Source organism: Candidatus Binatota bacterium, from assembly GCA_012960245.1.
Classification (GTDB): domain Bacteria; phylum Desulfobacterota; class Binatia; order UBA1149; family UBA1149; genus UBA1149.
The window spans coordinates 57,672-102,595 of the sequence record DUBO01000028.1 but is presented as its reverse complement, the minus strand read 5'-3'; the positions used below and the strand labels follow the sequence as shown (position 1 = coordinate 102,595).

Below are 44,924 nucleotides of genomic sequence, written 5' to 3'. Positions count from 1 at the left end.
CCGCCGTAGCTCAACGCAGCCAGCGCGGGCAGGCCGGAGTCGCTGGCGCCGTTGTTCTCGAGCTCCTCGACGATGCGCGACAACATCGTCGGCACCACGAAAGCGTTGGTCACCTGCTGCTCGCGGGCCAGCCGCAGCCACTCGCCCGCCGAAAAGGCGGGCAGCTGCACGACCCGCCGTGCCGAGTAGACCGAGCTCAGCAGAGAGGCCACCCCGGCTATGTGGTAGGGCGGCACGCTCACCAGCGCGGCGTCGCTGTCGGCCGCGCCGCCGAACTCAACCGAGCTGAAGATGTAACTGACAAGATGGCGATGCCTGAGCACGGCGGCCTTGGGAGCGCCGGTGGTGCCGCTGGTAAAAAGAAGAATGGCGATGTCGTCGCCGTCCATTGCCCAGGGCTCGGCCAAGGGCTCGCCCGAAGCCGACTGCTCGAGAAAGTCGGCGCTGCTGATCGCCGTGATGCCTTCGCGCCCGGCAAGATCGGCCGCGCGCTCGGCGTCGGTCACGAGCATGGTGGGCGTAACGCGCTCGAGCAGGGCGTCGAGTTCGTCTCCCGTCAGGCGATAGTTGAGAGGAACGTAGGGCACTCCCGCCCATGCCGATGCGAACAGGGCCACCGCCACCGCCGGGCTGCTGCTGTCGAGCAACGCCAGGTGCTCAGCGCCGCTTTCGCGCAAGCGGCGCGCAGCCGAACCGGCAGCCGCGAACAACTGCGCGTAGGTCAACGAACTGTCGCCCTCCTGCACCGCCACGCGGTCGGCAAAGCCCGACGAGGCCATTTCCAGCAGCATAGTGATGTTCATCTTGATACAGTCCCGCCGCGCGAAACGCGGCAGCCTTCAGTCAGAGCTCGGCAGCGGCTTGGCTTCTTTGAGCACCAGGGTCTCGGCAGCCAACGACAACGAACCCGCGCCCGGCTTGGTGCAGAGCAGCTCCAGGTCGCCAGCCTCGTTGACGTAGCGCTTGCCCAGCTGCGTACCGTCGGACTGCGCCGCGTCGGGAGCGTCGCCCGACTTGTCGGCGTCCATCGCGATCATTGACGAGCCACCACAACCGAGGTCGGCGTCACCCGCCGGTGCCGAGATCACCATCACCTCGCTGTCACAGACCGCGCTCTGCAAGCGGGTCCCAGCCTTGAGTTCAGCCATAGTCGTTTGTTCTCCTTTACCTTGGTGTCTTCCGCGTCAGTGTCCTTTAAAACCCGGCTTGCGTTTTTCAACAAAAGCCGAGGTGCCCTCGGGCGCGTCGTGCGTGTGCGCCGACAACACCGCGTGCGCGGCCTCGTACTCTATCATCTCGTCGAGGCGCGCCGTCAGTGATCGGTGCACAAAACGGCGGGCCAGCTCAACGCCCACGGCCGGCGCCTGGGCGTACCTCGCGGCGTAGGCGGTGGCGGCTTCGAGCGCGCCGCCCTCCTCTACCAGCTCGTCGATGAGCCCCTCGGCCTTGCACTCGTCGGCGAGCAGGATGTCGCCGGTGGTGACCATGCGCAGCGAAGTCGACAGGCTGGTCACTCGCGGCAGCAGCCACGACACGCCGCAGTCGGGGGCAAAACCAAGCCGCACCATGGCCGCGCACATCTGGGTGCTGGGGTCGGCAAAGCGGCGGTCGCAGGCCAGCGCGAAGGCCAGGCCGGCGCCCATCACCGGGCCGTGCAGGGCCGCGATAACCGGCTTGTCGACATCAAAAATCCAGCGAACAACCTCGCCTATAGGGCCAACCGGAGTCTTGCGCTGGTAGCGCGGCATGTCCTGCTCGCGCTCGCGCGGTGAGATGCCGGGTATAACTCGCTCGGCCTTGCCGCTGAGCCACTCGGCGTCGCCGCCTGCCGAAAAACCGCGGCCGGCGCCGGTGAGAACGATGGCGCGGATGTCGTCGTCCTCGCGCAGTCGGCGGAACAGCCCGCAAAGGGCTTCGCTCAGATCCCAGTCGATGGGGTTGAGTTTTTTCGGCCGGTTGAGCGTGATGACGCCGACACCGCCCTGGGCCTGGTACTTATAGCTGTCGTCTGCCACCGCTTTGCTCCCCCTGTTTGCCCTGCCGACCGACGGGTAGAACGTGTTCCAGTAGCGTTCTAGTAGCAAGGTGTACAGGCGAACGCCAGTCGGGTCCGCCATACCCGCCCTCAGCGCGCCGCGTGCAGGGCCGTCAGCAGATCGGCTGCGCGCTGCTCGGCCTTGGCGCCGGCCAGGGGGAAGTCGCTGGGCAGGTTGAGCGTGTCGAGCAGGCCGCCCCAGCTCGCCGTAAGCTGCTCGGCGAGGTCGTCGGCGCCGGCGTCGGGCGGCGATATGCAGCCGAAGAGATCGGCCACGTCGTCGGGCACAAGCTCTTCCATTTCGCGCCAGCGTTTCTCACGCGACATCTCGTGCAGTTGCTCGGCGAGATCGAGTACTCCCTCGACCTCGAACACGCGGTGGTAGGAGCGCGTTGAGCCGTAGAACGCCACGCGCCGCTTGAGCAGCACGCGCTCGCGGGCCATGTCCTCTTCGTTGTCGGCCGTCACCACGATGGGCGCGCCCACCACCGCCACTTCGCCTGCGCTACGACCGGCGCGTTGCGCGCCTTCGGCCACCGTGGGCAGCACAACTTCGCGCAGGTAGCGCGGCGTGCAACAGGGATGCACAAACACCGAGTCGCAGACTTCGCCGGCCAGGCCAAGCATGTAGCGGTTGACCGCCGCTATCTGCAAGGGGATACGCGGGTGCTCGAGTGGCGCGGCCATGAACACCTCGGCGGCCAGGGTAAAACGATAATGCTCGCCCTCGAAGTAACGCGGGTCATCGGGGTGCTGAAAGGTGTAAAAAATAGCGCGCAGGCAGTCGAGGTACTCGCGCATGCGCGGGCCGGGCGCACCGGTCCACGGCACGCCGTAGCGCCGCTCGTTGTGGCCCTTCACCTGCGTGCCCAGTCCGAGGGTAAAGCGCCCGCCCGAAAAACGCTGCAGGTCCCAGGCCGACTGGGCCACCACCATGGGTGCGCGCGGAAACGAAACCGCAACACCGGTGGCCAACTCAATGCGGCTGGTGTGCTCGGCGGCCAGCACCAGCGGAAAGAACGGATCGTGGCCGGCGGTCTCCGGCGATATGAGTAGGTCGAAGCCGAGCTGCTCGGCCCTCTGCGCGGCCTCGGCCAGTCCCGCGGTGCCCAGCTCGACCGGATGATCGGTGAAGCTGTAGCCCTCGATTACCGCTATGCCGACTTTCATAGGCAGGCCCGGTCGCCCGCTCAGTCGCCGCTGTCTGCTAGCTGGGCGCGCAGTTGCTCGGCTCGCTCCATGGCCTTCTCGTAGGTGCCCAGGCCGGTGCTTTCGACCGTGGTCTCTTCGCCGCGCAGTACCTTGAGCGGATCCTTCAGGTCACCGACGTAGCCCAGCGCGTAGGCACCGCGTGAATAGCCCATCAACCTCAGCAGGTCGTCGGGCAGCTCGCGGGCTATCTCCGGCGGCACCGACAGGTACTGGTTCTCCTCCTGCCTGAGCCACGCCAGGTTGTAAGTTATGTTGACCCCGCATCGTGTAGCGTCGGACTTGTTGGCGCCACCGCCGTGGTAGACGCTGCCGGTGTAGAGCAACACCGAGCCGCGTTGCATGGTGGCCGACACAGTGTCCTCCTGCGAATAGCGCAATCCGTCGCCAGCACGATGGCTACCCGGCACCACGCGGGTGGCGCCGTTCTCCTCGGTAAAATCTGTCATCGCCCAGATGGTGTTGCACTGCACCTCGTAACCGTCGGGAAAGGGAAAGAAGTCGAAGGCCCACTGGTCGCGGTGGACGGGCTGCGCCTCGCCACCCGGACCGATGGCGATGATCTGCGTCAGGTGAAGCTGGAAGTTGCTGGCGTGACCGAGCACCTTGCCCACTGTTGCCAGGATTTTCTCGTTCATCACCAGCTCGCGTGCGGTCTCGGAGCGGGCGATGAGCGCACCGGTGCGGCGCGTGCTGTGGCCCGAGAACTCGTCGGGCCCCGTGCGCGTAGCCTCCATCGATGGGCGCAACTCCTCGGCCAGGCGATCCATGAGGGCGTCGTCGACCAGGCGGTCGAGCACCACCGCGCCGTCCTCGGCCAGGCGGGCGGCTATGTCTTCGGGCGCCGAGTCGGCGGGCAGGTGTTTTACTTCCAGTTCAGGCATATCGGGCCACTCCTCGCGCGACAGCTCAGGCCGCCGCCTGCTCGGCGGGCGGAAACTTTATGTACTCGTCCACCAGCATCTCGGCCAGCTCGCGGTTCGACCCGGGGCGGTCGCCCTTGACGCGGCCGCGACTACGCAGGTCGTCCAGCAGGCGGTCGAGTATGAAATCTACTCCCAGGTCGTCGCTGCCGTCGGCCCAGGTCTGTCGCTCCGCCTGGTCGTTGAAGCAGTAAGCCTTCCACGACACGGACAGGCGTAGTTCGTTAAAATCCCAGGCACCGAGTTCGTCATTCTCGTGAACCACTCTCCAGCGACCCGTACCCGGACCGTCGCTGGTCATGCGCATGCCCGGCTTGAGCAGCGGCATGTTGCCGGCGGCCTGTCGCACCCGGTCCACGCCGTGAAATACCGAATCGGTGTCGATGACCACTGCCGTGTTAAACGCTGCCGGCACGGTGCTCGGGCCGCCCTCGGCGCCGCGGGGGTAAAACGCGAAGGCGCCACCCTCGGCGTGCTGGAACCAGGCCACGGCGGTGGCGATTGGCATGCGCCACTGTTCGAACAAGCCGCTGTGGTGCATTACCACCAGCAGCCACTGGGAGGTGTTCTTGCGACTGACCCCGCGGAACTCGGGCACGTCGGTGTGCACGGCCAGCTCCTGCCCCGGCACGAGTACGTTGGCGTACACTATGGCCGGCACGATCACGTCGCGGCCGTACAGTTTGCGCGCGGCCTGGGCCAGGCCAGGGTGATCGCGCATCACCTCTATGCCCGGTGCGGCGACATCGTCTCCGTAGCTGTAGGTTTCACGGAAGTAGTTTGTGCGGGCCACCAGCACCTCGAGGTCCTCGTGCTGCCCGAAGCGGCCGCCGGTGTTTATGAAATTGTAGGCCGCGTCGAACCGCTGCGGCAGGCCCTCGCCAATGCCTTCGTTCAGGCCTTCCTCGGAATACATGCCGTAGCTGCCGAAGCGCTCGAACAGCTCGAGCAGCTCGGCGGCCTCCGAGTCACTGAGAAGCGGGTCTATCAACGTGTAAGGCGCCGTTGTTGTCATCCTGTTATTCTCTCCAGCAGGCCATCGACTGCGAGCCTGGCCATCTCTTTCATTTCTTCGTCGCTGCGGTCCTGCACCGGGTGGGCCACGAACACGCCGGCCTCGGTCGCGCCCAGCGCCGCGGCCTGCCCATGACCGGCCTGCTCAAACGCCACCGTCGCCACGTATACGCCCGGGATGCCGCGTGATTCAAGATCTGCGATGTCGTGCACACTGCACGTCGTGCAGCTGCCTCAATCGGCCAGGGCCTCCACGACGGCCTCGCACTCCACGGCGATCTTCTGCCTCAGGTCCACCGGCGCCGGCTTGGTGAAGGTGGGCTTGGCGTAGCGCAGCACGCGCGCGCCGCGCTTCGTGAGCAACGCCTCGAGGGTGTTGAGAAAAACGTCGCCGCGGGGCTTGGAAATATCGAGCAGGCCGACCGTCCGCCCCTCAATGCCACCGAGCCTGGGCGCGGCCGGTCGCTGCCCCGGGACGCGCTCGTTGCCCGGGTCGAGTAAGGTTCGCGTGGCTGCTTGTTCTTCGTTCATCTGCCGATCTCCCTCGTGGTCATGCGGCTGCCCGCGTCGCCGTTGAGCCAGCCGCCGATGACGACCGAGAAAAGCCCCGCCCCGCCGCCGGCAAAAACCAGGTGCAGCGCACCCGGCACGAACTTGCCCACGGGCTGGTCGGCCATTTCGGCGGGCAGCGGTAGCCCCTCTTCAATGCCACCCGTGCCGCGGGTCATTTCGCTGGCCGGCACGGTAGTCAGCTCGTGCAGGCGGTCAATGAGTTGCTGCTTGCCCCAACCCGCGTCGGCAAACACGCGCGCGTGCTCAGGGCCGATGACCAGCATGGCATCTATGAAAAAACCCAGCTTGGGATGCAGCACGCCCATGAGGCCGGCGGCCAGCGAGCGCGCCAGCGACTCGGGCTCGCGCGACAGCTGGTCGACCACCGTGCGCGGCGCCTCGCCGGTAAACACGGTGACGGTATTGGCCGAGGGGTCGAAGCCACGGTCAACGGCCAACGACTGCCACGGCGAGTCTTCTTCGCCCTCGGCAAAACACAGCCCCAGCTTGCCGGGGTTGCCGTAGGTCGCTCGGTCTACTCCGTCGGGGCGGCCGCCGCCCACGTTGCGGATGACCAGTTGCAGGGCGCGGCCGATGGTCGCGTTGGCGCGGTTGCCCTGGCCGAGCACGTTGACGCCGGAGTTCATGTTGATGCGGCGGCGCAGCGGGCCGTTGACGATCAAGACAGGGCCAACGCCCATGGTCGTGGCCAGCACACCGTGCATGTTGAACTCGTCGCTGCACACGGCTTCAACGGCGGCCAGCACTACCGGCAGGTACTCGGGTCGGCAGCCTGCCATGACGGCGTTGATGGCTACTTTTTCTACCGTGCAGTCAACGAGGTCTGGCGGCACCGTGGCCACGATCTCGGCGGGGTCGCGTTCAGTACCTTCGAGCATGTCGAGCACGCGTCGCTCGGTAGGCGGCACGACGGGAAGACCGTCGCTCCAACCGCGCTCGTGGGCCAGCTCAAACTCGTCTTCGAGTTCGGCGAGTTGAATTCGTCGTGCCGACAGGCGGCCGCTTTCAAAACGCGCCCTGAGTTGCGACTCGCGCGCGGGATCGACCGACAGCGAGCCGCAACCGGGTCGGCTATCGGGCAGGTCGGCTCCCAGCGGGTCAACACCGGTCAACTCTTGCCACTCTGCGCGGTGCCAGCCCACCACGCGGCCGGTTTCACGGCCATCGACCAGGCGCAGCAGCGTGGGCACGGTTTCTATCTTGTTGCGCCAGGAGGCCGCCAGCTCGCGGTCGTCGCGCGGGTGCAGGCCCTCGGGAAACGACGGATCGTCCTGGCTGTATACCGAAAGTGGGCTGGCGGCTGTTTTCGCGGCAGCGGCCAGCTCGGCCAGCACGGGCCCGACAAGCTCGCAGGTAGGGCAGTCGCGCTTGACGAATGCCACGAGCCCGTTCGCTGGCAGCTGCGACGGCCCGGCGTCCGGGGAAGAATCTATCTCGGGGGCGGCGTCCATGACGGTCGCGAGAGAATACACGCCCTCGCGGGCAACGGCCAGACCCCCGGTTTTTGGCCTTTGAGAACACGTCGCAAACCTGCAAAAGCTAGGTCTTCCCCTTCCGGAACAAGATGAGCTTGGACAATCAGAAACTGGCGGCGCTCGTCGACCGCGCGCGGCGCGAAATCGACCAGGGCCTGCTGCCGTCCTGCCAGTTGGCGGTGGGCTACGAGGGCGAGATCGTAGAATCGCTGACGCTTGGCGACGCCGACGACGACACGCGTTTCTGTATTTTTTCGTCCAGCAAGCCACTGCTCGCGGCCGCCGCCTGGGCGCTGATTGGCGACGGGCTGCTCGACGTCGCCAGGCCGGTGGTCGAGTGGATCCCCGAGTTCGGCAGCAACGGCAAAGACGAGGTAACCCTGGAACAGGTAATGCTGCACACCTCGGGGTTTCCCAGCGCACCCATGGGCCCGCCCCTCTGGAGCACGCGCGAGGGACGGCTCGAGAACTTCGCGCGCTGGCGCCTTGAGTGGCAACCGGGTTCGGCCTTCGACTACCACGCTACCTCGGCTCACTGGGTACTGGCCGAGGTACTCGAACGCGTGAGCGGCAGCGACTTTCGCGACCTCGTGGAGCAGCGAGTGACTTCGCCCTGCGGTCTGCCGCGCCTGCTAGGGATCGCCCATGACGCGCAAGCCAACTTGGCCCCGGTGACCTCGGTGGGCGAAGCGGCCAACGCCGACGAGCTCGAGGCTGCGTTCGGAATGCGCGAACTACCGGAAAGCGAAGTGACCGAGGAAATGGTGCAGGCCTTCAACCTGCCCGATATCCGCGAGCTGGGCGTTCCCGGCGCGGGTGGCTTTGCCCGGGCCACCGACCTGGCGATGTTTTACCAGGCCCTGCTGCACGACCCGGCCGGCGCCTGGAACCCGGCCGTACTCGAAGATGCTCGCGCCAACGTGCGCCAGAACATGAAGGGTCTCAGCACAGGCGTACCCGCCTGCCGCACGCTGGGCCTGGTGCGGGCAGGCGAAACCGACCCCCACTTGCGAGGCTTCGGGCGCACGGTTTCTGCGCGCGCCTTCGGCCACGGCGGTGCCGGTGGGCAGGTGGCCTGGGCCGACCCCGACACGGGGCTGTCGTTCGCCTACCTGACCGGCGGCCACGACCGCCACCAGGTCAGGCAGCCGCGCCGGGTTACGGCCCTGTCATCGCTTGCCGCGGTGCTGCGCGCCGACTGAACCCCTTGAGTGGGGAGATTTTCCGTGCCACCGTGGCGGGATTGTCCGCGCACGGGTGCGACAAGGAGCCCCACGAATGGCCGCCGCCAACACCGATCAATCAACCAACGATAGCGCCCCCAGCGCCGGGGTGCAGGAAACCCGCGTCCAGGAAAGGGCGGTAGACAACAAGCCCACGCTCTACGGTTTCCAGACCTGCCCCTTCTGCTGGAAGGTGCGCAGCCTTCTCAACTGGAAAGGCGTGGACTACAGCCCGGTAGAGGTCGACCCCATGACCAAGGCCGAGATCAAGTGGGCCAACTGGAAGGCGGTGCCAGTGTTCGTGGATGCCGACGGCACCCAGGTCAACGACTCGAACCAGATACTGCACTACGTCGACGACCAACTGGGCGGCCCGGCCCGTTTTGCGCGCGAAGGCGCCGACGCCGAACAGGACGGCTGGATGTCGTTCAGCGACGAGGTGATGGCCAAATCCATCGTGTCGGTGGTCTACGGCAGCCTGCGCTCGAGCGTTGCAGCGATGGAGTACGTGACCGGCGTGGAGCGGTTCTCATGGCTGCAGGCGCTCAAGGCCAAGTGGCTGGGCGCCATCGTCATGCGCATGATAGGCCGCAGCCGCGCGAAACTGTTTGACCTGCCGCCCGAAGAAAACCTCACCGCCCAGCTCGACAAGTTGTCGGCTGCGTTCACCCCCGACTTTCTCGGTGGCGCGCAGCCCAACGGTGGCGACTTTGCCAACTACGGCATACTGCGCTCGACCCAGGGCCTGCGCGGCTTCGACCTCGTGGAGAACCATGCGCTGGCCGGGCCGTGGTACCATCGGATGCAGGAGCTGTCCTCCACCTGAGCGCATCGCGCCCACCCTTAACCATGAACGTAAGAAACACAGCCATCATCGCCCACGTCGACCACGGCAAAACCACGCTGGTGGACCGGCTGTTACAGCAGGGCGGCGCGCTCGGCGAACACCAGGAGCTGGTCGACCGCGCCATGGACAGCAACGACCTCGAGCGCGAACGCGGTATCACCATACTGGCCAAGTGCACGTCGGTAACCTGGAAGGACACCCGCATAAACATCGTTGACACGCCGGGCCACGCCGACTTCGGTGGCGAGGTGGAACGCATACTGAGCATGGTCGACGGCGTGTGCGTGCTCGTGGACGCTGCCGAGGGGCCCATGCCACAGACCCGTTTCGTGGTGGGCAAGGCGCTCAGGCTGGGGCTGAAACCGCTGGTCGTAATCAACAAGGTAGACCGCCCCGACCAGCGAGCTGAAGAAGTGCTCAACGAGATCTTCGATCTTTTCGCCGCCCTCGAGGCCACCGACGACCAGCTCGATTTTCCCATCGTCTACGCTTCGGCCAAGCAGGGTTGGGCCGTCCACGACCTCGCCGACGAGCGCGTGGACATGAGCCCGCTGTTTGAGCTCATAGTCGAGCACACACCCGCGCCGCGCCTGGACGATACAGGTGCGTTCCGCATGCTCGCCACCACCCTGGAGTACGACCCGTGGCTCGGGCGCATACTCACCGGGCGCGTGGAGTCGGGCACGGTGCGATCAAACATGGCGGTGAAGGTGCTCTCGCTCGACGGGAGCATGGTCGAGACTGGGCGCATAACCAAGGTGCTTTCGTTTGACGGCCTGCAGCGCAATTCGCTCGACAGCGCCACCGCGGGCGACATCGTGGCTATCGCCGGACTCGAGGACGCGACGGTGGCCGACACCATCTGCGAACCCGCCGTCAGCCAGGCACTGCCCGCCCAACCAGTTGACCCGCCCACGCTGGCCATGTCCTTTGCCATCAACGACTCGCCGCTGGCCGGCAAGGAAGGCGACAAGGTTACCAGCCGGGCCATACGCGAGCGCCTGTGGCGCGAGGCCGAGGGCAACGTAGCCTTGCGGGTGTCCGACACCGACGACAAGACGGTGTTCGAAGTAGCCGGCCGCGGCGAGCTGCAACTGGGCGTGCTCGTGGAAATCATGCGCCGCGAGGGCTACGAGCTTTCGCTCGGCCGGCCGCGCGTTCTCTACCGCGAGGATCCCGACACGGGCAAGCTCTGCGAACCAGTAGAAGAAGCCGTGGTCGACGTAGACGACAACTTTACCGGCGTGGTCGTCGAGAAGATGGCCCAGCGCCGCGGACGCATGGTCGAAATGCAGACCTCGGGTGGCGGTAAGACCAGGATCGTGTTCCACGTGCCATCGCGTGGCCTGATCGGCTACCACGGCGAATTTTTGACCGACACCCGGGGCACAGGCGTGATGCACCGCCTCTTCCACGACTGGGAGCCGGTGGCCGGCGATATGCCCGGCCGCCGTTGTGGCACCCTGGTGTCAATGGAGCAGGGGCAATCGGTTGCCTACGCGCTTTGGAACCTCGAGGAGCGCGGCCCACTGTTCATCGGCCCGGGCGAGAAAGTGTACCGCGGAATGATAATCGGCGAGCACAACAAGGGCAGCGACCTCGACGTAAACCCGCTCAAGGGCAAGCAGCTGACCAACATGCGCGCCTCGGGCAAAGACGACGCCATACAGCTCACGCCGCCCACGCGCATGACCGTCGAGCAGGCCATGAGCTACGTGGCCGACGACGAGCTCGTGGAGGTCACGCCGACCTCGGTCCGCCTGCGCAAGCGCTGGCTCGACCCGCACGAACGCAAGCGCCGCGGCAGATCGGCCCCGCAGGCCGCGAGCGCCTCCTAGGCGCGCAGCCCGGTTTGAGCGGTACCCCGCGGGATCAGCGTCGCGCGGTTGATGCCGAGTACACCTAGTTTCTCGAGCAACAGGCACAAGCCGTAGCCGAGATCTATCTCCGAGAGACGGTACGAGAAGCGAGCCGAAGCCGGAAAGCGGTGGTGGTTGTTCTGGTAGCCTTCGCCCATTATCAGCCAGGCAGCAAGGTGATTGTTGCGCGAGTTGTCCGGCGTGTCGAAATTGCGCCCGCCCACGGCGTGGCCCAGCGAGTTGACAACCCACCCTTCGATCGGGTGACTCATCATCCCCAGGTAGTAGCAGGCCGCCAACGCCCACATGCCGGTAGGCAAAGCGATCGCCAGCGCCACGCCCAGGTGGGCGAGATAAGGCAGCAGCCAGAGGCGCCTGCGGTTGATCCAGCTCACCGGGAAGTCGATGTCGGCAACTCTTGAGCTGTAATGCTCCTCCCCGCGGGCAAGCCCGACCAGCACGCGCTCGTATGACCGCAACTGCCCGAACAACACGCCCACGAGGCCCTGGTGCACCGGGCTGTGCGGGTCTTTGTCGGTATCGGAGTGGTCGTGATGAAGGCGGTGCATGCAGACCCAGCCAAGCGGATCCAAGCCGGTGATCCAGACACCGAAGGTGGCTACAAAGCGGCTGAGCCGGGGGCCCAGGTGCAGGGCTCCGTGGGCCAGCCCGCGGTGATAAAACAGCGATATGGTAGTCGTATTGACCAGGTAAGCGGCCAGGAACACGGTTAAACACAGTAATAGGTACATTGGAATCCTCCTTTAAAATCAGGGTAATTCAGACTTACCCAACCGTAAGTTACGAATGGGTAACCTACGCTTGCGTAAGTTACGGCGTCGTAGTAGTTTTGTCAAGGATGGCAGAAAAAAAACTCACGGCGGCCGCGCGGCGGGCGCAGCTCATCGACGTCGGGCGGGGTGTTTTTGCCGAGCGTGGCTACAAGGGCAGCTCGGTAGAAGAAATCGCCGAAAGGGCGAAGGTATCCAAGCCCATCCTCTACGAGCACTTCGGGGGCAAGGAAGGTCTGTACGCTGTCATCGTGGACCGCGAGATGGAGCAGGTGGTGTCGATGATCACCGAGGCGATCTCTTCGGGTTCCCCGCGTCGGCGTGTCGAACGCTCGGCGCTCGCGTTTCTGACCTACGTGAAGGACCACCCCGACGGCTTCGCCGTGCTTTCACACGACACGCCCACCGCCGAGGGCCGCGGGCGCATGGCCAGCCTGCTCAACGATGTAGCCGAGCGCGTGGGCGACGTGTTTACAGCCACCCTGAAAGACGCGGGCTACGACCCGAAACACGCGCCTCTCTACGCCCACGCGCTGGTCGGCATGGTGACCTTTGTCGGGCAGTGGTGGATCGATGTGAAGAAACCCGACGTGGAGAAGGTAGCCGCGCACCTGGCCGCGCTCATCTGGATGGGCCTGCGCCACCTGCCCAAGGATCCCACCGCGTTGTCGAACAACTAGCTCGCGTAAATCGAACCCTCGGCGTGAGCGCCGCGCGGTATCGTTCTAGGCCGCTTTCAGGTCGGCAACTACCTGCCGCACGTGGTCTTCGTCGCGCGACAGCTGCGGCGGAAAATCCACCAACACCGTGTCGTACACTCCGCGGCAACGCTCGGTCATGTTGACGGCGAAGTCGTCCCAGCTGGTGGTGATGGCCCACTGGTCGAGCATGTCGTCGCTGATGATAGCCGGCATTTCTTTCCAGCCACCCTGCTTGGACAAGCGGTGCAGCTCGGCGCCGGCGTCCTGCCAGCCGTGGTGATCGAGTATGCCGTGGTAGGTGCGCGTGGACGCGTAGAAGGATATGGCCTGCTTGAGCGCCTCGCGGGCCGAGGCGATCTCTTCGTCGTTGCGACCAACGGCCACGAAGGGCGCGCCTATGCGGTTGATCTGGTCGGCCGGTCGACCGGCCCTCTCCGCGCCCTTTTCGAGCAACGGCTGCACGACCTCCTGCTGGTATGAAAACGTACCTATGGGGTGCAGGCGCACGCCGTCGCACAACTCCCCCGCCAGGCGGCACATGTAAGGATTGACCGCTGCTATAGTGAGCCCCGGCAACGCGTGGTCAATGGGGCCAGGATTAAAGAACGGCGGCAGCATGGTGAAGGTGTAGTGCTCACCTTCAAAGGTCGTGGGACCGTCGGCCCCGGCAAAGGCGTTGTAGATCGCGCTCAGGCACTCGAGGTACTCGCGCATGCGCGGGCCCGGCGGACTGTCCCAGGCGGTGGCGTAGCGAAACTTGTTGTGCCCCTTTACCTGCGTGCCAAGGCCGAGCACGAAGCGACCGTCGGAGTACTGTTGCAGGTCCCAGGCCATCTGCGCGGTCACCATCGGCGAGCGCGGAAACGAAATGGCCACGTTGGTGGCCAGCTCCACGCGCTCGGTGTGTTCGGCCGCCACCACCAGCGCGAGAAACGGGTCGTGCCCCGCCTCGGGTACGGCTATTGAATCAAAGCCCAGCGATTCCAGCCGAGCGGCTTCGGAGGCTATGAAAGCCAGGTTCATCATTGAACCGCCGTCGCCGGCGTACTGGTCCTTGTCGGGGTTGAGCAAGCCCGTTTCCACGCGAAATCCCATCTTCAATTATTCTCCAGTTGTTCAGTCCGCCAGCAGGCGGCCGCCGGTCGTTGTGTCAGGCGGCCTCGCCCTGGGCGGCATCGCCCTGGGTGGCTCGCTGGGCGGCAGCCCTGCCCACCAGCCAGCCAAAAGTACAGGCCGGGCCAATGGTGGCGCCCGCCCCGGGGTAGCTCGTGCCCATGACAGAAGCCGAGTTGTTGCCCACCGCGAACAGCCCGTCTATCGGTGACCCGTCCTCGCGCAGTACGCGCGCGTGGATGTCGGTGGCCAGTCCACCCTTGGTGCCCAGCTCGCCAGCCTCGGCGCGTATGGCGTAGAACGGTGCCTTGTCCAAGGCACCCAGGCAGGGGTTGGGGGTCACCTTTTCGTCGCCGTAAAACTTGTCGAACAGTCCGTCCCCGCGATTGAAGTCGGGGTCGACGCCACGCTTGGCGTTGTCGTTAAACGCCGACACCGTAGACGCCAGGCCCGCCGGATCAACGCCGGCCTGCTCGGCCAACCCCTCAACCGTGTCGGCCTTGTAGAGATAGCCGTCGCGCAACTGCTTGGGCAATCGCCAATCGGGCTGCTGCGATGACTGCAGGAAAGGACCGCAGGGATACTTGGCACGGTACTGGGAGTCGAAGACCATGAACGCGGGCACGCAGTCGTTGCCGCTGCGTTGCTGCTCGTACATGGCGTTGACAATATCGAGATAGGGCGACGCCTCGTTCACAAAACGGGCGCCCGCGCGGTTGACCATGATGGTGTGCGGCAGGCCCTTTTCGATGACCAGCATGCGGGCGTTCCACTCGCCGGGTACCGCAGTACACGGCCCCCACCACGCGTGCTCCATGAGGTCGAGCGCCGCGCCTTCTTTCTCGCCCAGGGCTATGGCATCGCCCGTGCTGCCGGGACTGCCAGTGGTCCACTCCACCTTTGAGGGCGAAGGTAGAAAACGATCGCGCATTTCCTGGTTGCGTTCAAAACCACCGGCGGCCAGCAGCACGCCCTGCCTGCCCCGCAACCGCAGCGCCTTACCTTCGCGCTCGGCCAACACACCCACCACGCGGCCGTCTTCGACCAGCAACTCGGTCATCGCCGTGTTCAGCCAGAGATCAAGCTCGCGGTCGAGCAGCGACAGCCTGAGCGGCGCCACCAGCGCGTTGCCCAACGACAGGCAGCGGTCGCGTTTGCCGCGCAACCGGCCTTTCAGGTCAGCGTAGTACCGCCCCATCATTTTCATGGTCATGCTTATCCAGCCCTTGTGACGGGCCAGGATATGGTGAGCCTCTGTGGCCGTCATCGACATGCGCCCAAACACCAGCTCCTGCAGTGCCGGTTCGCGCAGGAGGTAGAACTCGTCGCCCAGCCGGCGGGCATCAAAGTGCTCAGGCTCCAGCCCACGGCCACCCGACTTGCCGCCAGGCGCGTCGGCGTAGTAGTCAGGGTAGGTCAGCATGCACTCCATGCGCAGGTGAGTGTTGTCGTGCAGCCAGTCGAGCATCTCGGGCGCACGGTCGACATAGGTCTCGAGTTTTTCACGCGCCACCACGCCGCCGGTAACAGCTTCAAGGTAGGCCAGCGCCTCGTCACGCGAGTCGGCCACACCTTCTTCCTTCATCATCGAGTTGCAGGGAATCCACATGGCACCGCCCGACATGGCCGAGTTGCCACCATACTCGTCGGTCTTCTCAATGATCAGCGTGCTCGCGCCACCGTCGTGCGCGGCCATCGCCGCCACCATCGCCCCGGCGCCGCTGCCCACCACGAGCAGGTCGACTTCGTGATCCCAGTTTCCACTTGCTGCTGTTGCCTGTCCTGTCATTGTCCTGTTCTCCCGGCGGCAGTCACTGAGGACTGTTATCGCTCGTTTCTCATTACCACGGCGCTGCCATTGCCACCCAGTCCGAGCGCCTGGGCAAGGCCCACCCCGGCCCCCGGCACCTGGCGGCCACCGCCGTCCCCGCGCAACTGGGTCACCAACTCGCAGACCTGCCATATACCCTGCGCAGTGGTGGCCTCACCAAAACTCTGGAAGCCGCCACTGGGATTGATCGGCATGCTGCCGGTGGGGGTGGTCTCGCCAGCCTCCATCAACCCCTCGGCCTCGCCGGGTTTACAAAAGCCCCACTCCTCGGGAAAACTGAGCTCGTAGAAGACCGTGTTGTCTTGCAGCTCCATGAAATCCACCTCGGCTGGTTTCACACCTGCCATGGCCATGGCTTTTTCGACCGCCAGCGCGGCTTCGCTGTGGTAGGCCTCGCCGTGCGCCGGCACCGGGCCGGCCAGGCCACGCGGAATACCGTCGTCGAAGCGGGCGGTCGCCACTGCGCTGCCCGCCACCCATACCGGGCGTCGGCTGTTGGCGCGAGCGATATCGGCCGAGCAGATCACCACGGCAGCCGCACCGTCGCTCACCGGGCAGATTTCGAAAAGCCGCAGCGGGTAACTCACCATGGCCGAGCCCAGCACCTGCTCCAGGGTGAACTCCTTGCGAAAGCGCGCCCACTCGTTGTGAACCGAGTTGGCGTGGGCCTTGACGGCTATCCTGGCCAACTGCTCCTCGGTGGTGCCGTGCTTGGCCATGCGGCGCCTACACATGGCGCCCCAGAAGGCCGGGCCCGGCATTCCCACGCAGACCTGGCGCAAGTACTCGGGGTCGGTGACCTCCTCGACGCCCGAGGTCTGGATAAAGCCCTTGGGCATTTTTTCGCCACCCACCACCAGCATCACGTCGTGTATGCCGCTGGCCACCATCGACCAACCCACGTTGAACGCGTTGCCGCCCGCGGCGCAGCCCGCCGACAGGTTGTAGACCGGCACGCCGGTGTTGCCGAGATCGTCGACTACGTCGTTGCCGTTCAGGCCCCAGCCGCGGCCACCTGAAAATCGCGAGCTGGCCGCAGCCACGGCCTCGATCTCGCGCCACGCCACGCCCGCGTCGGCCAGCGCCTGGTCTACCGCCACCCGGCAGAGATCCCCGACCGACTTGTCCTTGAACTTACCCCAGGGGTGCATCCCCAGGCCGATTACCGCTACGTCTCTCAAGCGCCCGCCCCCTGCTCTACCACCCTGAATTTCCAGGTACTGAGTTCCTTGCCGTCCTCGTCGTGGGCCAGCGTGTCTATGATCAACTCTACCCTCTGGCCCACGTCCACCGACTCGGGATCGTCGGTGGCCACGCGGCCGAGCACGCGCAGGCCGTCGTCGAGATCGACCACCGCCATGGCGTAGGGCTGGTACGGTTCATCGAACTTGACCGGCGCGGGCGGCGGGTAGTCCTGCCGCGCGAGACTCCAGATGACTCCCCAGGGACCGAACTCGGCCGGCTGCAGGTCGGGCGCGTCGCAGTCAGGGTTGTGACACTGCGCCGAGACGGGCAGGTAGGGCATGTCGCAGCCCGCGCAGCGCGAGCCGGTAAGACGCGGGCCGTTGGCCGTGTCGATGAACAATCCTTCTACGACTGGAGTGGCTTGGGGCAATGGTCAATCCTCCCGGGGTTCAGCTTTCTTTGATCGCGCGGGTGATGGCAGGCAACAACTCGAGGCAATCGCCCACCAGCCCGTACCGGCACTGGCGAAACACCGCCGCGTCGGGGTCTATGTTAATGGCCACCAGGGTCTTGGCCGAAGTGCAGCCGACCATATGCTGGCTGGCGCCCGAAATACCGGCGGCTATGTAAAGGCGCGGCCTGGTGATGCTTCCTGTAAGCCCCACCTGCTGCGAACGGTCTATCCAACCGTCGTCCACTATGGGCCTCGACGCGCCCACCACGCCGCCCAGGGCAGTGGCCAGCTCTTCTACCAGCCCCAGGTTGGCGGCGTCCTGCAGTCCACGACCTCCGGCCACTATGACCTCGGCGTCTTCGAGACGCGGGCCCTCGGTGACCGCGCGCTCCACCACGCTCACCCTCTCGGGCTCGCCACAATCAAGCGAAACGGTCTCCAGCGGCGCCTCTCCTTGCGAGCCGGCCGGCCCGGCGTCGGCAACGTTGTCGCCCAGCGCCACCACCGCGGTGGAGTCGCCTTCAAAACGATAGCCCGAGCGCGTGTCACCGCCATAAGCAGCGGCCGTGAGCGAGAGGCCGTCGTCGTCGGAGTTCAGGTCGACCACGTTCATCACCACGCCGCAGCCCAGGCGCGCGGCGATGCGCGGCACGATACAGCGCGAGTCAAAGGTCTGGGCCACGATAAGCAGCGCGCCCTGGCGGTCGCCAAGATAGTCGGCCGCCGCGTTCACCTGCGCATCACCGGCCCAGCCACCGAGCGAGTCATCGTCGGCGTGGTCAACAGCGGTGACACCGTAGCTGCCCGCCAGCGTCGCCAGTTGCGCGGGAAGATCTCCCAGCACCAGCCAGCGCAGTTGCCCACCGCGTTGGTCGGCCAATCGCCGGCCCATGGCGGCGAGCCGCAGCGCGTTTGACGGCAGCCCGTCGCGGCCGCTGTCGATGCTCAACAGCACTACGTCGCGCGAAGCCATCAGGCGCTCCCCCCGGCAATGGCCTCGTCCTGGCGCAGGCGCGCGACCAGGGCCGCGGCCTGCTCGTCGACACTGCCACCCTCTATGAACTCGCACTGGCCGTGCAGCTCGGGCACCGAAGTGCTGGTCATCACGACACGGGGGGCCAGCTCATCGGCCGACAGTCCCAGCGAAGAGGGCTCCACGGTTTCGGCCGTGCGCCGGCGTGCTTTCATCTTGTTTGACATCGTGGGGTACCGCGGGTCGCCGAGTTCGTTGGATATGGTGACCACCGCGCCACCGTCCACCTGCACGGTCTCGTCGCCGTCGGGGGTCGCGCGTATCACCCGCCAGCCGTCGCCGGCCACGGCCACGTCGCGGGCTATGGTGACCAGCGGTAACGACAGCGCCTCGGCCAACACGGCCGGAACCACGCCCTGGTCATCGTCGGAGGCCTGGCGACCACAGAGAACCAGCTGGGCCCCGCCGCTGCTGCCCACCCACGCGCCGAGCAGTCGGCCTATGGCCGAGCAATCGAGATCGGCGGGATCGGCAGCGAGATGAAAGATGCCGTCCGCGCCCATGGCGGCGGCGTGCTTGAGTATGTCGGCCGAATCGCTACCGAGGCTCACGACGTCCACCGTCACCGACTCGTCGTTGTCCTTGAGTCGCAGCGCCGCTTCGAGTGCCTGCTCGTCGTAAGCGTTCATGAGACGGGGGATGCTCGCGTTGACCACGCTGCGTCCGTCCTCGCCGATCTCGAGCTTGCCCTCGAGCACGTAGTTGCTCACCGCGTCGGGGTCGAGCACCTCCCTTGCACACACTACAACTCTCATGTCGCTAATCCTTGCCCTCGCCCGATGATATTTTTGCACCGGGCGACAGCGCCCTGCCGGGCAGCGCGCCAGGCGGTCCGCTGTCGTCGTCGTAGTAGAGACTCGACGACTCGCACCACGCGCTTTTCCACTCCCACTGGTCGGGCTTCTTCTCGAGATCGACCATCAGGTACCAGCGCCACGGCGGGTCACCGTGGTCCACGTACTCGCCCGTCAGGCGACCGGTGAACTCCATGCGCGCAGCCCAGCGCGTGCCCGGCAGTGGCCCGCCGCCCTCGCACTCGGCGCGTCGGTCGACGGCCGATGGCTCCAGGCCCCTGCGGCCGGGGATCTCGTTGCTTGGATCGGCCACGCTTACCCGGGCATTACGCCTGTGAGGTTCTCAAAGGTTTCGAGCGCCTCTTCGACCATGTCGAACATCATCTGCCGCGCCGGTTTCATCTCGGTCACGAAGCCTATGCCCTGGCCGGCTGCCTCGGTCATGAGATCGCCGCGGCGGTGGTCGTTGGCACCCTGTATGTACTCCGAGCTGAGCAGCATCTGGTAGGGAGAGTGCAGCGGCCTGGGCGCGTCGGCCTTGGCCCACTCGTCGGTCCAGGGGCAACGCGTCACGCGCATCGAGAATCCCGAAATGCTGCTGGAGTAAACCGTACTGTCGGCGTCGGCGGCCAGGAGTTTTTCTTTCATTACCATGTCGGTGTCCGACTCGCGCGAGCACAACCACATTGACCCTGTCCACACACCGGCAGCGCCCAGGCAAAGTGCCGCGGCCAGGTGCTGGCCCGTCGAGATGCCGCCGGCAGCGACCACCGGCGTGTCGCCTGCCACCGACACAACCTCGGGAACAACCGAGAAGGTGCCTATGGGCCCGGTGTGGCCGGCCGCGTCGTAGCCCTGGGCGATGATAACGTCGACCCCGGCTTCCAACTCGCGTACCGCCTGGCGTTTCTTGCCCACCAGCCCCATGACCTTCATGCCACGCTCGTGCGCCGCCTCGACCATGAAGTGCGGGCTTCCCAGCCCCGAGCAGAACACCGGTGCTTTTTCTTCCAGTACCACGTCCATCTGTTCGCGGGCGATTTCCTGGTTGAGCCCACCCCAGGTGTGCAGATCCTGCTCGGCCTTGGGCGGAGGAACGTCGTACTTATCAAGAATCGTGCGGGCGTAGGCCCAGTAGTCGTCGGGAATCCCCTCTTGCAGCTTGTCGACCGTCCCCGCCGGCGGCGCCGACGACGGCAGCACGAGGTCAACGCCGAAGGGCTTGCCGCCCACGCGCTCGCGTATCCAGTTAATGTCCTGGCTGATGCGGTCGGGCGGATGCATAGCCTCGCCCAGGCAGGCAAAACCACCCGCGTTGACAACCGCCACCACCACGTCCTTGCAGTGGGTGAAGGCCATCACCGGAAACTCGATCTCGAGCATATCGCATAATTTCGTGTGCAGGGGGTTCTTTGACATGTCTGAAAACTCTCTCTTGCGGGGTCGCCAACGGACGCCCCGACACCGGGGAACCTAGCCGGGTAACTGGAATAGAACAAGTTCTATTCTGCTGGACAGCATGCTGTATACCCCCTATATTCGCGGCTCACGGCGCCCGCTGGGCGCCGATGTACAACTCACGATGAGCAAGGGAGCCCTTTCAGAAATTCGCGTGATCGAGCTTGGCGAAGGCGTCTCTGCGCCCTTCTGCGCCAAGCTGCTGGCCGACTACGGCGCCGACGTCGTAAAGGTGGAGCCCCCCGGTGGCGACCCGGCCCGTGCGCTGGGGCCTTTTCCGGGCGACGAAGCCCACCCCGAGAAAAGCGGATTGTTCTTTTTTCTGAACAGCAACAAGCGCAGCGTCGTGCTCGACCTCGACAGCAGCGAAGGTCGCGAACTCTTCTTCGACCTGTTGCGCACGGCCGACATGCTCGTCGAGAACCAGTCGCCCGCGAAGAAACGCGAGCTCGGCATCGACTACGCGGCCCTCGCGGCCGTAAACCCTCAACTGGTCGTGGTCTCGATCACCCCGCTGGGGCAGACCGGGCCGGCCGCCGAGTGGAAGGCCGTCGACCTCAACGCCTGGCACATGACGGGCGCGGGCAGTCGTTACTGTGGAAAGCCTGACCAGGCCCCGCTCGAGATCGGAACCTTTGCCGCCGACTTCTACGGGGCCATTACGGGCGCGGCCTGGGGACTGGCCGCCACCCTGGGACGCGACAAGGTGGGTAGTGGACAGCAGCTCGACGTGTCTTCGGCCGAGGCGATCGCGGCCACCTTCACCGGCGGCCAGAACATAGGCGCGCTGGCACAGGACGGCGTCTTCGACTTGAGAACCGGCGTGGGCATGTCGCTGGCCGCGCCCGCCACGATCATGCCCTGCAAGGACGGTCACGCCTGGGTGCTGGCGCTGGAGGCCGCGCAGTGGAACGGGCTGGTCGAGGTCATGGGCAACCCCGACTGGGCGCAGCTCGAAATGTTCCAGGACATGTTCACCAGGGCGCAGAACTCTGACCTCATCTACTCCATGCTCGAAGAGTGGACCCTCCAGCAGGGCAAGTTCGAGTTGATGGACCGCTGCCAGGCCGTGGGCGCGCCGGTTACGGCCGTGTTCACGGTGGCCGAGGCCGCCCGCCACGAGCACCTGCGCGAGCGCGGCTTCATGGTCGAACTCGAGCACGCCGAACTCGGACGCGTGACCACGCTGGGGCCGCCCTTCAAGCTGCCGGCCTGCCCCGGTGGCGCCGTGACCGCGGCGCCGCTGCTCGGTGAGCACCACGACGAAATCCTGGCAGCCACCGCTCCCCGTGCCACGACTCCAGGCACATCTACTCCGGACGCCGCGACTCCCTCGGACAGCGGACGCCTGCCGCTCGAAGGGCTGCGCGTGGCCAACTTCGGCTGGGTGTGGGCGGGGCCGGTGACCGGGCAGACCCTGGCCTTCCTGGGTGCCGATGTCATAAAGGTCGAGTCGCACACCCGCGTTGACCTCACTCGCACGCTGCCGCCTTTTGCCAATGGCGAGGCCAGCCCCGATCGCAGTCTTTCGAACCACGCCTGCTGGGCCGGCAACGGCAGCGTTACACTCGACCTCAAGCAGGAGCGCGGTCTGGAGCTGGCGCGCGAGCTGGTGGCCACCTGTGACGTGGTGATCGAAAACTTCGGCCCCGGCGTCATGCAACGCCTCGGGCTGGGTTACGACGAACTCAAGCGCGTGCGTGAAGACGTGATCCTGTTCTCGATGCCCGCCGCCGGGCAGTACGGCCCGCTAAAGGACGTGCGCACCTACGGCATGAGCCTGTCGAGCCTCACCGGGCTGGACAGTCTCAACGGCTACGCCGATGGTCCGCCGGTGCCCATGGAGAACGCCTTCTGCGACCCCATGAACGGCATACTGGGCGCCTACGCCATACTGACCGCGCTCGCCTGGCGGCGCAGCAGCGGCGAGGGGCAACACGTTGACTACTCGCAGCAGGAAGCCGCCATGCAGTTGGTGGGCCCCGCTTACATGGACTTTGAGCTCAACGGCCGCGTGGCCGGCCCGCTGGGCAACCGCCACCCGACGGCTGCAGCCGCACCGCACGGGGTGTTTCCCTGCTCCGGCGAAGACCGCTGGATAGCCATCGCCGTAAGCAACGACCTCGAGTGGCGCGCACTCACCGGGGCTATGGACGACCCCGGCTGGGCCGCCGAAGAACGATACGAGAGCAGCTCGGGACGCTTGGAAGATATAGACAGGCTGCACGAGCAGCTGGGTGCGTGGACGGCCGGCTTCGGCGACCGCGAGCTCGTAGAGCGCCTGCAGGCGGCTGGAGTAGCCGCCACCCCGGTGCTCAACGTGGGCGACCTGCTCACCGACCCACACTGGAAAGCGCGCGAAACCTTCATCGAGGTCACCCATCCGCTGGGCTTCAACGAAACCATTTACGGCAGTTATGTAAAAATGGGCAGCAGCCAGGTTGTGGTCAAGCCGGGTCCGGCAATGGGACAGGACAACCACCGCGTGTTTGTCGATACCCTGGGCATGGACGAGGCCGAGTACTCCCGGCTGGTCGAAGAAAAGGTAATTTACTGATCGGCGCCGAGCGCCGAGGGAGCACGAGCCGTGGAATTCAACCTGGCCGATCTTTTTGAGAACACAGTCGACCACTTCGGCGACAGCGACTACCTGCAGGTAGACGGCCGCAGTTGCAGCTACGCCGAGATGGAGAAGCGGGCTAACCGCCTGGCGCACTTCCTCATCGAGCAGGGAGTAAAGCCCGGCGACCACGTGGGCATATACGCCTACAACTCGTTGGAGTGGGTCGAAACCCTGTGGGCGGTGTTCAAGGCCCGCGCGGTGTGGATCAACATCAACTACCGCTACGTCGAAGACGAGCTGGCCTACCTGTTCAAGAACGCCGATCTCGTGGGACTTGTGTTCGCGCGCGAGTTTGCGCCCAGGGTAGCGGCCGTAATCGACTCGCTGCCCGACCTGCGATTCACGGTCGTTGTCGACGACGGCTCCGACGCCGACACCGCGCTGCTGTCGCCTCCCCCGGTGGACTACGAAGCCGCCATGCTCAGCGGTTCGCCCGAACGCGACTTCGGCCCGAGGTCGGCCGACGATCACTATATTCTTTACACCGGCGGCACCACGGGAATGCCCAAGGGCGTGGTGTGGCGACACGAGGACGTGTTCTTCGCACTGGGCGGCGGCAACGATCCACAGACCGGCGTACGCGCCACCCACCCGGGCGACATGGTCAAGCGCGCCCAGGCCGACGCCGGCCGCTCGGTGCAACTGCCCATCGCGCCGCTCATGCACGGGGCCACGCAATGGTCGGTCATGGGGGGGTCCTTCCTGGGCCGCAAGGTGGTGCTGATGGCACGCTTCGACCCGGCCGAGGTCTGGCGACTGGTGGCCGAGCAGAAGGTGGACACCATCATGATCACCGGCGACGCCATGGGCCGCCCGCTGGTCGAAGCGCTCGAGCAGCCCGAGGTCGCCCGCCACGACAGTTCGTCGCTGTTCGTGCTGGTGAGCACCGCCGCGGTGTTTTCGCCCACGGTGAAGGACGCGTTCTTCGAACGCTTTCCTGACCTCATAATCATAGACAGCATCGGCTCGTCCGAATCAGGTAACAACGGCATGGCCATGATCACCAAGGGCAATACCGCCATGAAGGGCGGCGGCCCCACCGTGCAGGCCGGCCGCGACGCGACCGTGCTCAACCCCGAAACGCTCGAGCCGGTGACGGCGGGTTCGGGAGAGGTCGGCAAGGTAGCGCGCAGCGGCGACATCCCGATGGGGTACTACAAGGACCCGGCCAAGTCGGCCGAGACCTTCATCACCGGCGCCGACGGCCGGCGTTACTCAATGCCCGGCGACTGGGCCACGCTCGAAGAAGACGGAACCATCACGCTGCTCGGTAGAGGTTCGGTGTCGATCAACTCGGGTGGCGAAAAAATCTACCCCGAGGAAGTCGAGGCGGCGATCAAGGCGCACCCCGACGCTTTTGACTGCGTGGTGGTGGGCGTACCCGATGAACGCTGGGGCAACCGCGTGGCCGCGGTCGTCCAAGCCCGCGAAAATCGTGAGCTCACCCTCGAGTCGCTGCAGGAGCACTGTCGCACCCGCATCGCCGGCTACAAGCTGCCGCGCGAACTGCACCTGGTGGACACCGTGGAGCGGGCGCCCAGCGGCAAACCCGACTACCGCTGGGCTCTGCGCGTAGCCACCGGCGAAACAGGGGACTGACAGACGCCGCTTGGACCCGGGCGCCAACCGGCGCAGACTGGTAGCCCATGCCCGCAGTCGTACTCAACATCTCGACTAACGCCCACAAGGAATGCCTCGACCTCACCGGCGCGGTGCGGCAGGCGGTGCGCGACAGCGGGGTAACCGACGGGCTGTGCCACGTGATGGTGCTGGGCGCCACGGCGGCCGTCATCGTCAACGAAAACGACGACCCCAACATCGGCGTCGACCTGTTGCGCGCACTCGACACCGCCGTGCCCGAGCACGACAACTGGCTGCACGACCGCGTAGACAACAACGCCCAGTCTCACATCCTCGCCTCGATGCTGGGCCCATCCGAAACCGTGCCGGTCGTAGACGGCGAGCTGCTGCTCGGCACCTGGCAGGCCCTGATGCTGGTGGAACTGGACGGCCCGAGGCAACTGCGCCGCGTGTCGGTGCAACTGATCGCGGGACAGTGAGCGCCAGTTTCCTGCCAGCGCCGGTAGTTACTACCAACAGCCCTGCCTCGGCGGTACAACCCCGGGAAGAGCTCTGACCAGTGGCCGACAACAGCAAACAATCGCCAGCCGCTCCGGCTGGCAACGGCACGACCTTCGTGGGCCGCAGCAGGGAGCTGTCGCAACTCGACGAAGCCCTGGCCGATAACACCGGCGCCAGCGTGGGCTACCTGGTCGGCCCCGCGGGTATGGGCAAGACCTCGCTCGCGGCGCGCTTTGCCGATGGCGCCAACGACCGCGGCGCAATGGTCTGGCGCGCCTGCTGCTGGGAAGGTCAGAACGGGCCGCCTTTTCTCGTATGGAGTCGCCTGCTTTCTTCGCTCCCGCCCGGGCTCGAGAACCTGGCCGCGAAACACCGTGGGCCCGGCTCGCTGATCGAGCGCATCGCCCCTGGCTGGACAGGCGAACCGGATAAGGCCCCCCCCTCCCGCTCTACCCCCGCCACCACGGTCGATGCCCGCCTGGCCCTGTTTGAAGCCGTGACCTCGCTGCTCACCGACCTGCTGCAACACTCCCCCCTGCTCATGGTCATCGACGATGCCCACGGAACCGACCCCGCATCGGGCTACCTGCTGCGGCACCTGCTGCGCTCACAGATCCCCGGCCAGCTGATGGTGCTGCTGGTAGGCCGGGAGCGCAGCGAGGGCAGCCCATGGCGGGTCGTACTTCCCAACCCGCTGGTGGATCTCCAGTTGGGGGGCCTGAGCAACCAGGAAATCGGCTTACTGGTCTCATCGCTGACCGGGCGGCACGCCGAGCCGGCCGAGGTGGAACTGCTCGACCGCTACACCGGCGGCAATCCCCTCTATATTACCGAACTGCTCAAGCCCGGATCTGGCCAGGCGCAGAGGGTTGATCGCCTGGCCTCCCTGAACCTCCAGACCCCGGTGAGCCTGCGGCGCGTACTGGTGTCGCGCATGGGAGGGGGCGACGAACTGCATCGCGAGATACTCAGGACCGCCGCTGTAATTGGCCAGGGGTTTAACCGCGAAATACTGGTCTCGGCCTGCAAGGACTCGGGGCTGCTGAAGGGCAGCGATGCCCCCGTATTGGTGGCCGAGGCTCTCGCCAAGGCCAACGAGGCCGACCTTATCGTGCCCGACGAAGCGGAGTCGCCGAACTGGAGTTTCTCCCACGCGATAATGCGCGACGCATTCTACGACGACATAGACAAGAAGTTCCGCCGCAAGATACACCTGGCCGTGGCGACCACTCTTTACGAGCGCGCTACCGCCGGCGAGCCTGTCAGCGCCGCCGCAATCGCGGGCCAGTTCCAGGATAGCGGTAGCCTGGCTGACCGAGACAAGCTCGTGTGGAGCCTGGAGCAGGCGGCGCGCGAAGCCATGGCGTCGACTGCCTACGAAAACGCGGTAGCCTATCTGCAGTCTGCCATCGACGCCGACGATCGGGCCAACCTTTTATACGGACTGGCCCTGGCCGAATGCTATCGCCTCATGGGCGAATCGAAAAAAGCCGACGCGCTTTTTGTCGAGGCGGCGGCCACCGCACGCGATAACGGCGACACCCTCTCGCTCGCCCGCGCGTCCCTGGGCTACGGCTACACCGCCTCCTGGCAAGCACCCTCGGGTGGCAACCCGCTGGCCGTTGCCATGCTGCGCGAAGCACTCGAAGCACTGGATCAAGGCTCGTCAAAAATCAGGGTTACGGTGATATCGCGATTGGCCATGATGCTGGGTGCCGCCAGCGACCCCGAAGCCGGGAAGCTGAGCGAAACCGCTGTGGCCGAAGCCGAGGCACTGGGAAACACCGAGGTGCTCGTGCAGGCACTGGCTTCGAGGCTGTGGGTGTTGTGGGGTCCGGCCAACTCCTCCGCGCGACTGGACACCGCCGAGCGGCTCATCCTTCTCGCGACGCGGAGAGAAGACTGGATGATGGAAGTAGTTGGCCGCACGGCCCGCGGCGGCGTTTTAGTGGAGATGGGCGACCGCGAGAAAGCCGAAGCCGAGATGGAAACCATTGAGGAGCTGGCGCGAAGGACCGGTCAGCCCTGGGCGCGCTGGCGTGCCGACAGTTCCCGGGCCCTGCGCGCGGCGCTCGACGGTGACCTCGAGCAGGCCCTGCGTTGGGCCGAGTCTGAGCTGGAGTACGGCCTGAAAGTGGATGCCTCGACGGCCACGCTCAAGTACCAGGTGCACGTGTTCAGCACCTGGCGCTGCCGGGGGCAACAAGCCGAGCTCGAACAACCACTGCGCGATATCCTGGCAACCAGGCCCGAGCTGGCCCCCGTCAAATCCAGCCTCGCGCTCTTGCTCGTTGAACTCGACCGCGCCGCGGAGGCCGAGCCCTACTACCGCGAGCTGATGGACGGGATAAGCGAGATGCCCGTGGACATGGTTTGGCTGGCTTCCATCGCAGCAATGGCCGACCTCGCCACGGCGCTCGAAGACGTCGATGGAGCCCGCAGGATCGCCGCCATCCTGGAGCCCTGGGCCGACAGCCACGTCTGCACGGGAGTGGGCGTAGACTACACCGGGCCGGTGACGCTCAGGCTGGGACGGATGGCAACAACGACCGGCGACTTCGAAGCGGCCGAGAGCTACCTGCAACGCGCCCTGGAGTCAGCCTCGAGCATGCGCGCGCCGATAGTAGCGTCCCACACTGCCGTGGCCCTGGCCCAGTTGAGAATCAAAACCGGGGGCACGCGCTCGGCGAGCGAACTGCTGGAGATGGCCGCAGGGCGCTTTCGTGGCTGCGGTGCTGTCTACTACGAACAGCACGCCCTCAAGATCCTCGGCACCCTCCAAGCGGGATAGGCGAGCGCCGGACGCAAAGGCAGCGAGGCTCAAAGACCTCCCCCTTACTTTTTTGCTAATAGGAACGTATCCCCCTTTAATGGGCCGATGGGTAGCAGCGAAGACAAGGCCGATAAGCCGCGCGACTTTGTCCGCAAGCTCATAGACAAGGATCTCGCCGAAGGCAGGCACGACGAAATCGTCACGCGTTTTCCGCCCGAACCAAACGGCTATCTCCACATCGGCCACGCGAAATCCATCTGCCTCAATTTCGGCGTGGCCGGCGAGTTCGGTGGCCGTTGCCATCTCAGATTCGACGACACCAACCCGAGTGCCGAAGACACGGAGTACGTTGATTCCATCAAGGCCGACATCGCCTGGCTGGGCTTCGACTGGGGCCAACACCTGTACTTTGCCTCGGACTACTACCAGCGCCTGTACGACTGCGCCGAGGAGCTCGTGCGCCGAGGCCGAGCCTACGTGTGCGAGCTGTCGGCCGAGCAGGTAAGAGAGCAGCGCGGCACGCTCACCCGTCCGGGTAGTGACAGTCCCTGGCGCGAGCGCTCGGCCGAAGAAAGCCTCGACCTTTTCCGACGCATGCGTGCAGGCGAATTCGAAGCGGGCAGCCACACTCTCCGAGCACGCATCGACATGGCCAGCCCGCGCATCGTCATGCGCGACCCGGTGCTCTACCGAATACAGCGCGCCACCCACCACCGCACCGGCGACGACTGGTGCGTGTACCCCATGTACGACCTCGCCCACTGCCTGAGCGACTCCTTTGAAGGCATCACCCACTCGCTGTGCACGCTCGAATTTGCCGACAACAAGGCGCTGTACGACTGGGTGCTCGACGCTCTTGACAGCGAGTGTCACCCGCAGCAGATCGAGTTTGCGCGCCTCAACCTGACCCACACCGTGATGAGCAAGCGCGTGCTGCGCGGCTTGGTAGAAGAGGGCAAGGTGTCGGGCTGGGACGACCCTCGCATGCCCACGCTTTCGGGCATGCGCAGGCGCGGCTACCCGCCGGCGGCCATACGTAACTTCTGCCTCGGCGTTGGAGTGACCCGCAGCGACAACACGGTGCAGTACGAGCAACTCGAGCACGAGCTGCGGCAGGAGCTCAACAGCAGCGCTACTCGACTGATGGGCGTGCTCGACCCCTTGAAGCTCACTATCACCAACTGGCCCGAGGGTAAGGTCGAGCAACTCACGGCCATCAACAACCCCGAGGACGAGTCGGCCGGTACGCGCAAGGTGCCCTTCAGCGGCAGCCTCTACGTCGAACGCGAGGACTTCATGGAAGACCCGCCGCGCAAGTTTTTTCGCCTCTCGCCCGGCCGCGAAGTACGCCTTCGCTACGCCTACTTTGTTACTTGCAACGAGGTCGTCAAGAACGACGAGGGCGAGGTCATCGAGTTGCTGTGCAGCTACGACCCGGCTACCAGGGGCGGCGATTCGCCCGATGGCCGCAAGGTGAAGGCCACCCTGCACTGGGTGTCAGCCGAGCAGTCGGTGCCGGCCCGAGTGCGCCTGTACGACCGGCTGTTCACGGCCGAAAACCCGTTGGCTGAAGTCGCTGACAGCGGCAAAGACGGCAACAACATTGGCGACGCCATCAACCCCGACTCGCTGCTGGAACTCAGCCAAAGCCGATTGGAACCATCGGCCGCCGACCTCAAAGCCGGCGTGACCTGCCAGTTCGAGCGCAAGGGTTACTTCTGCCTCGACCCCGACTCCACGGCAGACCTGCCGGTGTTCAACCGCACGGTCACCCTGCGCGACGCCTGGGCCCGCCTGCGCAAGTAGGGAAGAGCACTCGGACAGTACGGGTGGGCAGCACCGGCGCTGGGACGCTGGACGTTCAGGGACAGCCAAGTACCGCGCAGGTAAAGTTACAGGAAACCAGGCCGACACTGCACTGGGCCATTCGCATGGCGTCGACCACGTTGCACAGGCCATCGCCGGGCGCCGGCGTGATGTCGCAGAGATCGAAGCGCGACAACGACTGGCAGACACGCAGGCCCACCTGTAACTGGGCGGCCAGCATCGCGTCGACAACATTGATGGTCAGATCTCCGTTTACGTCACCGCAAGGCGAGAGCGTCACCGCCGGGTCAACACAGGTGACCGGGAACCCCTCGTAGCGAACCACCGCACCGGCGTCCTCACTGATAAATACGGTCGACAGGCCGGTCGCGCAGTCGGGTAACAGGGCAATGCCTTCCTGGGTGTTGCCGGGCAGAAAGGTTTCGCGCAGCAGGGCCCCGTGCCGCTCCATTTCAACCAGCACGTTATCACCGTCGTGTATGCCGTAAAGAATCTGGGTGTCGGCGTCGTAGTGCATGCCCGCCAGATCGGTCCTGCCGCCGGGTGCCGGAAAAAGGCTTACCAGCTGGACCACACCGCCGGCCGACAGCTCGAACACGTACACGTTGCCCTCGCCCTGGTGGCCCGCGTAGAACAGGCCTTCGACCCAGGTGAGTGCCTCCAGGCCCTGGTTGGCGGCGCCCGTCATCCACGGGGTCAGGTCCCACTGGTTGCCCGTGAGCGTGCCCGTGGCGAGATCAAACTCGAGTATGGCGTCGGGGTTTTCGCGGCCGATATAAAGCAGATCACTCGCCGGATCGGCCACGGTAACTGCCTCGAGGTCGCCACCGGGCGACCAGGTGGTCACGTTGCCACCGTTGCCGTCGAGACGGCTCAGATCACCGCCATCCCCGACCACGAACAATGCGTTCAGGCGCGTGTGCCACACCGCGCCGCTGGGCTCGTAATCAGCCGACAGGCCGCCCACAGCGCCCACGGCGCCTATCTCGATACCGGCGTCTCCCGGCCAGGGCAGGACCTGCGCCTTCGCCACGCCAGGAACGCACAACGACACCCCGAGTACACACAAGAAGGCGCGCACCCGGTCCCCTCCCCGGACCTGCGAGAACATAAGGGACACTATAACCGGGGTTCCCCTGTCCAGTTTAGCCCCCATGTGGGTAAAAATTGCCTCCCAGCCCGCCAGCGCGTTAGTTTCGCGCTCAAGCCCCCCCCAGTTGCGCCGTCGCCCGACCCGTTCTTGCTCCCACCGCGCCGCCGGGTAACACCTGTTGGGGATGGGAAGGCCTGAATTCTTTGCGGCACCCTGCCTGGCGTTGTTACTGGTCGCGCTCTCAACCGCTGGCTGCACGCGGTCGGAACCCGCTCAGCCGAACCTGTTGCTGATCGTGGTCGACACCCTGCGCGCCGACCACCTCGGGGGCTACGGCTACCCCCTTGCGACCAGCCCGGCAATCGACGCGCTGGCCGAGCAAGGCGTACTCTTTGAGGAGGCCATCGCGCCCGCACCCTGGACCAGGCCATCGGCCGCAACCCTGTTGACCGGGCTGCTACCCGAAACTCTCGGGCTTACCTGCGCCAGCCACAACCTGCCACGCGAAGGCTGCGACGTGCTGCCCGCGGGCGCCGTGACACTGGCCGAGCGCCTGGCGGCGGCCGGCTACGACACGGCGGCCGTGGTGGCCAACATACAGGTGGATTCGCTGTTCGGCTTCGCCCAGGGCTACGACGAATTCGCCAGCGTGTTTCCCGATCTCACCCACGACATGCAGGCCCGCGCCGACTGGAGCAGCTTTGAGTGGGAGGACACAACCACCCGCGACGTCACCGACAAGGCCCGGGCCTGGCTGGCCGAGCGTGGCCGTGCCCGCTCACCGTTCTTTCTCTACCTGCACTACCTCGACCCGCACGAGCCCTACACGCCCCCCGCCGAACACGCGCGACTGTTCGCGGCGGCGGACTACGACAGCCCCTACCCCGAGGTGAGACGCGAGCTGCCGCTTTACGACGGCGAGATACACTACGTTGATTCGGCCGTGGGCCGGGTACTTGATTCGCTGACCGCGGCCGGCCTGGACGACAACACCATCGTGTTACTCACCTCCGATCACGGCGAAGCCTTCGGCGAGCACGGGGCGCTCGACCGGCGCCACGGCCTGACCCTGTTCGACGACCAGTTGCACGTGCCGCTGATCGTGCGAGCACCGGGAAGGCTGAAGGAGGGCGTGCGGGTGACCGCCCAGGTGCGCCTGGTGGACGTGCTGCCAAGCCTGCTCGAACTCATGGGCCTGGAGCCCTCCGGACTCTTGCAGGGCCACTCGCTGCTGGCGCTCGCGCGCGGCGGCGCCGATCCCAGGCTCGACGCCGTGGCCGCCTGGGGCTACCGACCGCTCAGAGCACTGCGTACTCCCCCGTGGAAACTCATTGTCGACCGCCGCAGCGGCCGGACAAGCCTTTACAACCTGGCGGCCGACCCGCTGGAGCAGCACGACGTCGCACGCGGACAAGGCGCACTGACCCTGCTGCTGCGCGATCGGATGCAGCGACGGCTCGACGAATCGAGCAAACTGCGCGAGGCCCTGGTGGCCACCGCCGGCGAACAGGCCGGCGGCGGCTCGCACGACAGCGCCCCACTGCCCCTGAGCGACCGCCAGCGCGAGGCCCTGCGGGCGCTGGGCTACCTGGACGACGAATAGCAGTAGGCGCTGCCTGGCGGCGACGCGGCCCTGTTGCCAGCTGCCAGCAGCCTTGCTCAGCGGCTGGCAGAGTAGTACACCGGGCACATGCAGGATCATCTCAAGGGTATACGCGTGCTCGAAGTAGCCCAGTGGTGGTTCGTGCCCGCCGCCGGCGCCGTGCTGGCCGACTGGGGCGCGGACGTCATCAAGATCGAGCACCCGGTGAGCGGCGACGGGCAGCGCGGGCTTGTGGCCTCGGGCCTGATACCGGGCGACACCAGCGGCGTTAACTTCATGATGGAGCAGTCCAACCGCGGCAAGCGCAGCGTCGGACTCGACCTCGCCACCGAGCGCGGCCGCGAGATACTCTACCGCCTGGCCAAAAGCAGCGACGTGTTTCTCACCAACTTCCTCACCCCAGCGCGCCGCAAGCTGGCCATTGACCTGGCCGACATACGCGCGGTCAACCCCGACATCATCTACGTGCGTGGCAGCGGACAAGGAGTCCGCGGACCAGACGCCGAAAAGGCCGGCTACGACGGCACGGCTTTCTGGAGCCGGGGCGGCGTGGGCCAGGCCATAACGCGAGACTGGATGGAATATCCGGTGATGCCGCGCGCAGCGCTGGGCGATTCGATCGGCGCCATGACCATAGCCGGTGGCATAGCCGCGGCCCTGCTCAAGCGCGAGCGCAGCGGCGAACCCTCGGTGGTCGACGTGTCGCTGATGGGCACGGCCATGTGGTCGCTGGGCGCCGACCTCGTGGCTGCCGATCTCACCGGCAGCGCCATGCCGTCGTTTGACCACGGCAGCAGTCCCAACCCCGTTGTAGGCACTTACGGAACGAAAGACGGCCGCTGGATCATGTTCAACTACCTGCAGGCCGACCGCTGGTGGCCCGACCTCTGCCGCCGCATGGACCGCGAAGACCTCATCACCGACGAGCGTTTCAAAGACGCAGTGTCGCGCTACCACAACGCTGAAGCCTGCGTGGCCGAACTCGACGCGATCTTTGCCTCGCGCACCCTCGACCAGTGGCGCGAAGCCCTGGCCGACGCCGAGGGCGCGTGGGCACCCTACCAGACCACGCCCGAGGTGCTGGCCGACCCGCAGACCGAGGCCAACGGCTACCTGCCCGAGATCGAGGTCAACGGCCGGCAGGTGCGACTGGTGGCCAACCCGGTGCAGTTCGACGAAACCCCGCCTACGCTCACGCGCGCGCCCGAACACGGCGAGCACACCGAGCAGGTGCTGCTCGAACTGGGCATGGACTGGGATGAGATCGCCGAGGGCAAGAAAGACGGCTCGGTACTGTAGGCGACGGGGTCTCCAGGCAGCGGCTGCATAGACCTAGCGCCCGGCCGCCTCGCTCGCTTCGATCCAGACCGACTGCACCCGCTCAAACACTGCCTTCCAGGAGAACGACTCCAGGCTGTCGGCCAGCGTTTCGGGCTTGAGAGCGCCGGCGGCCAATCCCGCTTCCAGCGTGTCGGTGAGCGCCCGTACGAAGGCCGGCAGGGCGTCTTCGCGCGGCGTGTCGACCGCCTTCATGGCCGGGGCCGGCAGCAGCGACAGGGCCTCGCCCAGCCTTGCGGCCATGGCTTCGCGCAAGCCCGGCAGGTCGGTGGCGACCAGGCGGCAGCCACAGGCAAGCGCCTCGGCCAGCACCAGGGGCAGCCCCTCGTAGAACGACGGCAGCACGAACACCGCCGCCCGCCGCATGAGCGCGGCCAGCTCGGCCTGATCAAGGCGACCATGAAAACTCACCAGCGGCGACATTTCTTTCATACGCTGCCGCAGCGCATCGGCCTCAGCACCCTGGCCGCCGCCGGCCACGTGCAGCAGCAGGCCCGGCACACGCGCGGCCAGCAACTCTACCGAGTCGAGCAACTGCGGCAGCCCCTTGGCCGCGGCCAGTTTGCCGGCGTACAACAACACCGGGCCGGGGTCGGGCTCACGCCCCCGCATATTAAACAGGTCGTCGTTGTAACCCGCACCGACCACCCCTACGCGCCCGGGCGCAAAGCCCAGCGCGCGCTGGTACTCCCCCGACTGCTGCTGCTGCAGCACCAGCAGTCGCTCGTTGCGCGCGAGGCTGCTACGCAAGGAATCGGCCAGGCCGGGACAGAGCGACATCTGCCTGAGACAGGTGCCGTGCGCGTGCATGACCACGGGCAAGCGAGGCGCGACGTCCTTGACCAGCGACGCCACTACCCAGGCGTGGTGCGCGTGCACGAGGTCGGGGCTGAAATCCTCCAGCTGCTTTCGTATGGCCTCACGCCAGGCAGCGCGGTAAGCAACCAGCTGCTCGGGTGCGAGTTCGCTGAAGCGCGAGCTCGCGTAGGGCATCACGTCGCTCATGCCAGGCAGGGCGAAGTCGAGATCGGTCGTGTCGGGGGCGACGGCCGCGCCTGCCGCCTGCCCATCCACCGCTTGAAAGGTCACGCAGGCCACGTCGTCGTCCGGCAGGCCGCCGACGCCAGCCGGAATGCGATCGCCGGGCACGCCCACGAGCACGCGTTGCTTCCAGCCGGCCGCGGTCGCGTTGGAGACCAGGGCGTCAAGGGTGATGCCACTACCGGTGAGCAGGGGCCTCTGCGAGAGCAGGTGAAGTATCCGTCCGGACATGTGCAAGAAGCGGCGCGGGGTAGCGCGCCGCGAATCAGCGCCCCTTGAACACCGGCGCGCGCTTTTCGGCGAAGGCCGCCGGACCTTCGCGCGCGTCGTCGCTGTCCATCACGCGCTGCCCGAGATCCTTTTCCATCACGAAGCCGGGCTCCAGGTTGAGCGCACGCACGGCTATCTCCTTCGCTGTGCGCACGGCCAGGGGACCGTTTCTACAAATGGTCTCGGCCAGTTCCATGGCTTCGTCCATGAGCTGGTCGGCAGGTACAACCTTGTTGACCAGCCCTATGTCGTAGGCACGGGCGGCGCTTATGGGCTTGCCCGTAAGCAGCATCTCCATGGCCACTGCCCAGGGGATCTGCACGGGAAGTCTTATGTGCGAACCGCCGGTCGGAATTATTCCCCAGCGCACTTCACCCAGGCCGAAGGTCGCGTGCTCGGCAGCGATACGCAGATCGGTACCCTGCAGAAACTCCATGCCGCCGGCTATGCAAAAGCCGTTGACGGCACAGATGATGGGCTTGAACACGTCGGAGAACGGCCGCTTGGTGTGATCCTCGTAACCCATCTCGTCACCGGACTGCAACATCGGGATGGCTTCCTTGAGATCCATGCCCGAGGAGAAAGCCTTGTCTCCTACCGCGGTAAGAATGGCCACCCTGAGATCGTCGTCCTCGTTGAAATCCTCAAAGCAGGCGTCCATGCCGCGCAGCATGTCGGCCGTAAAGGCGTTCATGGCCTCCGGACGGTTGATGGTCATCACGGCCACCTGGCCGTGTCTTTCGTAGGTAAACGTGTCGGGAAGTTTTACTGTCATTTCGCTCCTCGTCGGGTCGCCACGGCCAAAAACCGCTACAGGCGACCATACGGTCCGCGTAACGCCGTAGCCAGCCACAAAAAAAACGCCTTGACCATACCCTCCCGATGGGTGGACAAAGGATGCAAGGACAGCCCGGACCCGCCCACAGGCATATGGTCCGGGTGAGGAGCAAACGCGATGGATACTATGCTGGTGCTGGTGGCCGGTTTCATGTTGGTGGGGATACTATTCCCCGACTGACTGAAACCGCTGACCGCTGACCGAAAAAAGAATCCGGCAGCCGTGATTTATCTAGCCATGGCTGTGGACTGACTGTTAAGCTTGTGGACATGATCCCGGATCTTTCCGCAGCTGTAACCCGCCGCTTTCCCCGTGCTGCAGCTCTCCTGCCTGCAAGCGCACTGGCGGCGAGCGCACTGCTCCTGCCCCCCGTCTGCGCCCATGCCCAGTGCGAGGCCATCGAAGCCACCAAGCTCACGGTCAAATACGACGCGGACAGGCCCGAGAAAAACAAGCTCGCCTGGAAATCCAAGGACCGCCTGGTCGACTTGCTCATCGCCGACCCCACCGCCGGAGACACCAGCCTCGAGCTGTTTGACCAGGACGGACTGCTGCTGTCAGCGACCCTGGCGCCTGCCTCGGCCTCGGGCTGGAAGGGCTCGGGCAACCCGGTACGCAAGTGGAAGTATCGCGGCAAGAACGATCCGGCCAACAGCGACGGCGTGGACTCTATCAAGAGCAGCGACAAGTCGCTGGCCTTCAAGGGCCGCGGCGCCGACCTCGCGGGGCTGACCGCGCCGCTGGCCTGGCCACTGCGGATGCGGCTTACCGATTCGTCGGGGCGCTGCCTGGAGTCCACTTTCAGCGGCTGCAAAACGAACAGTGAGCGCAAGGTGAAGTGCCCTGACCGCTGCGAGCCTGTGTCGCTGTCTGCGCCGGGAACAACGGACCGCCAGATCAGCATTGACCTGGCGGCCAGCCAGGTCTTCCCCGAGCGCCTGCGGGCCTTCAACGTCCAGCAGCAGACCGTGGTGTCGTCGGACATCCCAACCCTTAGCGACCAGGTATTCGCGCCGGGCGACCAGGGAGCAGGCCGCCAGGTGCGACTGTGGTACAACCCGGTGCACTGGCCCGAGAACCTGTTTGAACTCGATCCTGTTACCGGGCTGTGCGAATACCCGGCTGGCGATATACAGCCGAGGCTCGATTTCATCGTGGACCACTTCGCCCAGGCTGGCGACGAGATCCTGCTGACCCTGGTCGGCACACCGGCAGCATTTTCCAAGGCCTGCGACGCCGACTGCACGGCCAACGGCAAGGTGCTCGAAGTCGCGGGGCAGTGCAGCTGCACGGCCGGCGAGTCGTTCTGGCCCCACGTCATACCCGACTCTTATTCGAACGAGTGGCAACAACACTGGGCTTGCGTGCTGCAGCACTACGCCCTGAAGGGCGTGCGACGCTTCGAAATCTACAACGAGCCCGACCAGCTCTTCAACGGGGATCCGTTGGTTGTGGGATCCGACACCGAGGCGCTGTTCATCGAGTACTTTGAAAACCTGCGCGGGGTATTGGAGTTCGTGCGCGCCAACGACCCCCTGCTTGCCGGCATTGCTGGCGAAATCAAAATCGGCGGCCCGGCCATGTCGTCGGTAGACGGACAGGTCGGTTTCAACGACCCACTGCGACCACCGACACTGGAGACCCTGCTCAACACCGTCGACGCCAACGGCGGCAGCCTCGATTTCGTGTCAGCCCACTACTACAGCCAGGAACCGGGCCTGATGTTTGCCGCCGACACCATCGGCCAACTTCGCGCCATGGTGCCAGTGGGTTGGGACACCCCGGTGCTTGATCTCAACGAGTGGGCCACGGCGCTTGGTACACCCACCTGTGACGACGACGACCCCTCGACACCCGGCATACAGCCACCGCTGGGCGGCAGCAGCCCCGGAAACGGCTGCGACCACCGCGGCGCGGGTTACCTGGCCTACATGCTGGCGGGCTACATGGGCGAACCCACCGACCTGGGACATTCGCAGTTCGAACTGCTCGAGCGTGGCGACCTCGCCCCCTGCGACATGTTCGACAACGGCATGGGCGTGGTCACGGCGCACGGCTTGCCGAAGCCACAGGCCGGCGTGTTGTGGGCAGCGTCGCACATGGGCTGGCGCTTGCTCGGTAGCGGCCAGGAAGTGCTGGGCGACCGCAGCCTGGGATGGATCGCCACGGCCGATCCCGAGGGCGTCGTACACCTGCTCATCGGGCAGATGGACAGCGACTTCGAAGATCACTTCGCGCGTAGTTATACCGCCGCCGGATACGACCCCACCGCCCTGCCCGCCGCCTGTGGTTGCGGAACGGCTCCCGATATTGCCGCCTGTGGTTGCGGCTCGGGCGCGGGCGGCGCCTGCGCTAACTACAAGGAATGCATGGCCTGCAAGTTCGCCTCAGTGGTCGCGGATCCCGTCCCCGACGCAGCGCTGTCTATCACCTGCCCATCGTTGGACGCAGGCCAAAGGGCGGCCGTACTCGTGGGACTGGCGGCGGCGGCAGAGCGCCAGCCACTGGAATCCACCGAGGCTACCGTGGGCATCACGCTCGACAACCTACCCTGCGCTTCTTCGCTGCGAGTAGACCTGCACCGCATAGACCAGGACACGAGCACCGCAACCCTGTGGCACTCAAGTGACGGCCCCCACCAGGGTCAGGACAGCTGCACCACGACACTAGACCAGCAGCTGGACGCGCAGAGCGAGTCCTGGTGGCGAGGCAAGCGCGACCTTTTGTGGGACGCCATACGCACTCCTACGGATTCGTTCAGCGTGGCCGCCGGTGGCACGCTGCCGGCTGTTACCGTACCGGCCTACGGCTCGGTGTACCTTAAGATTTACTGATACGCGCGCGACCCGCTTGTGGGAGCTCCGCCACGAGCGCGCACCGCACCGTCGCCGGAAACCTTCCAGGGCAGGCCCAGCATACGGTTCCGTTGATTCGGCTGAAAGTATATCGTCTCTTTTCATTTCGCGGCTGGTTCTCGGCTTGGGTCGCGCGCAGTTGACAGCACATGGGCCCACCAGTGGCCGTGCCGGGAAAGATTGCACAGCATCATGAGAAACAACTACACAACGGCGCTACTCGCGATGCTGGCGTTTTCCTTCCTGGCTGACCCGCTTGGGGCGCAGCAGTCCCGGTATCCCTCCACCGGTACAGCCTGGGTTCTTCCGGGAGCGTGGGAGGCCCCCACCGATCGCAAGACCAGAAAGACCTTGCCGGACGCGGACGCGGTGAAAGCCTGGGAACAGGCCCAGGCCGACGTGTCTTTCGGTGGAGATTACGGGGCCGACGGTAACCAGCAGATCGACGTGATCAACTACATGTACAACCAGACCCTGGCCTTCAGTCCGAGCAAGGCAGAGATGTGGTACCGGCGGAGCGCTCTCGCTGCAGGGCGCGACTACGAAGACTATTTTCTGCACTTCACCACCGACACTACCCTGGCCATCGACGATGCCAGTCATTCAACGGTCACGCCATTCGCGCGTAGACCCGATACCGTTGGTTGGACCGCGGATTCGTTGCACGCAGGATTCTGGCTGTACCAGTCTCCGCCGTGGGATACATCAGTGTGGCAACACTCCGACCAGGACGGCGCACTGTACGTATTGCTTTTCGAGAAATTCGACGAGTTAACACTGACCCTTTCATCGTTTGCCGTCGACGGCACGCTGGTAATCGAGTACCCGAGCGCGGTTGACGGCAACGGCATGGTAAGCCAATGGTCGCCCCTCCTTTTTACCGACGGCACGGCCAACCTGGGTGCGAGCGGCGTGGTGAAGTGGACACCGCCCGCCGACTGGCAGATCGCCAGCCTGCACGACGGCTCGGGACTGTCGTACGGCCACGGCCAGTATTTCGGCCAGTCACTGCTGCGCGACGGCGGCATGATGTACGCCGTGCGCCTGCTATGGCGTGACGGCGATGGCAACACCCAGCCGCGACTGGACAACGTACAACTCAAGGACTGGATGCCCGAGCTAACGCCCGGTGATTCCAGTTCCCGGGTCATCCCCGGCTGGAATCCCACCAACGACGGCGACGGCAACGGCTACGTGGACGACGCCGAATTCTCCGCCCGGCCTGATATACAGGCCTCTGCCCGCATGCGCTGGGAATCGCGGGTCGTCCCCCTGGGCAGGATGTGGAACTCGACCTCGGACTGGTGCCGCGCCAACCTGTTCAACGCGGATTTTCGCACCGAAGTCGGGCTGTACCATGCTGAGCACTGGGACTCCCAGGGCATGAAGGGCGGCTACAACGACGATCTCTTCAAAACGGTGGGCGCGACCGAGTTCAACGTACTGGGCGGTGGTTCGATCGACGAGAGCTCGAACCCTATCGACAGCGATGAACTCCTGGCTGAGTACACCACGGCCTTCGTCGAAACGTTCGCCTCTATTGCCAGTGCAACCGGCAGCCCCTGGCTGACGGCCAACATATCGGCGGCCAACCTTTTCACTTCGGCTGACCGCTACCCCTTCCTCGATGGCGTATCGGCCTACCTGCGGGAGGATTACCTCCGTTCGTCGACCGGACTGACCGGCTATTTCGGCATCAACAAGGCGTGGGACATCTTCGCGATGTCCCAGCTGGGACACCGAAACATAGTCCAGGGAACCAGCCGGTCAGGACGTGCCCGCCTCCTGGCCAACAGGAAAAAGAACTGGAGTCGTGACCAGGAATCCCTGCTGGCCCAGTACTACCTTCTCAACGTCCCCGGTCTGACCTACCTCAACAACTGGAACCACACTTACCTTTACGGGAGCGGAAACACCGAGGACTGGCTGTACTACCGGGCGGGTATACCCAAAAACGTGGCCTACCAGCCCACGCGGCTGCTGGAACACGACCTCGGAAGCCCCGCGGGCTACATTCCGGCCGGCTTGGAAGCGATGAAGTACATGGTAGCCACCCAGGCCGGCGGTGATTACACCGTTATCGGGGACAGTACCGACACGGTGCTATCCCACCCCGAACTGCTACCCGACGGCAGCGTTCCGACGGTGCCCTCGCATATTTTCTACCTCGACCGGGCCGAGGATCACCCCCAGGTTGCCGACGCCCCGACCGAGATGGTGCTCGCGCGCACCTACACCAATGGAATGGTGCTCTACCGTACAGACATCTTCGGTTCGAACACTGATTTCATGGCGACCAAGTCGCAACGGATCATCTTGCCCGAGAGGCGCTACCAGAGGGTCAAGCTCAACGGCAAGGTTAAACGCAAGTGCGCCCACAAGATACGGCTGCGGGGTTACGAGGGGGCGTTGCTCCTTCGCAATCAGCGTTGCGAGTAGCTTACCCGCGTCGAAAAACGGGTAGAAGAACTTTGCCGGCAGCGGTAGAACCAACATCCTCGAAATCGACTTTAACTGCCGCGCCTATCTCGAGTTCGGAGGGCGGGCAATCAACGACCCGGCTGAGCAATCTTACGCCTTCTTCCATCTCGACCACCACCACGGCGTAAGGGCAACGCTCGGCGAAGGCCGGGTGCATGGGGCGCTCAGCGATAGTGTAAGTGTACACGGTGCCGCGCCCGCTCGACTGCTCCCAGCTCCAGTTCCACGAGCTGCAGGCCGGGCATATCTCGCGCGGCACGTGGCGCCAGCGACCGCAGTCCGAGCAGCGCTGAAAACTCAATCGGCCCGCGGCGCAGTGCCCATAAAACTCACCGTGCAATCCCTGCATCAAGGGCAGCGGCAGACCCACTGCCTTTTTCTTTCCAGCATCAGTCATCGCTTGTCAGTTCCTCAACACGGCAATAGAGCCGTCGCCGAAATCGCCCCAGCCGGTCACCACTCCCAGGCTGGCGTCTGCCACCTGTCGCCCAGCTGCTTCGCCGCGCAACTGCCGCACGGCCTCCACAACGTGGCCCATACCCAGCACGTGGGCCTCGCTCAGCAGGCCACCGTGGGTGTTGACGGGCAGTTCGCCGCCGAGCTCTATCCGCCCCTCCTGCACGAAAGCACCACCCTCGCCACGCGCGCAGAAGCCGGCTTCTTCGAGCTGCTGGACTACCTCGAAGGTGAAGCAGTCGTACACCTGGGCAAAGTCGGCGTCCGCCGGTTTTACGCCGGCCATCTCGAAGGCCCGGGGCGCGGCCACCGTGAGCCCGGTGCGAAAGATATCTTCCCTGCCGGTAATCTCGTCGGCCGGATAGGGCTGGGCCGAGGCCACCCCGCTTATGTAAACCGGCGTGCGGGCAAGATCCCGCGCGCGCTCGGCAGAGGTCACCACGAAGGCGGCCGCGCCGTCGGTCTCCAGGCAACAGTCGAACAAGCGGTAGGGATCGGTGATCATCGGCGAGGCCAGGTACTGCTCCATGGTCATCGACTTGCCGTGCATGACGGCAGCGGGATTCAACTGCGCGTGCTTGCGCATGGCCAGCGCGACCGCGCCCAGCTGCTCGGCCGTGGTACCGTACTCGTGCATGTGGCGACGGGCGATGAGCGCGTACCACTGCGGAGGGGCCACCAGCCCGTGCGGCAGATAGAAGTCGCGGGCGATCGCCCCGCCGGGAATCGAAGCCGTCATCTCCTGCACGATGGCGCCAGCCCGCGATCCCGAGTAGCCGTTCCAACCCGCGGGCATGAGCACGTAGTCGGCCAGGCCCGAGCTCACCGCAGCGGCCGCGACACCCAGCGACGCCACCGGAGCCGCGCCGCCCATGTTGACCGTGGTGGCAAACCTCAGGTTCTCGCAGCCAAGGCTGGCGGCAAAACCCTCGGCCGTGCCCAGGTTTGGAAACGGCATGATACCGTCCACCTCTCCCGCCCGCAGGCCCGCGTCGGCCAGCGCGGCCAGCGCGGCCTCGAGTTGCAGCCCGTGCAGGCTCTTGCCCGAGCCCTCGCCGCGGCAGAACCCGGTGGCGCCCACGCCAACGATGCAGGCCTTGTCTTTCATCGTCGCTCGCCCGGAAGGCCGGTCAGGAGGCCAGGGCCCCCGGTTTGCCCTTGCCCTTACCCACGCGACGGGTCGGCTCTATGCCGGCCAGCTTTGCGAGGTTGAGCCCCAGTATGTTGGCGCGCATCTGGTCGGTTATCTCCTTGTAACCCCACTCTTCGCGCAGCTGCTCGGGAATCTGGAAGTTACGAATGAAGTCGACCACCAACGGCATGTCGTCAAACGCGAGGTCCAGTCCCATGACGATCTTCTCGTCACTGACCCACTGCAGCGCGGTGCCTATCATGTGGTAGGCGCGGTAGGGCGAGCGCGCCAGCCAACCGATGATGCCCGACAGGCTCAGGTACAGGTTGACGTGTTTGCCCGCCAGCCCGATCAGTTCCTCGGTGTCGGGCCAGCCCATGTGATAGGCGATGACCTTGAGATCGGGGAAATCGAGGCAGACGTCGTCGAGCAGCACCGGGGCGGTGTACTTGCTCGGCTGCGGGCAGACGTAGCTCATGCCGGTGTGTACCGTGATGGCTATGCCCAGCTCGCAACACTTTTCGTAGAAGGGCCACAGCCGCTTGTCGTTGAGAGGGCCGTCCTCTGGCGCGTAGACCTTGCACAAGCGCGCATTACGCTCGTTGAACAGGTACTCCAGTTCCCAGATCGCCTTGTCGACGCCGCGCCGGAGGATAGGGCCGCAGTTACACTCGAGGTACATGCGCTCAGGGTAGGGTTCGATCTCCTTGAGCATGAAGGCGTTGGTCGACATGCAGGTGGTGTAGTCGGCCACGTCCATCATCGACTCGCGCAGTGCAAAACAGACGTCGACCTCGGCCTTGTCCATCCACTCTATCAACGCGTGCGCGCGCGGCTCGGGCATGCCCTCGCCACCCGACAGGTCGCGGTCGCCACCCCAGGCGCGCATGACCCCGTCGATGCTCTTCCACCAGCGCTCGTAGCCCGGGTAGTACGACATCTCTTCCATCGATTCGGGGTTCATGAAGTGGCACTCCGAGAGCGCCACGAAGTATTCTTTATCTGCGGGCATGACTTCGTCTCCTTTCAGTCGTTAATCCAGGCGGTCGTTCTCTCAATCGGCGTTCTCGTGCAGCAGCTTCCACAGCCTGCGCGGACTGGCCGGCACCTCGCGGGCCGACAGGCCCAGCGGCGACAACGCATTGTTTATGGCGCACATGATTGCCGCCGGCGTGGTGTGCATGGCGCCCTCGCCGCAGCCCTTGGCACCCAGGGGTGTAAACGGCGACGGAGTGGTCAGCGCCTTTTTTTCTACCCGCGGAACCTCGTAGACGCTGGGCAGCAGGTAGTCCATGAACGACGAGGTCAACGGCTGGGCAGACTCGTCGTACACGTACTCCTCGAGCAGCGCCGCGCCCACGCCCTGCGCTATGCCCCCCATGGTCTGGCCTTCAACGGTGACCGGGTTGAGGCGGGTACCGCAATCGTCGACCAACCAGTAGCCCAGTATATCCACGGTGCCAGTGTCGCGATCAATTTCGACCTTCACCAGGTGGCAGGCGTTGGCGGCCGTGAGGTAACTCTTCGCGCGGCCCTGTTCGTCGGCCGGGGTGCGACCGGGAGCCGTCCACACGTAGGTGGCTTGCGGCTGCGGATCGCTGCCTTCGGGCAGCAGGTCGCTGCGCGCGAGCATGGCGCCGGCCACCTCGGCAAAGTGCATCTTCGCCTCGGGCATGGCACGCACCCGCAAGAAACCGTCCATGAGCTCGACATCGTCGGGGCCGCACTGCAACAGTACCGCGGCAACGCGGGCCAGCTTGCGCTCGAGCAGGTGCGCGGCTCCCAGCGCGGCGCCGGTTATGGCCACGCCCAGTCGTGAGCCACCCGGCCCGAAGTGTGGCGGCGCCGACAGCGAGTCCTGGTACACGATGCTCACGTCGGCCGGCGTGACGGCAAAGTAGTCGGCCAGCACCTGCGCCACGAGCGTGTACTGCCCCTGCCCCTCGAGCGAGAATCCCAGCCGTGCCGTGATGCGACCCATCACATCGATAGCC

Annotated in this window: 38 protein-coding genes (1 of these 38 only partly in view); 13 read left to right on the top strand and 25 right to left on the bottom strand. The window is 65.4% G+C overall.

Going from position 1 to position 44,924, the window contains the following annotated elements:
- From EYQ35_05140 to EYQ35_05100, 9 genes are all read right to left on the bottom strand, one after another.
- Window positions 1-803 (bottom strand): long-chain fatty acid--CoA ligase (locus EYQ35_05140; GenBank protein HIF63530.1); only part of this gene is annotated, 803 nt, incomplete at its 3' end.
- A gap of 36 nt (window positions 804-839) precedes the next feature.
- On the bottom strand, window positions 840-1,148 hold the full coding sequence (locus EYQ35_05135) for a hypothetical protein (GenBank protein ID HIF63529.1): 309 nt from the start codon (window positions 1,146-1,148) through the stop codon (window positions 840-842).
- Between the two features lie 36 nt (window positions 1,149-1,184).
- Complete coding sequence (locus EYQ35_05130; protein ID HIF63528.1) at window positions 1,185-2,117, bottom strand: enoyl-CoA hydratase/isomerase family protein; 933 nt, start codon at window positions 2,115-2,117, stop codon at window positions 1,185-1,187.
- A gap of 8 nt (window positions 2,118-2,125) precedes the next feature.
- The gene (locus EYQ35_05125) at window positions 2,126-3,205 is read right to left on the bottom strand and encodes a TIGR03617 family F420-dependent LLM class oxidoreductase (GenBank protein ID HIF63527.1); all 1,080 of its coding nucleotides are present in this window, start codon (window positions 3,203-3,205) and stop codon (window positions 2,126-2,128) included.
- A 20-nt stretch (window positions 3,206-3,225) separates the two neighbouring features.
- Complete coding sequence (locus EYQ35_05120; protein ID HIF63526.1) at window positions 3,226-4,119, bottom strand: phytanoyl-CoA dioxygenase family protein; 894 nt, start codon at window positions 4,117-4,119, stop codon at window positions 3,226-3,228.
- Between the two features lie 34 nt (window positions 4,120-4,153).
- Window positions 4,154-5,182, bottom strand: a complete 1,029-nt coding sequence (locus EYQ35_05115; protein ID HIF63525.1) for a hypothetical protein — start codon at window positions 5,180-5,182, stop codon at window positions 4,154-4,156.
- Complete coding sequence (locus tag EYQ35_05110; protein HIF63524.1) at window positions 5,179-5,394, bottom strand: hypothetical protein; 216 nt, start codon at window positions 5,392-5,394, stop codon at window positions 5,179-5,181. The genes EYQ35_05115 and EYQ35_05110 overlap by 4 nt, the downstream gene beginning before the upstream one ends.
- A gap of 21 nt (window positions 5,395-5,415) precedes the next feature.
- Window positions 5,416-5,712 (bottom strand): hypothetical protein, encoded by a 297-nt coding sequence (locus EYQ35_05105; protein HIF63523.1) that lies wholly within the window; start codon window positions 5,710-5,712, stop codon window positions 5,416-5,418.
- Window positions 5,709-7,205, bottom strand: a complete 1,497-nt coding sequence (locus EYQ35_05100) for a thioredoxin (GenBank protein HIF63522.1) — start codon at window positions 7,203-7,205, stop codon at window positions 5,709-5,711. The genes EYQ35_05105 and EYQ35_05100 overlap by 4 nt, the downstream gene beginning before the upstream one ends.
- A gap of 113 nt (window positions 7,206-7,318) precedes the next feature.
- Between EYQ35_05100 and EYQ35_05095 the strand changes: the two genes are divergently transcribed.
- The 3 genes from EYQ35_05095 (at window position 7,319) to typA (ending at window position 11,137) form a co-directional block, all read left to right on the top strand.
- Window positions 7,319-8,431, top strand: coding sequence for a class A beta-lactamase-related serine hydrolase (locus EYQ35_05095; GenBank protein ID HIF63521.1), 1,113 nt, complete (start codon window positions 7,319-7,321; stop codon window positions 8,429-8,431).
- A gap of 76 nt (window positions 8,432-8,507) precedes the next feature.
- Window positions 8,508-9,278: a hypothetical protein gene (locus EYQ35_05090; GenBank protein HIF63520.1), complete on the top strand. Its 771-nt coding sequence runs from the start codon at window positions 8,508-8,510 to the stop codon at window positions 9,276-9,278.
- A 23-nt stretch (window positions 9,279-9,301) separates the two neighbouring features.
- Window positions 9,302-11,137, top strand: coding sequence for a translational GTPase TypA (gene typA, locus EYQ35_05085; GenBank protein HIF63519.1), 1,836 nt, complete (start codon window positions 9,302-9,304; stop codon window positions 11,135-11,137).
- Here typA and EYQ35_05080 read toward each other — a convergent pair.
- The gene (locus tag EYQ35_05080; GenBank protein HIF63518.1) at window positions 11,134-11,910 is read right to left on the bottom strand and encodes an acyl-CoA desaturase; all 777 of its coding nucleotides are present in this window, start codon (window positions 11,908-11,910) and stop codon (window positions 11,134-11,136) included. The genes typA and EYQ35_05080 overlap by 4 nt on opposite strands.
- A gap of 107 nt (window positions 11,911-12,017) precedes the next feature.
- On the opposite strand from EYQ35_05080, the gene EYQ35_05075 reads away from it, so the two are divergent.
- Complete coding sequence (locus EYQ35_05075) at window positions 12,018-12,629, top strand: TetR/AcrR family transcriptional regulator (protein ID HIF63517.1); 612 nt, start codon at window positions 12,018-12,020, stop codon at window positions 12,627-12,629.
- A 45-nt stretch (window positions 12,630-12,674) separates the two neighbouring features.
- Here EYQ35_05075 and EYQ35_05070 read toward each other — a convergent pair whose 3' ends face one another.
- From EYQ35_05070 to EYQ35_05035, 8 genes are read right to left on the bottom strand one after another with little or no spacing between them, the layout of a single operon-like run.
- Window positions 12,675-13,751, bottom strand: a complete 1,077-nt coding sequence (locus tag EYQ35_05070; protein ID HIF63516.1) for a TIGR03617 family F420-dependent LLM class oxidoreductase — start codon at window positions 13,749-13,751, stop codon at window positions 12,675-12,677.
- Between the two features lie 49 nt (window positions 13,752-13,800).
- Window positions 13,801-15,552 (bottom strand): FAD-binding protein, encoded by a 1,752-nt coding sequence (locus EYQ35_05065; protein ID HIF63515.1) that lies wholly within the window; start codon window positions 15,550-15,552, stop codon window positions 13,801-13,803.
- Between the two features lie 35 nt (window positions 15,553-15,587).
- Entirely contained in the window at window positions 15,588-16,775 is a 1,188-nt protein-coding gene (locus EYQ35_05060; protein HIF63514.1) for a transporter, read from the bottom strand.
- Window positions 16,772-17,209, bottom strand: a complete 438-nt coding sequence (locus EYQ35_05055; protein ID HIF63513.1) for a benzoylsuccinyl-CoA thiolase — start codon at window positions 17,207-17,209, stop codon at window positions 16,772-16,774. The genes EYQ35_05060 and EYQ35_05055 overlap by 4 nt, the downstream gene beginning before the upstream one ends.
- A 19-nt stretch (window positions 17,210-17,228) precedes the next feature.
- The gene (locus EYQ35_05050; GenBank protein HIF63512.1) at window positions 17,229-18,206 is read right to left on the bottom strand and encodes an electron transfer flavoprotein subunit alpha/FixB family protein; all 978 of its coding nucleotides are present in this window, start codon (window positions 18,204-18,206) and stop codon (window positions 17,229-17,231) included.
- Window positions 18,206-19,021, bottom strand: a complete 816-nt coding sequence (locus EYQ35_05045; protein HIF63511.1) for an electron transfer flavoprotein subunit beta/FixA family protein — start codon at window positions 19,019-19,021, stop codon at window positions 18,206-18,208. The genes EYQ35_05050 and EYQ35_05045 overlap by 1 nt, the downstream gene beginning before the upstream one ends.
- A gap of 4 nt (window positions 19,022-19,025) precedes the next feature.
- Window positions 19,026-19,373 carry a hypothetical protein gene (locus tag EYQ35_05040; GenBank protein HIF63510.1) on the bottom strand — a complete coding sequence of 116 codons (348 nt, stop codon included), beginning with the start codon at window positions 19,371-19,373 and terminating at the stop codon, window positions 19,026-19,028.
- Window positions 19,374-19,375: 2 nt separating this feature from the next.
- Window positions 19,376-20,479: a nitronate monooxygenase gene (locus EYQ35_05035; GenBank protein ID HIF63509.1), complete on the bottom strand. Its 1,104-nt coding sequence runs from the start codon at window positions 20,477-20,479 to the stop codon at window positions 19,376-19,378.
- A 100-nt stretch (window positions 20,480-20,579) separates the two neighbouring features.
- On the opposite strand from EYQ35_05035, the gene EYQ35_05030 reads away from it, so the two are divergent.
- From EYQ35_05030 to EYQ35_05010, 5 genes are all read left to right on the top strand, one after another.
- Window positions 20,580-23,075, top strand: coding sequence for a CoA transferase (locus EYQ35_05030; protein ID HIF63508.1), 2,496 nt, complete (start codon window positions 20,580-20,582; stop codon window positions 23,073-23,075).
- Between the two features lie 30 nt (window positions 23,076-23,105).
- Window positions 23,106-24,740 (top strand): acyl-CoA synthetase, encoded by a 1,635-nt coding sequence (locus EYQ35_05025; protein HIF63507.1) that lies wholly within the window; start codon window positions 23,106-23,108, stop codon window positions 24,738-24,740.
- Window positions 24,741-24,787: 47 nt separating this feature from the next.
- Window positions 24,788-25,201, top strand: a complete 414-nt coding sequence (locus EYQ35_05020) for a YjbQ family protein (GenBank protein HIF63506.1) — start codon at window positions 24,788-24,790, stop codon at window positions 25,199-25,201.
- Window positions 25,202-25,281: 80 nt separating this feature from the next.
- Window positions 25,282-28,014 carry a hypothetical protein gene (locus EYQ35_05015; GenBank protein ID HIF63505.1) on the top strand — a complete coding sequence of 911 codons (2,733 nt, stop codon included), beginning with the start codon at window positions 25,282-25,284 and terminating at the stop codon, window positions 28,012-28,014.
- An 87-nt stretch (window positions 28,015-28,101) separates the two neighbouring features.
- Entirely contained in the window at window positions 28,102-29,802 is a 1,701-nt protein-coding gene (locus EYQ35_05010) for a glutamine--tRNA ligase/YqeY domain fusion protein (GenBank protein HIF63504.1), read from the top strand.
- Window positions 29,803-29,857: 55 nt separating this feature from the next.
- On the opposite strand, the gene EYQ35_05005 is transcribed toward EYQ35_05010, so the two are convergent.
- A complete protein-coding gene (locus tag EYQ35_05005; GenBank protein HIF63503.1) occupies window positions 29,858-30,904 on the bottom strand; it encodes a hypothetical protein in 1,047 nt (348 codons plus the stop codon).
- A gap of 196 nt (window positions 30,905-31,100) precedes the next feature.
- Here EYQ35_05005 and EYQ35_05000 point away from each other — a divergent pair, with 196 nt between their 5' ends.
- A complete protein-coding gene (locus EYQ35_05000) occupies window positions 31,101-32,519 on the top strand; it encodes a hypothetical protein (protein HIF63502.1) in 1,419 nt (472 codons plus the stop codon).
- Between the two features lie 87 nt (window positions 32,520-32,606).
- Window positions 32,607-33,818: a CoA transferase gene (locus EYQ35_04995; protein HIF63501.1), complete on the top strand. Its 1,212-nt coding sequence runs from the start codon at window positions 32,607-32,609 to the stop codon at window positions 33,816-33,818.
- Window positions 33,819-33,851: 33 nt separating this feature from the next.
- Here the strand turns inward: EYQ35_04995 and EYQ35_04990 are convergent, their stop codons facing one another.
- Both EYQ35_04990 and EYQ35_04985 read right to left on the bottom strand, forming a co-directional pair.
- Window positions 33,852-35,129: a glycosyltransferase gene (locus tag EYQ35_04990; GenBank protein ID HIF63500.1), complete on the bottom strand. Its 1,278-nt coding sequence runs from the start codon at window positions 35,127-35,129 to the stop codon at window positions 33,852-33,854.
- Window positions 35,130-35,163: 34 nt separating this feature from the next.
- Window positions 35,164-35,943: an enoyl-CoA hydratase/isomerase family protein gene (locus tag EYQ35_04985; protein HIF63499.1), complete on the bottom strand. Its 780-nt coding sequence runs from the start codon at window positions 35,941-35,943 to the stop codon at window positions 35,164-35,166.
- A 332-nt stretch (window positions 35,944-36,275) separates the two neighbouring features.
- Here EYQ35_04985 and EYQ35_04980 point away from each other — a divergent pair, with 332 nt between their 5' ends.
- Both EYQ35_04980 and EYQ35_04975 read left to right on the top strand, forming a co-directional pair.
- Window positions 36,276-38,840, top strand: a complete 2,565-nt coding sequence (locus EYQ35_04980) for a hypothetical protein (GenBank protein ID HIF63498.1) — start codon at window positions 36,276-36,278, stop codon at window positions 38,838-38,840.
- A gap of 213 nt (window positions 38,841-39,053) precedes the next feature.
- The gene (locus EYQ35_04975; GenBank protein ID HIF63497.1) at window positions 39,054-41,300 is read left to right on the top strand and encodes a hypothetical protein; all 2,247 of its coding nucleotides are present in this window, start codon (window positions 39,054-39,056) and stop codon (window positions 41,298-41,300) included.
- A 1-nt stretch (window position 41,301) separates the two neighbouring features.
- Here EYQ35_04975 and EYQ35_04970 read toward each other — a convergent pair whose 3' ends face one another.
- The 4 genes in view from EYQ35_04970 to EYQ35_04955 are tightly spaced (at most 42 nt apart) and all read right to left on the bottom strand, a layout consistent with a single transcriptional unit that may run on beyond the window.
- Window positions 41,302-41,739, bottom strand: coding sequence for a DNA-binding protein (locus EYQ35_04970; protein HIF63496.1), 438 nt, complete (start codon window positions 41,737-41,739; stop codon window positions 41,302-41,304).
- A gap of 6 nt (window positions 41,740-41,745) precedes the next feature.
- Window positions 41,746-42,906 carry a transporter gene (locus EYQ35_04965; GenBank protein ID HIF63495.1) on the bottom strand — a complete coding sequence of 387 codons (1,161 nt, stop codon included), beginning with the start codon at window positions 42,904-42,906 and terminating at the stop codon, window positions 41,746-41,748.
- Between the two features lie 22 nt (window positions 42,907-42,928).
- Window positions 42,929-43,942, bottom strand: coding sequence for an amidohydrolase (locus tag EYQ35_04960; GenBank protein HIF63494.1), 1,014 nt, complete (start codon window positions 43,940-43,942; stop codon window positions 42,929-42,931).
- Window positions 43,943-43,984: 42 nt separating this feature from the next.
- A protein-coding gene (locus EYQ35_04955; protein HIF63493.1) for a xanthine dehydrogenase family protein molybdopterin-binding subunit crosses the window boundary here: on the bottom strand, window positions 43,985-44,924 show its 3' portion. 1,472 nt of this gene lie beyond the right edge of the window; 940 of the gene's 2,412 nt are visible here — the last part of the coding sequence; its start codon lies off the right edge, out of view — the gene reads right to left on this strand; it ends in the stop codon at window positions 43,985-43,987.

Bases quoted from the DNA above. Each gene is read 5' to 3' on its own strand.
- EYQ35_05135 (HIF63529.1), bottom strand. From the start codon at position 1,148: ATGGCTGAACTCAAGGCTGGGACCCGCTTGCAGAGCGCGGTCTGTGAC.
- EYQ35_05130 (HIF63528.1), bottom strand. From the start codon at position 2,117: ATGGCGGACCCGACTGGCGTTCGCCTGTACACCTTGCTACTAGAACGC.
- EYQ35_05125 (HIF63527.1), bottom strand. From the start codon at position 3,205: ATGAAAGTCGGCATAGCGGTAATCGAGGGCTACAGCTTCACCGATCAT.
- EYQ35_05115 (HIF63525.1), bottom strand. From the start codon at position 5,182: ATGACAACAACGGCGCCTTACACGTTGATAGACCCGCTTCTCAGTGAC.
- EYQ35_05105 (HIF63523.1), bottom strand. From the start codon at position 5,712: ATGAACGAAGAACAAGCAGCCACGCGAACCTTACTCGACCCGGGCAAC.
- EYQ35_05100 (HIF63522.1), bottom strand. From the start codon at position 7,205: ATGGACGCCGCCCCCGAGATAGATTCTTCCCCGGACGCCGGGCCGTCG.
- EYQ35_05095 (HIF63521.1), top strand. From the start codon at position 7,319: ATGAGCTTGGACAATCAGAAACTGGCGGCGCTCGTCGACCGCGCGCGG.
- EYQ35_05090 (HIF63520.1), top strand. From the start codon at position 8,508: ATGGCCGCCGCCAACACCGATCAATCAACCAACGATAGCGCCCCCAGC.
- typA (HIF63519.1), top strand. From the start codon at position 9,302: ATGAACGTAAGAAACACAGCCATCATCGCCCACGTCGACCACGGCAAA.
- EYQ35_05080 (HIF63518.1), bottom strand. From the start codon at position 11,910: ATGTACCTATTACTGTGTTTAACCGTGTTCCTGGCCGCTTACCTGGTC.
- EYQ35_05075 (HIF63517.1), top strand. From the start codon at position 12,018: ATGGCAGAAAAAAAACTCACGGCGGCCGCGCGGCGGGCGCAGCTCATC.
- EYQ35_05065 (HIF63515.1), bottom strand. From the start codon at position 15,552: ATGACAGGACAGGCAACAGCAGCAAGTGGAAACTGGGATCACGAAGTC.
- EYQ35_05050 (HIF63512.1), bottom strand. From the start codon at position 18,206: ATGGCTTCGCGCGACGTAGTGCTGTTGAGCATCGACAGCGGCCGCGAC.
- EYQ35_05045 (HIF63511.1), bottom strand. From the start codon at position 19,021: ATGAGAGTTGTAGTGTGTGCAAGGGAGGTGCTCGACCCCGACGCGGTG.
- EYQ35_05035 (HIF63509.1), bottom strand. From the start codon at position 20,479: ATGTCAAAGAACCCCCTGCACACGAAATTATGCGATATGCTCGAGATC.
- EYQ35_05030 (HIF63508.1), top strand. From the start codon at position 20,580: ATGCTGTATACCCCCTATATTCGCGGCTCACGGCGCCCGCTGGGCGCC.
- EYQ35_05020 (HIF63506.1), top strand. From the start codon at position 24,788: ATGCCCGCAGTCGTACTCAACATCTCGACTAACGCCCACAAGGAATGC.
- EYQ35_05010 (HIF63504.1), top strand. From the start codon at position 28,102: ATGGGTAGCAGCGAAGACAAGGCCGATAAGCCGCGCGACTTTGTCCGC.
- EYQ35_05000 (HIF63502.1), top strand. From the start codon at position 31,101: ATGGGAAGGCCTGAATTCTTTGCGGCACCCTGCCTGGCGTTGTTACTG.
- EYQ35_04995 (HIF63501.1), top strand. From the start codon at position 32,607: ATGCAGGATCATCTCAAGGGTATACGCGTGCTCGAAGTAGCCCAGTGG.
- EYQ35_04990 (HIF63500.1), bottom strand. From the start codon at position 35,129: ATGTCCGGACGGATACTTCACCTGCTCTCGCAGAGGCCCCTGCTCACC.
- EYQ35_04985 (HIF63499.1), bottom strand. From the start codon at position 35,943: ATGACAGTAAAACTTCCCGACACGTTTACCTACGAAAGACACGGCCAG.
- EYQ35_04980 (HIF63498.1), top strand. From the start codon at position 36,276: ATGATCCCGGATCTTTCCGCAGCTGTAACCCGCCGCTTTCCCCGTGCT.
- EYQ35_04975 (HIF63497.1), top strand. From the start codon at position 39,054: ATGAGAAACAACTACACAACGGCGCTACTCGCGATGCTGGCGTTTTCC.
- EYQ35_04970 (HIF63496.1), bottom strand. From the start codon at position 41,739: ATGACTGATGCTGGAAAGAAAAAGGCAGTGGGTCTGCCGCTGCCCTTG.
- EYQ35_04965 (HIF63495.1), bottom strand. From the start codon at position 42,906: ATGAAAGACAAGGCCTGCATCGTTGGCGTGGGCGCCACCGGGTTCTGC.
- EYQ35_04960 (HIF63494.1), bottom strand. From the start codon at position 43,942: ATGCCCGCAGATAAAGAATACTTCGTGGCGCTCTCGGAGTGCCACTTC.